This window comes from Roseburia sp. 1XD42-34, from assembly GCF_009917385.1.
Classification (GTDB): domain Bacteria; phylum Bacillota; class Bacilli; order Bacillales; family Amphibacillaceae; genus Virgibacillus.
The window spans coordinates 1-57,671 of the sequence record NZ_QWLJ01000028.1 but is presented as its reverse complement, the minus strand read 5'-3'; the positions used below and the strand labels follow the sequence as shown (position 1 = coordinate 57,671).

Below are 57,671 nucleotides of genomic sequence, written 5' to 3'. Positions count from 1 at the left end.
GGAATTTGATGACGCTAAAGCAAATATAGAACAATTAGAAGAAGCAATCACAAAATTAGGGTATTCTGTTTTATCTAAAACAATTGCATAATATCATTAAAGTATTTCCTCAGAAACCTTTCATAAGGGTTTCTGAGCTTTTTGATAAGGTGGTCGTTAGCTATTACAGTTATATAAAGATTTAGATTTAAATGATTTTGATTTAGGTGGCTTCTTATGAGGTTATCAAAGTGTACGGTTTGAATAACTTATAATGATAAATGTTTGGTTTAAGGGTAGCTTATTTCTCTGGTAATTTGCGTCCTTTTGTTTAAAATCATGCATATTCAAGTATGTAAAGGTAGCGCCACATCTTACATCTCTTGTAAGAAGATTTTCAATTAGGAAACCACTTACATTAGGGTAGTCATTCCATTGTGTTATAGAAAAAATCGATTGGCTCTAATGTTGGTAACTTCCATTTTTTTCTTGATGAGGCACGTAACTGGATGGGAGACATAATTAAATAGAAAAGATATCTTTTCATTGTAAGTTTTTATTTTAGGTAGGGTTGTATTCTTTTCACTAATTAATATGCTGTTTACTTATTGGGAGCAAAATGGTTCTTGCACAACCAACATAGTGCAGCACCTGTAACATTAGCGCTAAAAAGCGGCTTATGTATTAAATGAAGACTTCATCTACTTTAACAAGTTTATCTTAAATATGGTGCGTAAGACTCCCACGAAGCACTGGAAAATCTATATTGGAACAAGCATAATGAGGTAACAGCACCTAAACACTCTATTTCGTAAATGTCATACCATTATGATACTATCAATCAGTAGGGATGAATGAAAAACCCCACCTCCACTAATTAAAGATTCACTTTATGGACGGCTAAGCCTCTTAAGCACTTTCCTAGATACCAACCCTTGAGAAGTATTGTGATTATCGGTGTCATCGAAAAACCTCCTTGTTTACTTTTGAGTCCATCTTCTTACAGGAAAAACACTATGAACTTGATGGAGATCAATTACATAAAGGATGAGAGCGATTAGAATAAAAGTAGAAAGTTGTACTATTTCTTGAAGGGGATGAGGAAAGTGGTTGCTATTATTCAAAAATATAAACAGCTTCTAACGGCTATATCTTTTACTTTTATCGCTCTTGGCATATTTTTAGGTATATTTGACGAACAAATGATCAAGAATATTTTTTTAATTATTGCGACGGTTATTGCAGGCATGCCAATATTTATTAAAGCTTACCAGGCGTTGCGAATGAAGGTATTTAGTATTGAATTATTAGTCACGATTGCTGTAATTGGTGCGCTATTCATTCAGGAATTTATTGAATCGTCTGTCGTGGCTTTTTTGTTTTTATTTGGTGATTATTTGGAAGCACGTACACTTGAGCGAACGAGATCATCGTTAAGAGAATTAATGGATATGGCTCCTCAAGAAGCTCATGTTATTCGTAATGGGACGACTATGAAAATTCCAGTTGAAGAAGTAGCAGTTGGCGAGCGCGTGCTCATTCATTCAGGTGGGAAAATCCCAGTAGATGGAAAAATAATAAAGGGAAGCGCCTCTATTAATGAAGCAACAGTAACTGGCGAGTCGATACCTGCCGCAAAGAAAGTAAGTGATGACGTATTTTCTGGAACGATTGTTGATCAAGGATATATTGAAATGATTGCTGAAAAAATTGGTGATGATACTACCTTTGCAAAAATAATTGAATTAGTTGAAGAAGCGCAGGATTCTAAATCAAAAACAGAGAAATTTTTAAACAAGTTTTCGCAAATTTATACACCAGTAGTAGTTGTTTTGTCGGCTATCGTCTATATCTTGTTGCAAGATCTTCATATGGCGATTACGTTTTTAGTTATTGCCTGTCCAGGTGCTCTTGTTATCGGTGCTCCAGTATCAAATGTAACCGGAATTGGAAACGGGGCAAAACATGGTGTACTCATTAAAGGTGGGGAGGTAATGGATCGGTTGTCCAAGGTAGATACGGTCGTTTTTGACAAGACGGGGACATTAACCAAGGGGAAACCGGAAGTAACTGCAATCAAAGTATGGGATCCGCATTTCCAAGAAGATGAATTACTACAGATCATCGCTCAAGCGGAATTGATCTCCGAACACCACCTCGGAAAAACGATCGTTAAAGAGGCAATTTCTCGAAACTTACAGATTAGCGAATATATAGGAAATGGGGAGGTTATAAAAGGAAAAGGGATTAAGGTAGTAGTAGAAGGTTGGGAAGTGAGCATTGGAAATGAGAGTCTTATGAGAGAAGAAGACATCATCTTAAATGAAGCTGTACTTTTATATAAAGAAGGTCAAGAAAAGAATGGAAATACGGTTGTTTTTATTGCTATAAATGGAAAAATAGCAGGTACTGTCTCTATAGCAGACCAAGTTAGAGAAGATGCCTATATGGCATTACAAAAAATGAGAAATGATGGTATTAAGCAGATGATCATGCTAACAGGTGATAATAGGCATACAGCCGCCCTTGTAGCAAGAAAATTAAATTTGGATAGCTTTCATGCAGAATTGTTACCTGAAGATAAGGTAAACTATATAAAACAATTAAAACAAGCTGGTTATACGGTTGCGATGGCGGGAGACGGAATTAATGATGCGCCGGCTATTGCGACAGCAGACATTGGATTAGCCATGGGCGATGGGGGAACGGATGTTTCTATGGAAACGGCGGATGTCGTACTTATGGCAGATAAACTAACGCAATTTTCCCATGCTTATGCGCTAGCAAAAGCAACCATCCGAAATATGAAACAGAACACATGGATTGCTGTTGGTACAGTTTTTCTCTTGCTTTTAGGAGTATTGAATGGTTCTATTCATTTAGCTTCAGGTATGTTTATTCACGAAGCTAGTGTATTATTAGTCATACTAAATGGAATGCGTCTCATTCGATTTAAATCTGGGGTGAGTCAACTAAAAAAACAAGCAACAAAATTTCAGCTACAAGGATAAGAAGGTAACAATCATTGCCGAGCATTTATAGAGTACCAGAAAATGTTTGAGTGTTGATGATTTTTAGCCTGTATATAAAGTACTGTAAGGCTCCCATTTCAGTACTGCAACAAGTCTAACTGGGAGATAATAGCACCTAAACGTCTATTTCGTAAGAGGCCTTTAGTTCATATCATTACGATATTAACAAGCCATGGGGGATGAATGAAAAACCTACTGATTGAAGATTCACATTATCTAGGAAAGGGGGAGCCTATGATGCATTCAAAGGAAGAAACAAACATTAAAGAAACCTGTAAAAATAGTTCAGACCACTATTGTGTATCGGTTGTACCTATTTTTAATCATTTAGATAAACTGCAAATGGATGAGATTATGCAATCAGTTCATGCTGTTACTTTCAAGCGTGGAGAAATTATTTACCGTGCAGGCGATAAAGCTGAATGGTTGTATATCACTCATATAGGAAAGATAAAAATTTATCGTCTTTCAGATGAAGGGAAAGAGCAGCTCGTTCGAATATTAAATCCAGGAGATTTCACAGGTGAATTAGCCATTTTCAAAGATACAGTACATGAAGCATATGCTGAAGCAATGTCACCAGCAAAAGTTTGCATGATTAGTCGTACAGCTATGCAAAATTTATTATTAAAATACCCTTCCATTTCGTTGAAAATACTAGAAGAATTTGCTAACCGGCTGGAGCAATCGGAGATGCAAATAACTCGTTTTGCAACAAAGTCTGTTGATACGAGATTGGGTCTATTCCTTGTTGAGAATATGGATGCACGAAATCAGCAAGTAGAGCTACCTATGAATTATAAAGATTTAGCCTCTTATCTCGGGACAACACCTGAAACGATAAGCAGAGTTTTAAAGAAGTTAGAAAGAAAAGGCTACATTAAGAAAAAAAGTCAAAAACGAATTGACATATTGGATGTCGACGCATTACTGCTTATGTGAGAACTGTTTTCTTAATTGAAATATTTTCTAATTGAAAAAGGGAGTATGTTAATAAATCATTGCTTTTATTACTAATAGAGGTTTGGATTTGAGTATTACTTCGTGCTATCAAGGAACATATTGTCACATCTCTGGGGCAATATCTCCATCTAGAAGTAGTACAATGCGATTACTAATCTTTTCAACAACATCCATAATATGCGAAGAGTAAAAAATCGTTTTCCGATGTGCGACTAGCTGCTCTAAGATGTCTTTTATAATCATCACACTATTGGCATCCAGTCCACTTAATGGTTCATCAAGAAAAATCAAATCTGGGTTATGTAAGAGGCTGGAAATAATTAAAACTTTTTTCCATATTCCCTTGGAAAACGAAGAAATACGTGTATGTAAATCTTCCATACCAAATTGTTGCATGAGGCTTTCGGCTTTGTTTATTGGTTCGTTTTGCTCCATGCCGTAAAGCTCACCAATAAATGTTAACTACTCATTTGCTGTCAGATTATCATAAATCTCTGCATTTTTTTACGCTTATAGGAATAATCACTAGTTGCAATATCTTCGCCAAAAGATTTCTACCGTACCACTATATTCTTCCACTAATCCGAGCATAATTTTAAGGGTGGTGCTTTTTCCGGCACCATTAGGCCCAATCCCAATATATCCAATAATTTGTCCTGGTGATATATCGAGATTAATTTCATTTAATACTTTTTTGCTTCAATAACTCATGGATAAATTTTTTAACGACAAGACTTTTTCCATAGGCAAAATCCATCACCTGCTTCCTAATAAAATTTTAATAACTATTCATGCCAGCCCACGGAGCCAAGGAATAAATGTAAGCTGGCCCTCCCCTATTTAGCGTTGATGGACAAGCCTCAAAAGCGCTTCTATAATGTAAGTGTAAAATCTATTTGTGTTAATATTTGCACAAAATTATAAATAAAATATTGACAACGATATATTTTCCGTGTAAAGTAATAAACAAATTTAATATACATGTATTTCTTATCCAGAGAGGTGGAGGGACTGGCCCATTGAAGCCTCGGCAACAGACTTGTTAAAGTACTGTGCCAATTCCAGCAAGCACAATGCCTGAAAGATAAGAAGAGTGATAAACATTAATTAACCAACCTCTTCTTATTTCTATTAGGAAGAGGTTTTTATATTTTTATTGGATCATCAATGATACGTAACTCTTCCTAAATAAAATGGGCAATAGCTTTACAAGTTCCAAATCATTTTTGGTGCTTGTACTTTGTACAATGAAAAGAAGGGAAGATGGGAAAATGAGTAAATTAGATGACGTACAATGGCAATATTTAAGGAAAAGCTTAGATGAAATGGAATACGGATCTGTTGTTATTACCGTTCATGATGGAAGGGTTATGCAAATTGACACAACGGAGAAAAAGCGGTTTACCAATACCAATCGTTCATTGCAAAAAGTAAATAATAACTGCCGATTAGACAACTAAAGGCATCTTTCACCTATCTAATTATGAGAGAAGGTGTAGGATGCCTTTTCTATGTTAGAAAATTGTTCTACGTAAGAGCGTATAAGTTTTTACTCAAAAGCGGATTCGATGAAAAGTTTACGCGTGCGGATGAGACACGCTAACCCTGTTCCAATTTTTCTTATGTTGTTTCATAGAAAGGAGCTTATATAATGACGGAACGATGTAGGCAAGAAACGTTTGTCACGCAAATTGGAAATCGTAAAGATGAGGCATTTCATGCGGTAAGTACGCCGGTCTATTTCTCTACTGCTTTTCGCCATACAGAAATTAGCTCGAATGAGGGCTATGATTATTCCCGCTGTGGAAGTCCTACTCGTGATGTACTTGAAGAAGCAGTAGCCCAGCTGGAATACGGAGACAAAGCCTTTGCTACAGCTTCTGGGATGGCAGCAGTACAATTGGTGTTTTCTCTGTTTCATAAAAATACGCATTTTATTTCGTCACGAGACATTTATGGGGGAAATTATCGGCTATTTGCAATGCTTCAAGATAAATATGGATTTGAATTTACTTATTGGGATGGGGATTGCTATGACACATTAGCTTCAAGCATCACAGAAAATACACAAGCAATTTTTATTGAATCACCTACCAATCCGCTAATGAAGACAGTAGATTTAGTAAAAGTTTCGAACATCGCTAAGCAGCATGGTCTGCTTTTAATTGTTGATAACACGCTGTACACCCCGTTAATTCAACAGCCGATTAAAGAAGGAGCTGATATCGTCATTCATAGTGCAACGAAATACTTAGCTGGGCATAATGATGTGTTGGCTGGACTGGTCATTTCCAAAGGGGAAAGGCTTAGTGAACAACTTGTTTTTCTCCATCAGTCAATAGGAGCTGTCCTATCGCCATTTGATTGTTTTAATCTAATCCGGGGGATAAAAACGTTAGCCATTAGAATGGAAAAACATGAAGCCAATGCAAAGCAAATCGTTCCGTATTTGCAACAGCACCCGCTTGTTACGGATGTTTACTATCCCGGTCGGGGCGGCATGGTCAGTTTTGAAATTCTTGATGAAGTTTATGTAACACCTTTTTTAAAGGCTGTACAATTATTTACCTTTGCAGAGAGTCTAGGAGGAGTAGAGAGCTTTATTACGTATCCTGTTACCCAAACACATATGGATATTCCGGAAAAAATTCGTAATGCATATGGTTTGTCTAATCGTTTACTGCGGATTTCAGTGGGTATTGAACACGCAAATGATCTAATTGCAGATTTAAATCAAGCTTTTGATTTAATCGTAAAGGAGGAGGTGAAACCAACATGAGCTTATTACAACAGTTACAAGAGCAAATTTTAATTGCAGATGGTGCCATGGGAACGATGTTATATTCGTATGGTATCGATCAAAGTTTTGAACAATTAAACATAACCCATCCAGATCAAGTTCAACAGGTACATGAAGCATATATTCATGCTGGAGCAACAGTCATTCAAACAAACACATATGGAGCAAACTATATTAAATTGGCACGATACGGCTTAGAAGAGCAAGTTAAAAAGATGAACCAAAAAGCAGTACAAATTGCAAAGCAAGCTCGGCAAAAAGGAGTATATATTTTAGGAAGTATTGGCGGTATCCATGGCGTTCAAGCATTAAATGAAACAAAAGAGGAAATTAAACGAAGCTTTCGAGAGCAATTATATTGTTTACTTTTAGAGGAAGTAGATGGGCTTATTTTAGAAACCTATTATAATCTTGATGAGTTAACAACGGTGTTGGAAATTGCCAGGGAGGAAACAGAAATTCCTATTATTGCAAATGTGTCCATGCACGTTCCGGGAGTTTTGGAAAATGGAATACCGTTGGCTGAAGCGTTACAGCAACTGGAATCTTTGGGGGCGGATGTTGTTGGCGTTAACTGTCGTTTTGGACCATCCCAAATGATTACATCCTTACAATCGGTTCCTTTACCAAAAAAGGCTTTTTTAGCTACATATCCAAATGCAAGCTTGCCTGCATATCGGGATGGCGTACTTTATTACGAAAATGAACCGGCTTATTTTAAACAGTGTGCCGGCCAATTGCGAGAGCAAGGGGTACGTTTAGTAGGTGGTTGTTGTGGAACAACTCCTGACCATATTAAAGCATTAGCTGAAGGATTAAAAGATACGGACCCGATTACAGAAAAAGTGGTAGAAATTTCGAAGCGAGAGAGAGTAATTGTAAAAAGGAAACGAAAAGAAAAATCGCTGGCAGAATTAGCAAAAAAACGACATACCATTATCGTTGAATTAGATGCTCCGAAACATTTAGATATGACAGAATATCACCAGGGAATACAAGCATTAAAAGAAGCTGGAATCGACGCAGTGACACTTGCTGATAATTCGCTTGCCACACCGCGAATATGTAATGTAGCTGTTGCAACGATGATTAAAGAACAGGGGCTCAGACCGTTAGTCCATCTAGCTTGCAGAGATCGTAATTTAATTGGCTTACAGTCACATTTGATGGGATTAGACATTTTAGGAATTCATGAAATTTTAGCTATAACAGGTGATCCAACTAAAATTGGCAGTTTTCCAGGAGCAACTTCTGTTTTTGATGTTAATTCATTTAAGTTAATTGAGTTAATTAAAAGAGGAAATAAAGGCATGTCATTTTCCGGGGATTCCCTAAGAGAACATACCTCATTTACAGTGGGAGCAGCTTTTAATCCCAACGTGAATAATGTAGAAAAGTCGGTTGCAAGATTGGAGAGAAAGATAGCAAGTGGTGCTGACTATATCATGACACAGCCCGTTTATAGTAAAGAGAAAATAATTGCTTTGAAACAAGCGACTTCACATATAGAGACACCAATTTTTATTGGAATTATGCCATTAACGTCTACAAAAAATGCTGAGTTTTTACATCATGAAGTACCGGGGATAAAGCTTACGGATGAAGTTCGATCCCGTATGAAAGCAGCAGAAGGAAATCGAGAACAATCAACAAACGAAAGCATTGCTATTTCGAAAGAGCTACTTGATACAGCTTTTGAACATTTTCACGGGATATATCTTATCACTCCGTTTATGCGCTATGATATGATAGTCGAATTAGTTAACTATATTCATCAAAAAACAAATTCCATGCGGTGCAAGCAAGCTTATCCTCACATTAGTTTAGGGTAAGTTTTAAGAATAAGTACACATCAAAATCTAAAGGATAGTGGTTTAGAACATCATTAATTAACCTATCAAGAGAGAAGGTCAATAATCAATAATGTGTATCTCATGATTTTCTATTATATAAAAAGTGGAGGAGTATATATGTCAAAAATAAAGAGTTCGAATATTGGTTATCCTAGAATTGGAGAAAATCGCGAATGGAAAAGAGCATTAGAAAATTTTTGGAGTGGAGTTATTTCGGAGATGGAATTAATCGAAAAGACAACAGAAATCCGTTTACGCAATTTGAAAAAACAACAGGAAAAAGGAATCGATTTAATTCCGGTTAATGACTTTTCCTTATATGACCATGTCTTAGATACAGCCATTATGTTTGGAATCGTACCGAAACGCTTTGACTATACTGGTGGAAAAGTAGATGGGCACACGTACTTCGCTATTGCGCGTGGAACAGATGGGGCGGTCGCTTCAGAAATGACGAAATGGTTTAACACAAACTATCATTATATCGTTCCAGAATTAAATGGCGTCACGCCTTCCATAGTAGAGAATCGTGCTTTAACCTTTTATCAAGAAGCTAAAGAAAAACTAGGTATTGATGGGAAGCCCGTCCTTTTAGGTCCAATTACATTTATAAAGCTGGCAAAGGGGTATGACCAGCAGGAGTTTTCAACAATTGTGGAAAAATTTATACCACAATATGTACAGATCTTACAGGAACTTGTCGAAGCGGGAGCATCTTGGATTCAAATAGATGAGCCAATCTTAGTAACGCAATTATCGAAACAAGAAATCGCAATAGTTGAAAAAGTGTATCAGACTTTTGCTGAACACGTACCTCATGCTCAGATTATTTTACAAACGTATTTTGAAAAAATAACTGCTTATGAAAAAATTGTGAGCCTCCCAGTAAAAGCGATTGGCATGGATTTTGTTCACGGAAATTCTTTAGAACTATTAAAAACGTATGGATTTCCCAAGGATAAGGTGTTAGCAGCCGGGATTATTGATGGACGTAATGTTTGGCGAGCTAATTTAGCAGAAAAGCGCACGATATTGGAAGTAATTAGACAACTAGTTCATCATGACCAGCTTATTATTCAACCATCTTGTTCGCTCTTGCATGTTCCGGTAACAAAAACATTAGAACAAAAGCTGGATAATGTCATTTATGACGGACTTTCATTTGCTGATGAGAAGCTAGGAGAAGTAGTTACGTTAGCGAAAGTCCTGAATCATGGTACGGTTTCCGTCCAAGCCGATTTAAATCAAGCGAGTGAAGCAATTAAACAATTAATAAAGACGTATCAATCCAATCATGAGGTAAGAAAAAAAGTAGCCAATTTAACAAGTGATGATGCACACCGAACCGTATCATTTGCAGAACGGATTGAAAAGCAAAAGCAACGTTTACAATTGCCGTTACTGCCGACAACGACCATTGGCAGTTTGCCGCAAACGCCTGAAGTGAGAAAAACACGTACCAAATGGAGAAAAGGCGAGATTACGGAACAAGCGTATGAACAGTTTGTGAAGGAGCAAATGAAGCGCTGGATCAAAATTCAGGAAAAACTCGATATCGACGTTCTCGTTCATGGTGAATTTGAGCGAAATGACATGGTGGAATACTTTGGGGAAAAATTGAATGGCTTTACTGTGACAGAGTTTGGCTGGGTGCAGTCGTATGGCTCACGTTGTGTCAAACCGCCATTGATTTTTGGAGATGTGTCTTGGGATAAACCGATAACAGTGAAGGAGAGCGTTTATGCACAGTCATTAACAAAACGTCCGGTGAAGGGAATGTTAACGGGGCCGGTAACCATTTTAAACTGGTCTTTTGTTCACGATACAACACCACGCTATGAAATTATGAAACAAATTGCTTTAGCATTGCAAAAGGAAGTGGAGGCTTTAGAAGAAAATGGAATTAACATTATTCAGGTAGATGAACCAGCTTTACGTGAAGGATTGCCGCTTCATCGAACAAAGTGGGATGAATATTTAACAGAATCGTCACTTGCCTTTCGCCTCGCAACGGCAACCGCCAGAGCCGATACACAAATTCATACACATATGTGCTATTCCAATTTTGAAGATATTTTTGATTGTATTGATGATCTTGATGCAGATGTAATTTCAATTGAAACGTCACGGAGTCATGGTGAAATGGTTTCTACCTTTGAAGATAATACGTACCAAAAAGAAATTGGCTTAGGTGTTTATGATATTCATAGTCCACGTATTCCATCTGTTGACGAAATTAAACAAAATATTCATCGTGCATTACAAACAATCGCACCTAATCAATTTTGGATTAACCCAGATTGTGGTTTAAAAACACGAAAAGAAGACGAAACCATTGCCGCCTTAAGAGTTATGGTGCAAGCTGCAAAAGAAGTGCGAAATTACCAATTAGCTTCTCAAAAGTAATCTTGTTGCTAGAATAAAATTTTCGTGAAGGGTTGATTTTACGACGAAAAATTTTCTATTCAGTATATGTACAGCTGATCAATTACTTGCACTAGCCATGTTTTTTTCATTTACACGGGCATAACCCCTTCGCCCTAAAGTAAACTCTGAAGTAGGGCTGAAGTAACTGCCAAAGTGATCATTAACAAACTGCAAATGAAAAGGAAGTCTAGTATGTAAGGCTCGTTTCAGATAGAAGCGAGCCATTTGTTTCGATACATTTCTAAACGCTTACATGCAAAATCGTATTCAACATTAAATAAATTCATCACATACTTTGGTGTTATTTTCGTTTTAATCCGTTGTAACATAAAAGTAGGTATACATAGATGGTAGCTGAAATAATTAGCTTGCCATTCTTGTAATTCAATAAACGTGGATGGTAAGAATTCTTGCCTCCCGGTATGCCACAGAAAATGAGCAATTTCATGACCAAACTCCTGCCACTGCTCTTGTTCACTACGATTGCTGTTTAGAAAAATAAGGCATCTCTCATTTAAGTACACACATTCGCTACTATATTCCCAATAATAAACAGGAATGTTTAGAGAAGAGGCAATATTTTTGATTGTTAAATCATTTGGTTTATGAATGTTTTGTTGTAAGAGAAACCGCTGAATATAATCTTCAGTACGGGTAAAAAACATCAAATACCCCCAAAAGAACGTATGTTCCATCATAGTAAAAAATAAATAGTGTATAAACTATACACTAATAAATACTTATTGATCTTCTTCTTTAAAAGCTTCCCAAATCCGTTTTAACCGTTTAAGATCTTCTTCTTTATTGTTTGGCAATTCTTTGTACCATCTTTCTAATGAAGGATTATTACGAAAGGATGCAAACGCTTCTTCTTCAGTTAAATTTGGATTATCAGACCGTCCAAGTAAATAATCAGATGTAACATGCAAGATAGTGGCAAGCTTATTTAACTCGTGGTCTTTCATAGGCCTTTCCCCTGATTCAATCCGATTCATTACACTGGGATTTACCTCTAAACGTTTAGCAAGCTCACGCTGACTCCAACCATTAGCTTCTCTTAATTGAATAATTCTTGTTCCTACATTCAAAGCAAACACCGCTTTCTATTTTAGCAATTAAATCATATCACTTTTCAAATAAATATACAAATAAATATTTCTTAAACAGCAAGAACACAATTTGACATTTCTTTTTCAGCAATGTATGATAGGAACAAATGTTCTATAGTTAAATTTTGGAATGAAGGGAGGGGAGCGATGAGACATTTAAAAGCTGTACTTAGTGAAGAAACATGTGTTAGGTGGATCGTTAGTGAACATCGAAGAGATAAAAGAGCAGGCGTGTTGACTCCTATTGAAAGAAGTAAGTATGCAGAGGAATTGTTTAGCAAAGGGGCCGGTTTTCATGAACAAGGAACAAATAGAGAGAGCAATCAAAGATTATAACTGGATGATTAGGGAAATAAAGCGGCAGCGGCAGATGCTGAAGGAAGATATAGGTACCAAAGTTGTGTCCGCTTCAGGAGTTGCGGCTACGTTGCCAAAGTCAAAAGGAGTAATAAGCGACCCAGTGGCAAAAGAGGTTATCCGACGGGATCAAAAAAGTAACTGGTTAACTAAGCTGGAGAAAAAGGTACTCTTTATCCAAGAGCGATTACCGACAATAGATGAACCAAGAGAAGTAGTTGTTTTAGAATGCATGCTAGATGGCATGACAATTAGTGCGATCAGCAAGCATATGGGCTTATCCAGAAAACATATCTATACGATTAAAGAGACGATTGTACAGAAAATGTTACAGTTTACACAGTCTTCACAGTAGATGACAATGATATTTACGTTTTTGTATAATGTGTTTAGCGAACATATGATCTGTAAATGTTTTTTAAACTTCCCCCATGATATATCGTATGTTTAACGACCTATGAAGGGATACTCCTTGTCCGAAATGACGTTAAACTACAAAAAAGTAGGAGCATGTGTTGAAAAGTCTTTTATTTACTCTATGTGTATGTAAGGCTTTTTTATTTTGCTTCAGGAGGTGTGCTTAAATGGGATAAATCAAAAGTCGTGTTGATTGTTGCGTTAGTCTATAGCATATGGGGTTAAAAATTATAAGGAGGTCATGAAAATGACAGATACACAAATGAAAATGCAAGCAGGTAAAAACAAAATATTATTGTTCCGTTTATTGGAAAACCAAGGGGAAGAAGCAGCGAAATTAGTATTTCAAACTGAGCATACTTTTAGCTATTCTCGTGAATTAGAAAGAATTATTACAAAGGATGGATCGCTCATTAATGTAGGAGGATTGGAACCAGAAGTGGCTATTGAAGCAATTCAGGCAATGGACGACCCAGTAGCTAATATGCTTCGACAGTCGGTTATTCAAGGAAAGAAATTGGAACTATGGGAAGTGACAGTAGATGAAGAGCTGAAAACGGCGGACAATAAATATCCGGCTATTTATGCTCAAGGCTATTTAGATTCATGGGAAGACCCAGCAAATGCTGAAGAAAATGCTGCCATCTCGGCTAATTTCACGGTGGAATTGGAGCCTCAATTTGGTGAAGCAACACTTACAGAAGAGCAACAGGCAGCAGTTCAATACGCATTTCAAGATACAAAATCAGAAATTCCTGAGGAAAATCAACAGTAACTATTAGCATATAAAATAAAAATAATGATGAATGCTAGTTTTAGTATTCACTTTTTTTATTATATACGAAAGTATAAAAATTTTGGCTTTGGGACAACGATATAACGGAATAGTCACGTCCAGCTTAAGCGCTCAGCAACGATGCGACTTAACGAAATTGCCCTACGATAAGTCATCATCGGTTCGAGGTTAAGAGGAAGACCGACTAAAAACGGGCTTGTCGCTCAGGCGTCGGCATACTTCTGTTGCAGGAGCATGATTCCTAAAACTTTAGTTGATTCGATCCAGTCGCTACGTTGCTAAAAGGGCGCTCTGCGCCTTTGTTCATACTAGATAAAGTAGATAGAGTTTAAATGTAAAAAATATAATGTGATTACACGTATCGTGGGCATAGAAGAAGCGGACGGTTTTTTAGTAACCAATGAATCCCTTGAATATAGGAAAATTCATTGGTTACCATTTTTAAATATGGAGGCGGAAACCAAATGGAATTTATTATTAATGAAAAAGTGTATGAATTGAAATTCGGTATTAAATTTATCCGTGAACTGGACAAAGTCTATGAAGTGGATTATCAAGGGATGAAATTTGGGATGGGTGTTAATATGGCATTTATGAACTTACAGCAATGGAACCCAGTTGCGATACATGCTGTTATTAAAGCGGCTGTTTCTTATTTGGACACAACACCAAGCAATAAACAAATAGAAAAGGCCATTGAACAGTATGCGCTAGAAAACGATGGGCTTGGAGATCTCTTTACTGAACTAAAGGATACGTTGGGGAAGTCACCCGTAATGAAGGATACCATCAAACAAATGCAAGTAGCAGCCAAGCAGAAAGAAGGGTAGCTTCAGCGGAAACATATGAGGATATGATTATTAATTGCTTTCGTTATTTAGGATTTACTAGTCTTAAAGACATTGAAGTGCTTACGATAAGGGAGTATGCATTAAGGATACGTGCGTTTCAATTACAGCAGGTGGATAAAGAATACAAGATGTATAAACAAGCTTGGATTAATCACCAAGCTACACTAACAAAAGAGCAGGGTAAAAAGCAAGTCCCAATTTACAAACGATTTAAAGATTTCTTTGATTATGAGAAGCATTTAAAGGAAGTAACAAAGCCAAAGATGATAAATCATAGAATGAAACGTTTAGCGAAAATTGCTAAACATGTTAATTCGGAAAAGGAGGTGCCTTATGGCGGAGGGATCGAGTGAAGCAAGCGGATTTATGCAAAGTTTTCTAGCACAAACAGATGGATTGGGTAAAGCAAGCGAAGCCTTCACCGCGTTACAAACTGAAATAGACCCTGTCGTTGGTAAGTTGGAAGAAATGAAGGAATCATTAGGGTTTATCCCAGGTATGACAGAGGGAATTTCCCAAGTGCAATCAGTGCTTGAACCGTTTATGGGAGTACTAAGCGGAATGCCCTTATTGTTTGAGACGATTAGTTCATTAATGACAAACTTTTTACCAAAGATGTTGGCATTGAAGGAAGCGGTTATGAGTTTATTTGCTATCTTAGCTGCGAACCCGCTTGCTTTAATTATTACTTTAGTGGCGTTACTGGCAGCTGGTTTTGTTTATTTATGGACGAATAGTCAAATGTTTCGAGATATTGTCATGAGTGTGTGGGAGTCGATACGTGCCTTTATGATGCCGGTGATTCAGGAAATTGTTACGTTTGTCATGACCCTATGGGGAACATTAACCACATGGTGGACGCAAAATCAGGCATTAATTTTGCAAACTTTCCAAACAATATGGGGAGCAATTAAATCGGTTATTATGACAGTGATGAACTTCTTAAAGCCTTTTTTACTTGTAGCTTGGACATGGATTTCCACGCAAATTATGCTCGTATGGAACATCATAAAGACAACCATTAAAGTAGCTATGGAATTAGTGATGGGGATTATTCGGACGGTTATGCAATTAATTACTGGGAATTGGTCAGGAGCATGGGAAACTATCAAATCAACATTTACAAATATCTGGAATATTATGAAAGAGTTTGTTACAACCATCGTTAGCACTATTTGGCAAACGATAAAAACGAGGTTCACTCAAGTTAAAGAGACGATTGCTACCTTAATTGGTAATGCCAAAGATGCGGTCGTACAAGGTTTTTTAACGATGGTATCAAATGCTATAGAAAAAGCCCAGGCGATCGTAACTGCTGTCCGCCAAAAGTTTCAGGAAGTGTTTCAAGCGATTCGTACGAAGCTAACCGAAGCAGTTGCGGAAGTCGGAACACAAATAGCTAAAATGCCCGGAAAAGTAATCGAGTTTGCCAAAAATATGGTTTCAGCAGGAAAAGATTTAATTATGGGGCTTATAAGCGGAATTAAGGAAAAGGCAGAAATGGTTGGTGAAGCGGTTCTAAATGCAGCTAAAAGTGCTGTAGATGGCGTGTTAAAGTTTTTAGGCATTAATTCTCCATCTCGATTATTTCGAGATATAGGGGATGACACGATGGCAGGCTTTGCTATGGGGATTAATCAAATGTCCAAAAACGTTATTGCAGCAGCAGGTGCGGTATCGGACAAAGTGCAAGATTCTTTCGATCCGCAGTTTACTTTACCAGCTATATCTGGACAGGTTCATAGTTTAAATCAAGCAGCAAATTTTAGACCTTCCCATCAACTATTACAGGAATGGCATGTGCAAAAACAGCCTGCTACAGTGAATGTAACAATCGGAAAGCAGCAATTTAGTGCGTTTGTAGAAGATATTACACATGCCCAAGCAAGAAAAACAAATTTAACAAGAAACCAGAACTGGTAGGAGGTGTATGATGTATACTTTCATAGATACAGTAGCTAAGAAGACAGGTCTTAATAGCGAGGAAGGACCTTCCCGATTGCAGACTATCTTCAACGGAATGAACTTAGATGATCAGTTATCGGATCAAACAGGAAGCTTTACAACGTTGGTCATTTCCGGAAGAAGTAATGTGGAGCAACAGATTTCCACCGTTGACGTTCCAGGAATGCATGGGATGCTTGAGACAAGCGATCCAACATGGAATGCACGAGAAATTGTGGTGCAGTACCAATTAACTGATCAAACCAAAGCAGGATTTAGAAAGCGATACAATCAATTAAATGCTCTATTGCAGGGATCGAAAAAGAAGCTAGCCTTTACGGATGAAGAGGCTTTTTTTTATGCCACATTATCGGCAAATGATGTACCAGATGAAGCAGCGAATAGCTTGGTAGCAGAGCTTGTATTTTTATGTTCTGATCCATTTAAATATGGAAAAACACATCAAATAATCGCGTTAAGAAAATATACTTGGGAAGAATACAAAAATCAAAAGTGGGGTGATTTCATTGGCAATTAGTACACCAAATTTAAACTTGGTTAAGCCGGAAATAACAGATAAAATTGATGTTTCCATTGCTCATTTTGCGCAAAATGCAGATAAAGTCGATGCAGAAGCAAAGCGGCTGCAAGATAAAGATCAAGCTTTACAAGCAAGCTTAGATAATACAAAGCAAAATGTGGCTGAATTACAAAAAGATGTAACCAATAATCGTGCAGCTTTGGAACAAAATAGTGCGGATATTCGCGTAAACGCCGAAAATATTACGAAAAGTGCATCGGATATTGCAGCACTGAATGAAAGTATCGCATCCATGCAGAGAAATCTCGATCATACAGCAGCAATCGGACAAGAGAATCAATCGAATATCACTGCTATCTTAAGTGAGATAGAAGCAATTAAAGAGAGAGTAACAACGCTAGAAAGTAAACAAGAAATGCCGCCATCAGAGGGTGGGGAATAATGCGCTGGATTGAAATGGCTCAGAAAAATGAAGTATATGTCGAGGGGACAGCCAGTACAGCACCTATGATTACTTCGGTGCTTAAAGAAGAGATACCTTATGTAGAATTTAGTCTCTCCGAGCAAAGATTAAGGCTGCACTATCCATTTAAAGTGAATGATGTGGTACGGATCGATTGTTTGACACAGAAAGTATGGATCAATGAGCAGTTGCAAATGGAAACCATTGACCTGGTTTATGCTGACTTTTTTCACTTAAACCCAGGGCAGAATGAAATAAAAACGATTCCAGCCATGCAATTGGAGGTTATGTATACAGAGAGGTGGTTGTAGAGATGAAAGAAAGAATTTTCATTTTTGATAAGTTCGATAAGCTATTAGCAATCACAAATCAATATGTGGAAGCAGTGTTTGAAGAGACGGTTGAAAAGCCCGTCTCTTTTTCAATTACTTTTCCTATGTCTGATAAAAATGCAGCTTATTTCGTAGGTGGAAATCAGGTTGCGTTTAAAGATTTAAAAGGAAACCTCCGTTTGTTTACGATTCGTGAGGTAGATGATATAGATGGAGAATCTCCAGAAAAAGTAATTCACTGTATGCCGGCTATACAAGAGTTGGCTGATGTTATGGTTGCTAATGGGGAACTTGAAAATGAAGCAGCTGACGCTGCACTAGGCGTTATTTTAAAACATTCTCGTTGGAAAGCAGGTAATGTAGCGGATTTAGGATTAAACTCCATAAGCTTTGCATATCAAAATGCTTATGCCTGTATAGGAACATTAGTCGAGCTTTGGGGCGGTGAAATCGTTGATCGTGTAGAAATAGAAGGGAATAAAATTAGTTGTCGCTATTTGGATATTGTATCACGGAAAGGTGCTGATACTGGGAAACGCTTTGAAATGAATAAGGATATAAAGAATATTACTAGAACGGTACTTTACTATCCGAAAACAGCTTTATATGGACAAGGAAAATCTTTACAATCTGGGGAGGGAAGTTCTGATAAAGTTACCTTTCGTGATATAGAGTGGAAGAAAGAAAACGGCGATCCTACTAATAAGCCAAAAGGGCAAGAATGGGTAGGAGATCCTGAAGCACTTGAAAAACACGGCGTTCCCGATCACGAAACAGGAAAAATCATGCATCGTTTTGGTTTATTTGAGGACAATGATGAAGAAGAACCAGAAAAGCTACTAGCTAAGACATGGGAGGCTGTTCAAGCCGAAAAAACTCCAAAGATCCAATATGAAATGGATATTATCACATTTTACGGCATAGCTGGTTATGAGCATGAACAAGTCATTCTGGGTGATACTGGTGTTGCCAGAGATAAAGAAATGCAACCTATGCTTTTAATTGAAGCAAGAATTATGTCTTGGAAATACGACATTGGAAATCCAAGGGATGGGAGCCTTGTATTAGGAAATATTTTAGACTTAAGTCCAGATAATAGTGACATTGACTGGGTTATCGACAAAGTAAAAGAAGGCAGTGGAAAATGGGATGCTGGAGGAAGACCGATTACGGATGAAAGATTCCCAGATATTGTTCCAAATACACCACAAAATATTTCCGCAACGGGTTTATTCAAAAAGATTATGTTGTCATGGGATTTTGAATCTACTTATGCCATAGCTGCATATGAGGTTTATGCTAGCCAAATAAACGGATTTGTTCCTGATCCAACAAACCTTGTCTTTCGTGGAAAGGTCGGTGCTTACAACTTTGATGCTGACACAGATCAAAAGTGGTATTTCCGAATCTGTGCTGTTAATACACATGGGACAGCAAGTGACTATTCCGAACAGGTTAGTGCAAGTACTGTTCAGCTTGATTTGCCAGATATCGAGGACATTGTTCCCGATTTTATTGAATACGGGATATACAAAGGCAATGAAGCACCTAGTCCTAAAGATTATAAATTTTGGCTGGACACCAGCAAAGAACCTAATTTGTTATATCACTGGGATGAAACAAGCGAAGCATGGAAGGCGCTTGCCCCAACAAATGCTGATGAACTTGGTGCAGTTGACGTAGTGGACTACCAGGAACAAGTAGGGGAGATTGTTTCTGATTTAGCGGATAAAGCGGACTTTGAATGGGTAGGCGGTAAGTTGGTTTCTAAAGCAAATAAAGATGACGTTTATACGATTGAACAGCTAGATAATAAGTTTGATAATGTCGTTTCTAAAACGATGTACGAGACTGACAAAGGCGGCATTGTTACAGATTTAGAAGATCATGAATCTCGTATTAGCCAAACGGAAACAGACATTAAAAGTAAAGTGTCCAATACGCAATATAAACAGGATCAACAAAGCCTAGAGACGTCCATTAAGGAAAACAAGTCTTCCATCGAACAAAACGCTAAGGAAATTGCTTCTAAGGTCTCGGCTGAACAATATAAAACAGATAAAGAAGGAATCATTAGAGATCTAGAAAGCCACGGATCTCTTATTAGGCAAAATGCAAAGAGTATTAGCAGTAAGGTTGATGCGACGTATGTTAAAGGTGAGCTGGGTAAGATTGAGGTTGGCGGGAGGAATTTATATCCAGGTACTTCGAAAGAATTTAAAGAAGTTGAATGGAGTTCGTGGAACCACTATCCCAAACTTAACGAATTTACGCCCGCAGATGCAGAATCTACTTATACTGCTAACATTTATTACAAGAATTTAAGTGGTGGTGCTAACGTTGGATTGCGATTGTTTTGGTACGATGAAAACAAAAAAATGATATCAGAATCAAGTGATAGCGAAAAGTATGTAGAACCATCAAAAGAAGGGTATGTATCTATTACCCGTAAATCTCCAGACCGCACAGCGTATATTAGGACAGTTTTTAGAAGAAGAAAGCCGGGCGGAACTACCAAAGTAGCATATAAAGAACTTAAACTCGAAAAAGGTATTAAAGCTACAGACTGGACACCAGCGCCAGAAGATGTTGAAGCTAAGATCAATAATATTCAGGTTGGCGGTAGAAATCTAGTGAAAAAAAGCGATGTTATTGGGTGGTCGGATGGTTATACATTTGATAACCATGTTTATAGAATTATTAATAAAAAAAGTGCGGGGCTGCGTATAAACCATGATATTTTAGAGCCTAAGACAGAATACGTGATGTCTTTCCGTATAAAGAAGATTGACGGAAGTATCAAGACTTTGGGCGGGCATATGCATGATATGGAGTTCATGAAGGTTTATATGGATGGTGAGTACGTATCAGATAATTGGTCTGGCGGAGCTATGGTGCAGTATTCAGATGATGATAATGAACATAAAGTTATTGTTCATTTTAAAACAACTGGTACTATTACGGATGATTTTTATATACAACCTAATAGAGCAAGTGGATATGCCTATAATTATAGTTCTGAGGTATGGGATTTAAAGGTTGAAAAAGGCAATAAACCAACTGATTGGACACATGCGCCCGAGGATACTCAAGCCGAAATCAAAGCCGTGGAACAATATGCTTCAGAAATTGAACAATCAGCTAAAGGGATAAAGCAAGATGTTACGGCGCTGGAAGCTGATTATTCAACGTTCAAAAAAGGAGCGAATTCAACATTTGAACAGCAAGCGGATCAAATTGCTTCAAGAGTAACGGAAAAGACTTATAACGCCGACATGGACAATATGACTACGCGTGTTAGTAAAGCTGAGTCAAGCATTAAGCAAAATGCCGATAATATCGAATTAAGAGTAAGCAAGAATGGCGTTGTATCAAGTATTAACCAATCTCCGGAGCAAATTAAAATTAGCGCTGAGCGAGTTTCTATTGACGGTGATTTAGTAGTTAGAAACGGGAAAGTTTATATTAAAGACGGAGTCATTACTGATAATTTAATTTCAGGAAATGCAAAAATTGACGGAGCTAAAATAGCTGACGCTTCCATTACGAATGCGAAGATAGGTAACATAAGCGCGGATAAAATACGGGCTGGGATTTTGGATGCATCTAAGGTATTGATTAGGGTTGTAAATGGTACACAGGCCATACAACTTGATGATAAAGGATTCGAATCAATTGATAATAAGGGAAATGTGCGTATCCATATCGGTGTTCGCGATATTGCTGGCAAAGGTCAGTCTGATCCTAGTACCATTCGTTTTTTTGGTGGTAGGGGAAACAAGTCAGCAGGAGTTGGAATGAACGTGAATGATACGTTTGTTATAGGAAGTGGAACAGACGGTGTAGGTATGGAGTTACGGACACACTATAAAATGAACACGATTTATTACGCACGTGAGCACAGATTTGTAATGAAAAATGAAAGAAGTAATGGTTTTCAAAGGCATTATTTTAAAATGCGCGGTCGAACCACTATAAATGGAGATGAAAATCCTTGTTTTGAACCTGATACTAATGCTTGGGGTTATGTAGGAACGACACATTATCATTTGTGGAAAATTAATGCAGTTCATATCAATGAAACCTCAATACGAAGTCAAAAAAGGAATATTGAAGACTTGCCTGTTAGTGAGTCGTACCGTGTCTTGAATGCATTAAGAATGCGCCAATATAATTATGTTAGAAAAGATCAAAACAATAAAGTCTGTCATATGGATAATTTCAAAAGTTTCGGAGTCATTTCTGATGAAGCGCCTGATGAAGTTTTAGGTGAAGAAAGAACAGCAGTAAGACTCTATGCAATGATATCTCACAATCTCAATGTTACAAAGGATCTAATTAAGCGAATTGAGGAGCTAGAAAAAATCATAAAGGGAGAATCTTAAGATGGAACAGGGAGTTAATTGGCAGTATGTAGTGAATGGATTGTCAAATCAAGTGGCGCAGTTGTCACAAGAAAAAGCATATCTTGAAGCTATTGTGGCTACACAGCAGGAAGAAATATTAAAGCTAAAAGAAGAGTCAGAATAATTTATGGTTAACTAAGCTCTATAAAATATGAGAATATTAAATTGCTATAAATGGAGGTAGTATCTAGGTTATGGGTGTGATGAAATTAATGACTTGTTTATAAATAAACCATTAGAAAATTCATATTCCTTATCTTTTCTAACAGAATAGATAGCTTTTCATTAAGCATTATATAATAACTCGACAGTAGCAGATAAGGAATGTGACAGAAATCAAAAAACCTAGCTAGCTCTTTAAAACGGGTTATTAATTTAGAAGGATAACATCTAATAATACATTTTGGGAGGTAAAGGTACTAGTGGGTTTAAATACTGCATAAATGCTTCGCAAGGAGGTCAGTATGTCCGACGAAACTCAATGGTATACAAACAAAGAGTTGTTTGAGCAAATAGCAGCAATTCAAGGTGAATTTAAGGATTTGCGGCATGAAATGAAAGAAACACGAAATATGATCAAGAAGTATAATGGTTTGCGGGAAGAACTGGGGATTGTTAAAGAAAAGGTAGAGCGAATGGAAGCGAGAACAGAAGGGAAAAAGACGTTACTGGAAGCTGTCCGCCTATGGGGTGGGTGGCTTTTTGCTTTTGTTACACTGCTCATTCTGATTACCCAATATGTTTAAAGGAAGAGGGGCGGATGTATGGATAAAGGAACGGTAGTTAGAACAGTAGCTTTAGCGATAGCGTGGATCAATGTCGTATTAGCAAATTATGATTTACAGCCGATTCCAGTGTTACAAGAAGAAGTTATAGCATATGGAATCACGTTTATAGTTTCTATTTGGACGTGGTTTAAAAACAATTATATTACCTTTAAGGGAAGGCGACAAAAGGAAGTGCTGGAAAGAACAAATCTTACAAAATAGACGGACGGCTAGTCCAATCGGGCAAGCTGTTTTTTTAATATTTTATAAAAAGGAGGAATTTACAATGGCAAAAATAGCTATTGGCGCTGGTCATGGAATGCATACATCGGGAAAAAGAAGCCCAGAAGGAGAAAGGGAATGGTCATTTAATAATAAAGTAGTTTCTGCTGCCATAAATTATCTAAATGGCTATGCAAATGCAACTGTTATTCGAATGGATGATCCAACTGGGGAGACAGATGTATCGTTAACAACTAGAACGAATGCAGCAAATAATGCAAATGCCGATATTTTGATATCTTATCATCATAATGCAAATACAGGGCAGTGGGGGGCTTGGACGGGTACAGAGACGTATTATTATCCGGGCTCATCTACTGGCTTAGCTTTAGCAAGAGCTATTCACCCGAGTATTGTTGGAGCTATGGGTTTACGAGATAGAGGAATTAAATCAGCGAACTTTCATATGGTGCGTGAGTCCAGAATGCCTGCAATTTTAATTGAAGGAGGCTTTATGGATTCTACTATTGATATAGTGAAAATGCGTAATAATTCAATTATGGATCAGACTGGGAAAGCATTGGCACATGCAATAGCCAATTATTTGGGCTTGCCATCTGGAGGTGGCGGAAACACGTATACAGTTAAGGCTGGAGACACGTTATGGGGGATTGCTCAAGCACATAACATGACCGTTAGTGAATTGAAGCGGTTAAATAATCTTTCAGATGACACGATTTATCCAGGGCAGGTACTGATCGTCAGTGGGACTTCTACAAATTTTTCCAAGAAAAGCACAGGCTATGTAGAAGTACTTGCTTCAAGTCTTTGGGTATATGATGCTCCTGATTGGGATGCGAAATATGAAGTTGTGAACCAAGGCGAAGTATTTACAGTGAAAAAAGAATTAGAAGTAAAAGGATCTAAAATGTACCAATTAAAATCCGGCTTATATATTACAGGAAATTCAAGTTATGTAAGATATTTTACAAAATAAACCGGTAATCGAGATGAAATGCATTAAAATACAAAGAAGCGGGGCCAACAAGCCCCCTTCTTCAGTATTTTCAATAATAATTAGCCGCCGATGATATGATATCCCGAGTCAACATGGAGAACTTCACCCGTTACACCGCGTGATAGCTCACTCATAAAGAATAATGTTGCATCTCCAACTTGGTCTTGGTCTACATTTCTGCGCAGTGGTGCTTTTTCCTCTATAACTCCTAACTTTTCATTAAACCCGGAAACACCTTTAGCGGATAATGTGCGAATGGGACCTGCAGAAACGGCATTGACACGTATGCCATATTTACCCATATCTTCTGCTAAGTAACGGACACTTGCTTCTAGGGAAGCCTTCGCAACACCCATGATATTGTAATTTTGGATAACTCGCTCTGAACCGAGGTAGGTTTGTGTGACAATACTGCCTCCTTCAGTCATCAGTTCTTTTGCTGCTTTTGTAACAGCAACTAGAGAAAATGCGCTAATCTCATGGGCTAAGAGAAAGCCTTCTCTGGATGTATTCGCATATTCTCCTTTAAGTTCTTCTCGGTTAGCAAATGCCACAGAGTGGACAACTCCATGAATGGCACCGATCTTCTCTTTTATGCTATTGAATGCGTTTGTAATGCTTTCATCACTGGATACATCGCAGGGGACAATTAATTTTGCTTCAATATCGTGCTTGGCGAGCAATTTTGTTAGCTTGCCGTAGGATCTTTCCTGCCGATATGTGAAAATTAAGTTTGCACCCGCTTTATGTAATGAAGTTGTTACTCCCCAAGCGATACTACGTTCACTCGCAACGCCCATAATGACAATATTTTTTCCTTCTACTAAGTTACTCATTAACGTACCTCCATTATTCTTTTAATCGTGCATGAAAGTGCCATATGATATCTAAGAAAAAGTATCTCAGAAAGAAATAACAAATGACACTTAAATGCTTCGTTACTCGCAAGGGAGAACGAAGAGAATTTTTCACTGCATGCTTTTAGTTGCCTCTATTATAACCTAATACACATTTTGAAAGAAACTGTTAGCTATCTCTACTTTTTTAACAATAAAAGTGCTGTTCGGACAAAATTCTATAAAGAAAGTAAAAAAAATTACATTTTCCCTTTACAAATGATATAGAACTAGGTATAATGAGATTCGTCAGTTTCGAAAAAGGGTACAACATGTACAACCTATTAAAACATCCTGGCCCGTTGGTCAAGCGGTTAAGACACCGCCCTTTCACGGCGGTAACACGGGTTCGAATCCCGTACGGGTCACCACGGAGGATTAGCTCAGCTGGGAGAGCACTTGCCTTACAAGCAAGGGGTCGCAGGTTCGAGCCCTGCATCCTCCACCATTGCCGGCCTAGCTCAATTGGTAGAGCAACTGACTTGTAATCAGTAGGTTGGGGGTTCAAGTCCTCTGGCCGGCACCATTTTTTAAAAAAATGAATAAAGTTTAACGTATGTGTTCATAATATTGGAGGGGTAGCGAAGTGGCTAAACGCGGCGGACTGTAAATCCGCTCCCTCAGGGTTCGGGAGTTCGAATCTCTCCCCCTCCACCATTACATTTGTTGGGCCATAGCCAAGCGGTAAGGCATCGGGTTTTGATCCCGTGTACCCTAGGTTCGAATCCTAGTGGCCCAGCCATTTTTTTGTTTGGAAAACTTTTCTATGCTTGTGACAGGGCGATGGACTAGAATTGACATAATACTTAGAATACATCGTATATGAGCCATTAGCTCAGTCGGTAGAGCATCTGACTTTTAATCAGAGGGTCGGAGGTTCGAATCCTCCATGGCTCACCATTTATTACAACTCCATATAGACGATACATAAATTTTAAACAAGGTTGCGACACGTAGTAGCCTTGTTTATTTGTATTTATCCCCGAGTATAAGGTGCTGTAAGGCTCCGCTTCAGTAGTTGGATAATGTTGTACTGCAACAAGTCTAAGTGGCAGATTAACAGCACCTAAATGCTATTCCTAAGCAGCCTTTAGCATACCTTTGGCTACTAACAAGCCCTGGGGGATGAATGAAAACCCCCACATGATGGAAGATTTACTTTGTTCCACACGGTACTCGCGGTAAGACCTGACTTTCCGTCCAACAAGGTAACCCGAGACAGATAAAGTGGAGCAATTGCGAGTAAATGTCAGGTCTTGTACAAAGGTCTTTAGGTTATTTCCTTGAAGAAATGATCAGTGGGAGAAAAGAAAACTTCACTGATTGGGAGTTTACTTTATAATGGACTAGACGATTGATACTAAATGTAGCAATGCCATTTTGTTTATCTATAAAGAGATGTGAGGATATATTCCCAAGAATGCTTGGAACAGTAAATACTTTTGCAGTTAGGACCATATATAGTAAAGCTATTGACGTATGAATGATTACTTAAGAGAAGGTTGAGTGGAGATTATATACTTGGTGGTGAGGGAAAATGCAGACATATATTAATGATATGCAGGAATTTTTGGATAAAGATACTTATAAATTTCGAGCTGAGCAATTAGATATCCTAATCGAATTTATGCTCAATCATATCGGGGACACGAATCCTGGAATAAGGGATCGTCTTATTTATAATTGTTTTGTGAAGCTAATATTGGAGGATCACTTAACTGTACAACAAATGGAATATCTTATAAAGACGTGTGTGAGTGAACGGTATCTATTTTTAAATATAGAGGATGAGACAAAGAGAGATAGCGTGTTTACTCGAACATTTTCAGCACTAGTTTTAGCTGTTATCTTGCATAAGGACGCAACGCATAGAAAACTTTCCGACAAATTAGTATCGCGAGTGATTCAAGCGAGTATAAAATATTTGCTGTCAGAACATGATTATCGTGGTTATGTTCAAGGAAAAGGATGGGCACATAGTGTTGCGCATGGTAGCGATCTGTTAGCTAATGGGATATTACATCCTGTATTTAATAAAAATGATATTACAGCTTGTCTTCGTGCAGTAAGAGAATGCATTTTGGTTGAGTATGCTTATATTGACGATGAAGATGAGCGGTTGATTCAAGTTATTGAAGCTCTCATCGACAAGGATATGAAGGATATGGAATTACGTGATTGGATGGAAAGCCTGCAAGCAGAACATAAAAATCCATATACCAAATATCGTATAGAGTGGAATGTCAAACGATTTCATTATTCCTTGTATATGGCATGGTCAAAGCATAAAGGCTTTTCTATGTCTCAACAAGCGATTTCAGATCGATATTCTACATGATCAATAACAAGTATTTTAAAAAGACTGAATTATTTAGTGATTAGCGGTTGTTTTATTTGGATGGGAGATGCCCTGATTGCTGCTAATTTTTACAGTTGATCTATCAAGTAAGGGAATGAAACTAGACGTATAAACGTGGCTAAGTGGAGATCTTGTTTCTTATGTTTTCGGAAATCACTGGAAGAATCTTTTTATTCTTCATATTAACGGCTTAACGGCGTAATCTTTGTCTCGCTTCTTCTTTTAAATGGAGTCCTTCCAGAACCCATCTATAAAAACCAGTTAGTTTTACTTTAACTTAATTACAATACTATGGTATTATGTGTTTGTTTGGATTACAATTAGCTAAATTTCTAATAAAATGTTAGAAATCGTGATATAATTTTTATAGAATCCGTTTCAAGAGAAGCATTGAAAATCTTAACGTTTTCCATTTAATTAAAAAGATATAAGGAAATCGTCATTGTTTATATATAGAAGATGCCATATTTATGAAGCATGATGAATAAATGTAAAGATTATAAAGTATTGGGATAACGTCAATAGTCCGTGCGTTAGCCACTAACTTGTAAATGAAAGAGGATGCTCAAAAGTCGAGAAAAAAGTCACATCGAAATTTTTTGTAGATTGTTAAATCGTTTTAATTATTTAAATGCATGTGCTTTGCCGCTTGAAACTACGCAGTTCAAACTTCTCGGTTCTTTTTTCTCCATTCTTATGAACATTAATGAAGGAAACATGTTATTAATATATATAATATAAAGGATGATCGGCGATGCAGACTTCCAGAATTCCTGGTTTTTATAAGCAAACAGTAAAGAAGCGAAGAGAATTGCTAAAGGATGTGGAGGCGTTTACGGGAAAAACTTTCGATATTATTTCTTCTAAAGAGCCTCTACCGCTTGATACAGCTGATAAAATGGTAGAAAATGTAATTGGAACTTTTCCTCTTCCCTTAGGAGCAGGATTGAACTTTCTCATAAATGGGAAAGAATATGTAGTACCAATGGTCATTGAAGAGCCTTCTGTGGTAGCTTCTGCTAGTCATATCGCTAAAATTGTCCGTCAAGCAGGGGGATTTACTACAGAAGCAACTGAAAGAGTAATGATTGGTCAAATGCAAGTGGTTGGGTGTGCTGACTTTCAAAAAGCAAAAGCTGCTTTGCTTCAGGCACAAGCTGTATTAATTGAACAATCCAATGCCTCCTACCCAAGCATTGTCAAACGAGGCGGAGGGGCGAAGGAAATAGATGTTCGAATTTTAAATGAAACTGCTGGTTCGAACTATCAGCAAATGCTAATTCTTCATTTATACATTAATACTTGTGATGCTATGGGTGCGAATATTATTAATACGATGGTCGAATCTCTTGCTCCAACGGTAGAGGAGCTGACCGGTGGAAAAGTTTATTTACGTATATTGTCGAATTTAGCTGATCGATGTCTAGCTCGTGCAACTTGTACGATTCCTCCACATTTACTGAAAACAGGGGATTTCTCTGGTGAAGAAGTAAGAGATGGCGTTATCCATGCATATGAATTTGCTGCTTCTGATCCGTATCGTGCAGTTACACATAATAAAGGGATTATGAATGGAATTGATCCGATTGTAATTGCAACTGGAAATGATTGGCGTGCAGTGGAAGCTGGTGCTCATGCCTATGCAGCACGAGAGGGGCAATACACATCCATGACGACTTGGTCTGTTGATACAGAAGGGAGTCTAGTTGGCGAATTGGAATTGCCGATGGCGGTAGGGATCGTAGGGGGTTCCATTAATGTTCATCCAATGGCGAAAGCCGCGCTCAGCTTATTAAATGTAGCATCTGCCCAAGAATTGGCACAGGTGATTGTTGCTGTCGGTCTCGCGCAAAATTTAGGTGCATTAAAAGCATTAGCTACCGATGGTATACAAAAAGGTCATATGGCCTTACATTCTCGTTCTGTTGCTATAGCAGCAGGGGCTACTGGGGAGTTGATTGATATCGTGTCAAAAAAATTAGTAGAAATAAATGAAATCCGTGTAGGAAAAGCTAAAGAATTGGTGGAAGAGTATACAAAATGAGTGCAGAAAAAGTAACAACAACAGAAAAAACAGCTATCGGAGTAGCTTATAGTAAACTAATTTTAATTGGAGAGCATGCGGTTGTACACGGACAGCCTGCTATTGCTATTCCATTTCCATTGGTGGGCGTAGAGACGGTCGTTGAACATTTGCCGGGACCAGTTAAGATTGACACAACTTTCTATCATGGCTCTATTGCCGAGGCTCCAAAATCATTAGAAGGCATTGTGAAATGCGTTGAAGAAACAATGGACTATTTAAATATACCATGTCAGGATATGCTTATACGTATTACATCGTCTATCCCACCTGGTAAAGGATTAGGGTCCAGTGCCTCTGTAGCTATATCTGTCGTCCGGTCGCTATTTGCATATTTTGATGAATCTTATACAGATGAAGAGTTACTGCAATTAGCTAATATAGCAGAGACGTTTGCACATGGAGCCCCGTCAGGGATTGATACATTGACTATTACATCACAATCTCCTGTATGGTATGAGAAAGAGCATCCAACAAATTTTATTAAGCTAAGTGAAGATTTTCATTTCGTTGTAGCAGATTCTGGTCGTGTTGGAGATACACGTTTAGCAGTTGAATCTGTTGCGAATTTATTAAAAAAGACTCCAAAACGAATTCAACGTAAACTGGAACGAATCGGTAAGCTAACTCACGATGCGAAACAAGCCTTAGAGAAAAAAGGAAAGCACATTTTGGGGCATATGTTAAATGAAGCGCAAAAGGAATTAGAGGCCTTAGGTGTCAGTGACACCGGATTGAATCGATTAATTGACTTTGCTAGACAAGAGGGTGCACTCGGCGCTAAATTGACAGGCGGGGGGAATGGCGGCTGTATTATTGCTCTTGCCCAAAATGAGGTTCATTCCAGACAGTTGGCGGAGAAGTTAAGAAAATTTGGCGCACATGCGGTATGGCCGTTTGTATTAAAAGAGAATAAGGAACAATAAGCTATAAGTAGAAGGGGAATGAAAATGAGAGCAACTGCAAAGGCGCATACAAATATTGCCCTTATTAAATATTGGGGGAAGCGAAATGAAGCGATTATTTTACCTACCAATAATAGCTTGTCGCTGACATTAGATGGGTATTATACGACGACAACGGTGGAATTTGACAATTCCCTTTCAAAAGATCATTTCGTGTTAGACGATAAAACGATAGTTGGGGAGCAGTACGGTCGTGTAACCTCTTTTCTTGACATTATTCGACAAATGGCAGGTAAACAAGTGTATGCGCAAGTGACATCCATCAATGAAGTGCCTACTGCTGCTGGCTTTGCCTCATCTGCCTCTGGTTTTGCGGCATTAGCAGCAGCTAGTTCCAAAGCAATTGGATTACATTTATCAGATGAAGAGCTTTCCAGATTAACCCGACGAGGTTCTGGCTCGGCTTGCCGTTCAATTTATGGAGGATTTGCAGAGTGGGAAATGGGGATGCGTGAGGATGGAACAGATTCTTACGCTGTTCCAATTGCTCCAGCAGATTATTGGGATATCCGTGTGGCGGCGGTTGTACTATCTGCAACGAAAAAAAGTGTGTCAAGCCGTGAGGGGATGCGCCGAACGGTAGAAACATCAGCCTTTTTTCAAGGTTGGTTGGATAGTGTTGCACATGACTTAGCGGAAATCAAACAGGGCATCGGTGTGCGTGATTTTCAAAAGGTTGGAGAAATCGCAGAAGCAAATTGCTTGAAGATGCATGCAACTACTCTAGGAGCGCAACCACCGTTTACATATTGGCATGATACGACTTTAGTTGTTATGCAAAAAGTTTGGGAAATGCGCTCCCAAGGTATACCCGTTTATTTTACAATTGACGCTGGTCCTAATGTAAAGGTTTTGTATTTACCTGAGCATGAAACGCATGTCCAACAGACATTACGAAATGTACCTGGGGTAACAGATATTCGTTTGAGTAAACCTGGTCAAGGAATAACGTATATATAGGGGCTGAATCTATTGTCACAATCATCTATGAATATTAAAGTGCCAGGAAAATTAATGGTGGCGGGCGAGTTTGCTGTACTACAGCCGTATCAACATTTAGTTGTTATGGCTGTAGATCGTTTTGTTTATGCAAACATTAAAGATAGTACAAATAATAGCTTACATTTATTGGATTTCAAACTAGAAAATATTGGCTGGAAATATAAAGCGGATAAAGTGGAGCTCTTTTCTACTGATCCAAGAACTGCATTTGTCCAAGCGGCGATGACAACGGCACTGCAGTATTTAAGAGAACAGCAGTATGCAGTAACACCTTTTCAATTAGCCATCAAAAGCGAGCTTGATGATGAATCTGGTGTAAAGTATGGTTTAGGATCGAGTGCCGCTGTAGCGACATCTGTTATTGCTGCCATTTTAAATAAGTTTATGCCCGAGACACCAAAAGCAAAGCTAATTTATCAACTGGCTTCTATCGCCCATGTAGTGACACAAGGAAATGGATCTGGGGCAGATGTGGCGGCATCATCTTATGGTGGCTTTCTTAATTATTCTTCTTTCCAAGCGGAATGGCTCCGTGAAGCATACAAAAAGTCACATTCATTAACCGAACTCACCCGCAAGGATTGGGTTTATGCTTCTTTGGATCCTATAACATTACCGAATTCTGTTCATGTTTGTATCGGTTGGACAGGAAAACCAGCATCTACTAAAAAACTTGTCGACCAAATCCTGCAACTAAAAATAACTAGTCCAGAAAAGTTTGCACATTTTATTTCCCATAGTGATCAGGCAGTTAAAAAAGTGTTACAAGGAATGAAGCAAAATAATCCGGAAGTATTGCTACAAGGTATTAAAGACAATCGTCATGCACTAGCAGCTGTTGGAAAGGATGCAAATGTTGCTATTGAAACGCCATTATTAACGACCCTATGTGATTTGGCGGAGGAGTTTGGTGGTGCCGGCAAACCATCAGGAGCTGGTGGAGGGGATTGTGGCATCGCTTTTATGCGCTCCAAGGAAGCAGCAGAAGCATTAATGGAGGCTTGGGTAAAAGCTGGAATAAAACCACTTGCACTACAACCCCATCCGCATGGAGCAATGGTTAGTGAAGCCAAAGATATGTAAAGGATTCATATAACAGATGAGTACTTTATCCCGCATATAAATTGCTGTAAGACTCCCGCTTCAAAAACTGGAGAATATCCATACTATAACATAATCTAAGTGGGAGATAACAGCACCAAAATCCCCGATTCGTGCAGGCCTTTAAGTCATACCGATTATGGTACTACCAAGCTGCGTCAGGAATGCAATCATGTGTGTTTGAATATTCATTTCATTCCGATAATCATATAAATGTTTTTGTAAAGCACATGGTATTCGCGTGAAGCATCCATGTGCTTTTTTGTAAGATAAGCAAGTATAAAATGAAGTGCTTGGGAATAACGAAATAACCGAAGCCACGTCCGGCGCATGAACCCAGCAACTAGGCGACTTCACGAAATCGTCCTACGAGATAAGGCCTCATTGGTTGTAGCTAAGAGGAAGGCCCACTAAATACGGGCTCGCCGCCCGACGTCGGCATACCCCTGGTTTTAGCTAAAACTTTAGTTGCTTCGTTCCAGTCGCTACGTTGCTAACCGGGCGCTCTGCGCCTTTGTTCTACTTGGGTTTCAGTAAATTATATTTAGGTTCGTTATTTGTATGAAACCTTTTCTTAACCTCTGCCATTCATCATGTCGTAATTGATACAATTTTATTTTGCCCTCTTGAGAACGGTTATTAAGTTTTTGTAAAAGATTTACATTAAGTTAACAGAAAAAATAACATGCTAATAAAATAAGCCAAAAAAACCTATCAATAAACCTGTTTATAACAATTTACATTATTCGGAATTAGAAATGAAATATTAACGTTTCTTTACAAAAACGTAGCATTTATTTAATTTTGTATTTAATTTTCCTTCATAATTGTTAACTATACTTATAGTAGGCGTTTAAGAAAAGAGGAAATGCGATGGTGGGGAAGACAGAAGTATATATGATTTCATCATTTTAAATGGTGTGCTTTGCCCCGGCAGAAATTGTTGGGAAGGTAAATAAGCAAAAAATTTCATCATGGGACTGGAAAGGAAGTTAGAGGCTTGAACATATTAATTACAAATGAGGACGGTATTTTTTCACCTGGGATGAAGGCGCTGGCGGAGTTGCTTTCCCATTTTGGCAATGTGATGGTCATTTGTCCTGAAACAGAAAAGAGTGCTTATAGTTATAAAATAACATTGCGTCGACCATTAAAACTAAAAAAAGTAGATTTTGCTTTTCCTGCAGAAATATATGCAGTCAATGGTTCTCCAGCAGATTGTGTGAAGCTGGGGGTAGACGTTCTAGAAAGAAAAAAGCCAGATATTGTATTTTCTGGTATAAATATTGGTCCGAATGTAGGTAGGGATTTATACTCTTCTGGAATCATTGCTGCTGCACAAGAAGCGATGGTGTACCAAATTCCTTTTATTTCTGTCTCGTTGGAGACGTTCGATAGCAGGAAAATAAAATTCGACATTGTAAAACAATTATTCTATCAAGTTGTTGATGTTATTATTCAACACAGGGTACCTAAAAATTTAATGCTTAATGTAAATCTACCCTATACATCGAAAGATCTATGTAAAGGAGTGCGTGTTGTTCCAATGGATCTATCCGTATCGCGGTATAACTTTACTGGGTTGAACGATCCATATGGTCATGTTTATTACTGGTTAAAGGATAGTTACCAGGAGTGGGAGGTTAACGAAGGCACCGATTATGATTTACTAAAAAGAGGATTTATCACGATTTCTCCAATCGAATTAGTACATACGAAGAAACGAAGAATCGATCAACTCGCACGCTGGTTCCAATATCATAATAAGGGATAAGCAGTAGTGATCTGCATATATATACAATTTCATGTTGAGTTGAGTCACTTCCGCCTTTTTGTCTACAATAGCAATAAAGGGGGGACTTTTCATGAAATCAAACATATCCATTATTGGGGTTCCAATGGATTTAGGGCAGAGTAGACGTGGTGTTGATATGGGGCCAAGCGCTCTGCGTTATGCAGGCGCATTGAAGAGGTTGGAGGCGTTAGGGTACAAGTTGCATGATCATGGTGATATATCCATTACACGTCCAGATAAGTATGAAACAGGACAAGCTTACAAACTAAAGAACTTGCTTCAAGTTATTGAAGCTAACGATATGCTGGCAACAATGGTTGATCAAGCAGTAGAAAAGGGGAATTTTCCGTTGGTTTTTGGTGGAGACCATAGTATTGCCATTGGGAGCTTGGCGGGGATTGCCAAGCATTATAACCAACTCGGAGTCATTTGGTATGATGCGCATGGGGATTTAAATACCGAAGAGACATCCCCTTCTGGTAACATCCACGGAATGCCGCTTGCGGTTAGCTTAGGATTAGGTCATGAAAAGTTAACTTCTATTGCTGGATATACGCCTAAGGTGAAACCGGAAAACATCGTAATTATTGGTGCGCGCTCCCTTGATCCGGGGGAGAAGGAGTTAATAAGACGTAAAAGAATTCAAGTATTTACAATGCATGAAGTGGATCGTTTAGGCATGCCACGCGTCATAGAGAGAGCGATTTCCTATTTGAAACCTCGTACAGATGGGGTGCATTTAAGTGTAGATTTAGATGGGCTTGATCCTTCAGAAGCACCAGGTGTAGGCACGCCAGTTATAGGAGGTATGACTTATCGAGAAAGCCATTTAGCCATGGAGATGCTGGCAGAAACGGGGATGATTACGTCAGCAGAGTTTGTTGAAGTAAACCCTATACTTGATGAAAAAAATAAAACAGCTACACTTGCAGTAGGTTTAATGGGATCATTATTTGGAGAAAAATTAAAGTGAAACTTGTAAAAATATGTTAAAATAATAAAGAGATCGTTCACTCCACAAAGGTCACTTGGCCATTGCTGTTACTAAATAAACTATAAGGGGATTTAAAAAATTACATCATGTTGTGGGTTTTAGATAGTTGTTTTTTGAAAACACCCATTTTGGTCAGTAACCAATTCACGTAGGCATTTTTCTCCGTTCCTACCGATAGAAGTAGCACAAAAACCTAAAGGCACGCTTGAAAAAGTGAAAAAATTTTTTGCGTGAATGCAGAATTGATGTAGCTTACCTTGCCCTTGAAAAGGAAGAATACTTTTTATGCATGCCATGCTTTCTATGATCAACAACCTTTCCTGAACGAATGGAGCAATAGGAGCCTTTATCTCCCGCTATGAATTCTTTGTATCCATGTCAACTTTTAAAGTGGGAGCTTTACGGCATCTTACATGTGGGATAAATGGAAAAAGACATGATTTTTCATGTCTTTTTTACCCTATATTTTTTTGTTTTTGTTTATAATGACGTGCTTGTATGCATGCGTTATTTTTTACGGTTGTTGGTTAAATATTCTAAGATTAGTGCATCTAATTCAACACTTGAGTTAATTACTGCTTCAGAGGTTAATGCATGCGAGTTGCTAAGAGAGATCATTTCCTCTCTGCCATTTTCAATTCTTTCTAATAATATAGAATTACTCACAAATCTACCCTCCTATCTAGTATAATATAGTAGGATAGTAACCAAAAATTTGCAATCATAAACATTTACATTTTTTTAATATTTTTTGAAACCTATTGATCGGCTAATTCGTAACAATATTACCGCATAGTTAAGCGGAGGTACCAATATGGATGAAATGATAAGAGACAGAATTAAACAAGTGAAAAAAGGAGATCAATCCGCTTTTGAAGATGTGGTCTCATTCTTTCAAAATAAGATCTACCAGCACTGCTTTCGCATGCTTGGTAATGCACACGAGGCGGAAGATATAGCGCAGGAGGCTTTTATTCGGGCATATGTCAATATCCATTCTTTTGATGAGCAACGGAAATTTTCGACGTGGTTATATCGAATTGCTACGAATTTAACGATTGATCGTATTCGTAAGCGAAAACCGGATCATTATCTTGATGCTGAGGTAAAAGGGACGGAAGGGTTGAATATGTACTCGCAGATAGCCGATAAGGGAAGGCTGCCAGAAGAAGAAGTCGAGGGAATTGAACTGCAACGCTATATTCAGTACGAAATTTCACAGCTTCCTCCAAAATATCGCAGTATCATTATGCTGCGGTATATTGAAGAATTCTCCCTCCAGGAAATTAGTGAAATCCTGGATATTCCACTAGGGACCGTAAAAACCCGTATTCATCGTGGAAGGGAAGCCTTAAGGAAAAAGCTTCGTCACGTGTAAAGGAGTGTGACTCACTTGAATTGTAATAAAGAAGCAGTAGAATTAATGCATTATTATTTAGATGGAGATATTACAAAAGAACAGGAGCAAGCGCTGAGTTGCCATTTGGAAAATTGTGAAGCGTGTCAAAAACATTTTCATGAATTAAAACGAACAATTACACTTATACAAAGCACCGAACAAATAAAGGCTCCTGCTAATTTTACAGCAAATGTGATGGATAATCTTCCTACCGAACGGAAGCGATATAAATATAGAAGATGGTTTAAAGCCCATCCGATTTTAACTGCCGCAGCCATATTTTTTATTTTTATGTTTAGCGGTATGTTTTCGTTGTGGAATCAAGACAATCAATTGAGTGTATCAAAGCAGGAAAATCTGATTATTAAAGGAGATACAGTCATTGTCCCTGCAGACGAAACTGTCGAAGGGGATTTAGTCGTTAAAAATGGTGATCTGATTATTAACGGTACGATAGACGGGAATGTCACTCTTATTAATGGAGAACTCATTGAAGAACCTATTGAAGGTGATGGTTTGATGGCTTCCGTTGGGGAAATAAATGGAGAAATAAAGCATGTAGATCAAATGTTTGAATGGATATGGTACTCCCTGAAGGAACTGTTCCAGAGTATTTTTTCATTTTAAAATAAGATCTATCTAACCTGAAGGCGGTGATTCCGAATTCAGGTTTTTATCTTACCTAATAAAGGAAGTGTAGTTTTTACAACTATTTGTGAAATGTGGTATGTGTCATGGGGAATTTTAGCAGAATCAATTTAAGTTCAGCGATACATAATTAACGTACGTAATATAGATTTAATGTACGATTTGTATATAGTTTATCCCGCATGAAGGTGCTGTAAGTATCCTCTTCAAGAACTGGATAATCCATACTACAACAAGCCTAAGCGAGAGATAACAGCATCTAAATGCCCGATATACCATATAAGGTACGAACAATCAGTGGGGAATGAAAGAAGACCTCCACTAATTCGCTTTATGGATAAGTGATCATTTTCTATCTCCTGTTATTAGGTGTTTTCTTTACTTTTATCCAGCTTAGAACTGCTATGTGAAAATCGTACATTATATAGGTGATTTTATGTTACAATAGGAATGTTATAATGACTTTTTAAATAATGAAGAAGTTCGAACCGGCTTCCAGTAAATGAGCCTTGAAAAAAAGCGTCAGCTGGGAAATTAAACAATGGTACTAGCCGTTTCGAACAATTTGATATAAGAAATTACTGTAGAGGATGTGTACATCATGCTTGATGGGGGATTTGACCTAATACAGCTCCTTAGGATAGGCGTAGATATTACTCTCGTCTGGTATGTTTTATATAAATTAATCATGCTGATAAGAGGCACAAAGGCTATTCAACTTCTTAAAGGAATTGCAGTCGTGCTAGCTGTATGGTTGTTAAGTATTGTTTTAGATTTACAAACGGTACGATGGATTACAAGCCAGGTGATGAATTGGGGACTTATCGTTATTATTATATTATTTCAGCCAGAGTTGCGTAGAGCTTTGGAGCAATTAGGACGAGGTAATATTTTTGGTCGTAGTGCGCGATCGGAAGAGGAAATTATGGAAAAGAATATTGATGCGATTATTCAATCCTGTAATTACATGGCTAAACGTCGGATTGGAGCCCTCATCACAATAGAAAGGGAAACAGGGATTGGTGATTACGCTGAAACGGGTATTCCGATTAATGGTAAACTAACACATCAACTTTTAACAAATATATTTACACCTAATACACCGCTACATGACGGTGCAGTGATTTTGAAAGGTGACCAGATTATTGCCGCAGCCTGTTACTTACCTTTGTCAGAGAGTCCCTTCATATCAAAGGAATTAGGAACAAGGCATCGCGCAGCAATGGGAATTAGTGAAGTGACGGACGCCCTAACCATTGTCGTATCAGAAGAAACCGGTGATATCTCTTGTACGAAAAACGGTGAACTACATAGAGAGCTTAGCCAGGAAGGCTTAAGAGATCTATTACACAAGAACTTATCATTAAGTTTAAAAGCCCCTGAAAAAAAGTCAAAAAAATGGAGGGGAAACAAAAATGGATAATTGGTTTCGAAGTAAATGGTTTGTCCGTGTCGTTTCCTTAGCCTTTGCCGTTTTCTTCTATATTTTTGTCGCCGTGGATCAAAATAGTTTACCAAATAATGATGATTCCACTTTTCCATCTGGAGAAGAGACGAAAAATGTAGAAACATTGGATGAAGTACCAGTTAGAATAGATATTAATAATGAGAAATATGTGGTTAGTGGAGTTCCAGAGTATGTTTCTGTGAAGTTAGAAGGATCAGCAGCTATTTTGCAACCGACTATTCGCAATCAAAATTTTGATGTGTGGGTAGACTTAAAAGGGTTAGGAGCCGGCGAGCATACAGTAGAAATACAACATAATATTTCTAATAAGCTAGATGCCTATATAGAGCCGAAGCGTGTAGACGTTGTAATTGAAGAAAAGGCAACAAAAGAATTTCAAGTAAACGTTGACTTTTTAAATAAAGATAAAATGGCAGAAGGATATGAGCTTGGCGATTATGAAGTAAGCCCCCAAACGGTAACCATAACTAGCGCTAAGAGTGTCATTGACCGAATAGGTATTGTGAAAGCTTATGTCGATGTGAGTGGGTTAGATAAATCCATTGATAATCGAGAAGTTCCTGTAAATGTCTACGATAATCAAGGGAATGAATTAAAAGTGAATGTGGAGCCAAAAAATGTAGTCGTTTCTGTAAATATTAATAATTCGAGTAAAAAAGTACCAGTTAGCGTTGAAACAACGGGTGAACCGCCAGAAGGGTATGCATTAGCCGGAATTTCTGCTAATGTAGAGGAAGTGGAAGTGTTTGCGAAAAATAGCATTCTTCAGGATTTGGAGCAGGTTTCAACAGAAGCAATTGATTTGAGTAAGTTAAAAGAGTCAAGCACTGTGGAAACAAGCCTAGCGTTACCAGACGGTGTAACGGTTTTAAATGGAGAAAGTATTAAAGTTAAAGTTGAGATAGAACAGACAAAAGCGAGTGATACAAAAGCTAACGATACAGAGGCAAGTGGTACAAAAACGAATGAAACAAAAACGATTACAGGAATTCCAATTGAAATAGAAGGGTTAGAGGATGGGCTGGAAGCGGTCATTACAGATCCGTCTAGTTCAGAAGTAGATTTAACAGCTTCGGGGGGGCAGGCAGCTGTAGCCAAATTAAAAAAGAATGACTTTAGAGCTTTTATCGATGCAGGAGGCTTAGAGCCAGGTACGCATAAAGTATCAGTTAGAGTAGAATCGCCGGAGGGTTTATCTGTAGAACCTGAATTTGAACAAGCTTCCATAGAAATTAGTGAAAAAACATAAGTAGCTCTTATCTAAGAAATGGCGGAATTGATAAAAAGGAGAGAAACTACATGGGAAAATATTTTGGAACAGATGGTGTACGAGGAGTGGCAAATAAGGATCTTACACCAGAGTTAGCTTTTAAGCTAGGACGAGCTGGAGGTTATGTGTTAACGAAAGAGACACCACGTGCCAAAATCGTTATTGGACGTGATACCCGTGTATCTGGTCACATGCTGGAAGGTGCACTTGTATCTGGTTTGCTATCCATTGGAGCAGAAGTTATGCGCTTAGGTGTTATTTCCACCCCGGGGGTTGCCTATTTAACAAAAGCAACCAGTTCTCAGGCTGGAGTTATGATTTCTGCTTCACACAATCCTGTGGAAGATAATGGGATAAAATTTTTCGGTCCAGATGGGTTTAAACTAACAGATGCGCAAGAGGATGAAATTGAATCTATCATGGATGGCGAGGATGAACTTCCTAGACCAACTGGAGCAGAGGTGGGGATTGTCAATGATTACTTTGAAGGTGGTCAAAAATATCTTTCTCATCTAAAAGATACAGTCGATAATGAATTTGATGGTTTGAAGATTGCATTTGATTGTGCACATGGTGCTACTTCAAGCTTAGCAACCCACTTATTTGCTGATTTAGAAGCTGACATTTATTCCATTGGTTCTTCACCTGACGGGTTAAATATTAATGCTGGAGTAGGTTCTACTCATCCGGAAAAGCTTCAGGAGTTTGTGCTAGAAAAAGGGGCAGATGTTGGTTTGGCTTTTGATGGTGATGGAGATCGATTGATTGCCGTAGATGAACGAGGAAAATTAGTTGATGGTGACCAAATCATGTTTATTTGTGCCAAGTTTATGAATGAAAGAGGCGTGCTTCGGCATAACACGGTTGTTTCTACAGTAATGAGTAATATTGGCTTTTATAAAGCCTTAGAAGCAAACGGCATGCGTAGCGATAAGACAAAAGTCGGTGACCGTTATGTAATGGAAGAAATGCGTCAAGGTGGTTATAATCTGGGGGGAGAACAGTCAGGACATATTATCTTTTTAGATTATAATACAACCGGAGACGGAATGTTGTCGGCTTTACAATTAGTCAACGTCATGAAAGAAACAGGCAAGCCATTGTCGGAGCTGGCTGATGAAATGAAAATTTATCCTCAAGTGTTAAAGAATGTAAGAGTCACGGATAAAGATAAGGCTTTGCATCATCCGCAAATTAAACAAGAAATTGATAAGGTAGAGCAAGAGCTCGGTACACAGGGACGCGTATTAGTTCGTCCTTCAGGAACGGAACCTTTAGTTCGTGTTATGGTTGAGTCGCCAACGAAGGAAGAATGTGATTTATATGTGAAGCGAATTGTCGATGTTATTGAAAAGCTACTTGGAAGAGATGAATAATATACAGATATAAAAAGTTGAAACATATCGAAGAAAACTGATTCAAAACGAATACATTTGGTTTAACGCTCCCAATTGGTAGGTGCCTTGCAAACAGCGCTTGAGTTGAAGAAACACGGAAGCAAAGTAATTTGATAACTAATGATGAGAATTTGTTACCCGAGAGCCGAACAATGATAATTCAATTGTTCGGCTTTTTGCTTAACGCAATAGAATAAGGTTCTTTTCTAAAAAGCTTAACATGTTGTACTGAGTTAATAACTTATTTGTATTATACTTCAATGGTTCTACTTCTCGTAATTAGTTATAGATGATGAAATGGATAAGAAACATATGTAGATGGGAGGGAAAAAGCTTGATTACAGTATTAGTTGTAGATGATGATGCACATATTCGAGAATTATTACGGTTGTACTTACAAAAAGAAGGTTATCAGATGTTGGAAGCAGAGGATGGTAAAGAAGCATTATCTATTATGGAGCAAACACATGTACGAGCTGCTATTGTTGACATTATGATGCCTAAGTTGGACGGATATGAATTATGTAAAGATATTCGTACATTTTATGATATTCCTGTACTTATGTTGACGGCAAAGGGAGAGATTGCCGATAAGGAAAAAGCCTTTATCGCTGGAACAGATGATTATATTGTTAAACCTTTCGAACCAAAAGAAGTTCTTTTTCGCTTAAAGGCATTGCTCAGGAGATTTCAAATGATCCATAATGATAAGATACGAATTGGTACTATATGCATTAATCGTAAAAACTATGAAGTACAAGTAGATGGGAAAACAATTATTCTCCCTTTAAAAGAATTTGAGTTGTTAGCCCAATTAGCTAGTTATCCCAATCAAATATTTACTAGAGAGCAATTAATTGAGCATGTGTGGGGGCTAGGTTATGAAGGAAATGCTCGTACAGTAGATGTACATATTAAGCGGTTAAGGGAACGGTTTGCTGATTGTCAAGATGATTTCACGATCCAAACGGTGCGAGGGATTGGGTATAAGTTAGAAATGCTAAAGGCAGGTGGACAGTCTTAATGCGAACATTATATTTTCGTATTATTGTAACTACTTTTGTTATTATGATTTCCAGTTCCATTATTGCTTTTATTCTGAGTAACGGGTATTATCAATATATTTTAAAACCAAAAAATGATGCCAAAGTTACGGAGATTGCACATAATATTGTTTATTTATATAAAAGTAGTGAGCAATCGCTGGATGATTATTTGTCCGAACTAACGGATCTAGGTTATTCATTTTATTTAACCGATCCATATGGAAGTGGTCGATCCTTTGGGAAGCCTTTCGATGAAGTGCAAGCCTCTAAAGAAGTGGTCGATCATGTATTGGCTGGCGGAATATATCATGGTATAAAAAACTATCCGTGGCGTTTATTTGTAACAGGTTTCTTTGACCATACGCTGGAAAATACAATTGGTGTTCCTATTGAAAGCAACGAAGGATTACAATATGCGCTATTTGTGCGCGCCAATTCCGCGCAACAGTTTGGAGAAATGCGTATTTTTTTTGCTGTGCTTATTGTTTTAATTTTATTGCTCAGTTTTCTATTTATTTTATTTAGTACAAGATGGATTGTCAAACCAATTCAATTACTAAAAATAGCAACAAGAAAAATAGCCGCAGGAAATTATCATATTAAACTATCTGTTAATCGAAAAGATGAAATTGGTCGTTTAGCCAAAGATTTTTCCGTAATGAGTCAGAGTCTACGGCAAACAGAAGAAAAAAGACAAGCTTTTGTGTCAAGTGTGTCTCATGAGATTCAGTCTCCTCTTGCCTCCATTCAGGGATTTTCTCAAGCACTCCAAGAAGAAGAGTTAACGGAGGATGCAAGACATTATTACTTGTCGATTATAGAGAAAGAAAGTAAACGACTATCTGCTTTAAGCAGGCAATTGCTGACACTTTCACAGCTAGACCAAACGGAGGAAAAGTTAGAGTTTACAACGTTTCATATTAGTGAACAATTGAAAGATATTCTATCTACATTGGAATGGCAATGGCGACAAAAACATTTAACCATACAATTTGATAACCAAGATATATTGGTTAAAGGTGAACCAAAGCTCCTTTACCAAGTTTGGATGAATGTGATTACAAATGCTATTCGGTATACGCCAGACGGCGGTGATATTTTCATCCAAGTACAAAAGCGGAAAAATGACTTGCGAGTGGTAGTATCAGATACTGGGGTTGGTATTGGTGAGGAAGATTTGCGGCAAATTTTTGACCGTTTTTATAAGGTGGATAAGGCGCGTACAAGAACAGAGGGAGGTACTGGCCTCGGAGTAGCGATTGCGAAGAAGATTGTCGAGTTGCATGAGGGAACAATTATGGTGGAAAGTGACCTCGGTCAAGGGACGAAGGTGATCGTCACACTGCCACAAGTGTAACGATTCGTTCATCCTCCGTTCATATTTACGAGTTATACTATGGTCAGAACAGGAGGGAGTAACATGTTTCTGGCCATCAGAGAACTCTTATTTGCAAAAACAAAATATATCTTAATCAGTTTAATTACAACATTGACGGTAAGTCTTATTTTTATTGTATCCGGTTTAGCTGAAGGCTTATCTGCAGATAATGCATCTTCTATACAGGGCTTAGCAGCGGATTACCTAGTTTTAGAAGCGGAAGCAGAAGGGGAGTTAGGCAACTCATTTATTCCAATGCAACAAGCAAAGGAAATAATGAATGATCAAGAACAGGAGGCTAATACGCTTTCTGTCCAAATGATGAATGCAACGATCGGTGGTGGAGACAAGCAAATTAGCCTCGCGTTATTTGCAACAGAGCGTGGCGGCATGTTAATGCCGGAAGTAATGGAAGGTAGGTTTCCTAAGCAAGAAAATGAAGTGCTAGCGGATGATAGTCTAAAGCAAGAAGGTATTCAAATAGGAGATGAATTACAGTTAGGTGAGAAAACGAGTTATGTTGTATCTGGATTTACAACAGACCAACGTTATAGCCATACACCAGTTGTGTTTATTGAAAGTGAAGATTTGAAACAAGTGAATGCCGTAGCGGTAAAAGGAGTAGCAGTAACAGATGGCGATTATTCCGCTGTCCCTAAAATCGATGCTCTAGGTGGTATTCCGAGCTATTCCCAAGAGCAAGCTTCCCTTAATATGATGATCATTTTCTTATATGTCATTACTGCGTTTGTATTAGCTGCCTTCTTTTACGTAATGACACTACAAAAACGTGATCAATTCGGCGTTTTAAAAGCGCTCGGTGCGAATAATAAGTATTTAATTTCAGGATTAATCACCCAAATTATCCTTCTTTCAGTCGTTAGCGTAGGGATTGCTACAGCTATTAGCTTTGGAGTTGGTGCATTATTCCCGGCAGATATGCCATTTATTTTAAACATGGCAACAATTGTCCAACCAGCTATCATTATTATCGTGGTATCTGTGTTAGGGGCAGTCGTATCGCTTTATCAAGTGGTCAAAATTGATCCGTTGGAAGCTATTGAGGGGGTGGCAGCATGACGCTAGTATTAGAACATGTTCATAAAGTATATCAAGATGGGCCGAAAGAATATGTTGCTTTAAACGACGCTTCTTTACAGGTAAAGGCTGGAGAATTTGTTGCAATTGTTGGCCCTTCAGGCTCAGGAAAAAGCACATTGTTATCCATTGCGGGCGCTTTATTGTCACCTACTAGCGGTAAGGTTTTATTGGATGGGGAAAATATTGCAACACTATCTAAGAAAGAAGTAACAAAGCGCAGGTTGGAAAAAATCGGATTTGTTTTTCAAGCTGCTCATTTACTTCCATATTTAAAAGTGAAGGATCAATTAAATGTTATTTCTGTGCTTGCTCATAAACCGAAGCAGAAAAAAGCAGATATACTTGCTCATTTTGGTTTAGAGCATCGTATTAATAATTATCCGAATGAGCTATCTGGGGGAGAAAGACAACGTGTAGCTATTGCTAGGGCGTTAGTGAATGACCCGAAGCTTATCTTGGCGGACGAGCCCACTGCAAGCCTTGACTCCAGTCGAGGACAAGAAGTTGTCAAGCTACTCGCTAAAGAGGTGAACGAGGGAAATAAAGCAGGTGTTATGGTAACGCATGATGAACGCGTTTTAGGCTTTGCTGATAGAATCATTACTATTCGCGATGGGAAAGTGGAATTTGTTAATGACTAGGAAGAGAAGTTTTAACAAGGCTGCGTCCTTACTATTTTAGAGGGCGCGGTCTTTTTGTAAAGATAAGAACCCACCTTGGCTTGCATTTCAATCCACCATCTATTATGAAAACAAATTTTAAATCTAAATAGAGGTATATACCGTATTCGATTGACGGTATAACGCTAATAACAATACAACCAGATCGAATATACAATGGTGGATCTTGGAAAGAGGATACTATGCGTAAGAAATGGGTTGTGACAGTATAGAAGTGCCACCTATTGTGACTAGATCACGTATACAAAAACTTTGCAAGAAACGAATAGAGAGTGTGATTTTTGTAGAGAGCGTAAAAAGTTTTGTGTAAATGGATATACTTTCCGATAAGGAAATGATCATTTATGCAAAACTTTTTATACCCTCTTCGTAAGTGTTCGATATATAACAGATTCAGTTTCTCTTTTACTTTGGGATATTCGGAAATTGTTTCCTCACTTTCAATTACATCCATTACCTTTCGGCAGTATTCGTTTTCATCTTCCAGCTCATTCGTTGGCGGTTTGGATGAAAATTTTTTCTTCATGGTTGCATCAATCTCATAAATTGATTTGCGAAGTTCCTTAAGAGCAATATCACTCAGTATTTCTTTTTGGTTTTTGAAGGAGAAGCTGGTCCAACGGTATTAGAGGCAGTTTCTGAACAGGAGGAAGTGTTTGTATTTACACACATGTATGCCAATACATATATTACAGGCTTCGTAAAAATTGGAGGAGGGCAAATTCCTTTAAGCCCTGATAATAAAAAATACATGTCGTCATTGACCCAGTTTTTGTTGATGAAACGACCATATGCTTTCTCACCGATTATGAAGCTGAGTATACGTATTTAGCAAGGTTTGACATAGATAGCTCAACATTTTGTAAAGTTTTAACTATAGAACAAGAAAGTATCAACTTTTTAAAATGGAATAAGCAGCAGCAATGCTTTTATTTCGTAACGGAAAAAGGAGTGACGGATCGGCTATATCAATATAACCTTGCAGAAAAAAGCTGACTACTATAGAGGCACCACTCGACCCAGTTGATCATTTGGTAATTGCGGAATCAGGTAATCTTTATGTATTAGGTAGAACGGCAACATCACTGGCTAATATTTATCAGTATACGTTCAATGATGAAAGCTGGACTATGCTAACAAATAACCGTGTCCTCGGTGTAGTTAGTGAAGAGATGGTTGTACCTGAGGTAGTGACGTACTTCTCCTATGATGGACTAGAGATAGAAGCGTTATTATTTAAAGCCCATGCCCATTATGATAACGGCTATACTATTTTCTGGCCGCATGGTGAACCGCAGGCAGCAGAACGAAAAGAATTCCGGTCTATGTTTCAAGCCTTGCTAAAGCGAGGATATTCTATATTTGCTCCCAACGTATGCTTGACTTTTTAGATAGACATCAGTAATAAGTAAAGGGAACCGCAGATGTTAATCATCTGCGGTTTTTGCGGTGTATATATGGAACTAGTAGAGAATATAAATACGTGGATAAATTTATGGGATTTCTTATTCAGAGAAAAATCATGGCAAAATTCCTTACATGCCAACAAAGATAAGACTTAAATTTTACAAGGGAAAATAAATGTATGTGAAAAGAGAAGTAATTGTTAGAAAATGATGAATGAATGTTCGAAAAGTGTTCTTTTTTATGGTTTAAACCATTGTCTCGGGGTATAGATAAAAGATTAGTAATAATAACGAAGATAATTATGGATACAGCTATTTAGAAATAAAAAACCCAAAGAAATTTTAGTTAATAAGTAGCGCGTAGTAATAAAACGACTAGCCAAATGTATAGACGCTTTATTATCTAAACGTCTAAATACGATAACAATTATGAACTATGTTTGAACGAACATAAAAAAAGGTTGTATAAAACGATTTCATTTAATATAATAACATTAAAGAACAAAATAAAACAATAAAGAACAGGAGGCAGATTATGTTAAAAGAAAATCGACAAAACCAAATAATGCGTCTCATTGATGAAAAAGGATTTTTAAAAGTAGCTGAGGCCTCCAACTTATTAAGTGTAGCCGAAATGACCATTCGCCGAGATTTAATGGAACTGGAGGAATTAGGTTTAATAGAAAGGGTGCATGGGGGAGCAAAAAGGAAAGACCGTGAAAGGACACAGTATATTGAATTATCCCACGTGCAAAAACGTGCGCTTAATATAAACGAAAAAAAGCATATAGCTAAAAAAGCCGCCGAATTAATAGAAGAAAACGATGTCCTATTCATCGGTGCAGGGACAACAACAGAATATATTTATGATTTTATAAATGTGGATTCAGCAAAAATAATTACCAATTCTATTTCTGTTTTTAATCGTTTTAAAGGTGACTCAAGGTATGACCTTATTTTAATAGGGGGTAGGCTACGTGAACGAACAGGAACTTTTATTGGATATTTTACACGAAAGTGGATGCAAGATATAAAAGTTCAAAAGGCATTTATTGGAACAAATGGAATAAAAGGTGAACATATAACAACAGCCGAAGAGGAGGAAGGCGTTGTTCAACAAATCATTTTAAAAAACTCGGATAGAAATTATATTTTAGCGGACAGCACTAAATTTGGTATCGAAGCTTTTCAAGTGTTGTGTCATATTGATATTATCGATGGGATCATCACAGATAACAAACTGGCTCCTCAGTTTGAAAAATATTACCAAAATAAATGTAACATTATTAAATAACATCAAGAACTAGGAGGTTTTAGAGTTGAAGATAGTAATAGGAAGTGATTTAAAAGGATTTAAACTAAAGGAGTTAATTAAAATGCATCTTGTACAATTAGGGTATGAGGTAAAAGATTTAACTCCGCTAAAAGGTAACAATTATTATGATGCCACATTAAAAGTGGCTGAATACATTCAAGCAAATAAAGAAGACAAGGGAATTATGATTGATGAATATGGTGTTGGTCCATTTATGATTGCTAATAAATTAAAAGGAATTATATGTGCAAACTTATTTGATGAGCATTCTGCGCGAATGACGAGATCCCATAATAATACAAATATGGTAACGATCGGTTCAGGGATAGTTGGGGACAGGCTTGCAGAAAAAATAGTGGAGACATTTGCAGCCGCAAATTATGATGGAGGACGACATCAAATCCGCGTAGATATGTTAAATAAAATGTGTTAGGGAGTGAACAAAATGAGAGTTTCAATTGGATGTGACCATATCGTTACTGAAGTAAAAAATCATCTTGTTAAATATCTGGAAAATAAAGGTCATGAAGTTGTGGATAATGGGACATTTGACAAAAAACGTACGCATTACCCTATTTATGGTAAAAAAACAGCTGAAAAAGTAACATTAGGTGAAGCAGACTTAGGAGTTGTCATTTGCGGCACAGGGGTAGGAATCTCGATAAGTGCGAATAAAGTGAAAGGTGCTCGTGCAGCATTGGTTGGAGATATTGAAACTGCACGATATGCAAAGGAAAATTTAAATGCCAACATCATTGCAATGGGTGGACGAATTGTCGGAGTTGGATTAATGGAGAATATTATGGATGTATTTCTAGAGACCGAGTATAACAAGACACCTGAAAAAGAGGAAATCATTAAAAAAATAGATATTCTTGGTGGCAATGAAGAGCAATCAAATAACGAAAATTTCTTTGATGAATTTATGGAAAAATGGGATCGAGGAGAGTATCACGATTAAATAGACACAAAATTAAAGCAAGTTTTCGCATTCTTACTAAAGGAGGTGAAGAATATGGAGGGAGTTTGTTCTCTTTATAAAAAGGATTTGATTTTTAAAAGTGATGCTCAAACACAAGATGAAGTATTTAACGAGATAGGTACAAAATTATTACAAAAAGGATTGGTCAACGATCGATTTATTGCAGCAATTAAAAACAGGGAAAAAGAATATCCCACTGGGTTGGATCTTTCGCCTGTTGCAAAAGGACTATCGAATGTTGCAATACCCCATACAGAAGCAGAGTATTGTAAAACAAAAGCAATTGCTTTTGTGAAATTAAATGATGGAATAACTTTTCGAAATATGATTGTTCCGGATTTAGATTTGAAAGTTAAGTATTTATTTTTCATCATTAATAATGAAAAAACAAACCAAACGAATGTACTTTCCGATTTGATGTCATTTATCACAAACGAAAATAATATGCGTTACCTTAAGAAATTAGATAACACGGAATCTATTTATAACTTTTTAACAAATAAAAAAGGAGATGTTTAAAATGATTAAAATCTTAGCAGCATGTGGAGCAGGGATTAACTCAAGTCACCAAATAAAAACTGCAATTGAGGGAGAAATGAAAAAAAGAGGTTATGATGTCAAGGTAGATGCTGTTGTAGTAAAGGATATTAATAAAGATATGATGGATCAGTATGATATCTTCACGCCAATTTCAAAAACAAAATTTAGTTTTGACATAAACATACCTTTAATTGAAGCAGGCCCTATCTTATATCGTATACCATCTATGGCAGATCCTGTTTTTGATGAATTAGAAAGCGTTATCAAAAATCTGAAAAAATAAACCTTAATATAGGAAGGAGTATATGAAAAAATGGATGCAATAATTAAGTTTGCAAACTCAATTTTTCAACCTATTATTGATTTAGGCGCTGCGCCCATGATGTTTATCTTGCTTACTTTACTTGCTGTATTAATGAGAGTTAAAGTAAGCAAGGCGCTTGAAGGCGGACTAAAATTAGCAATCGCATTAACGGGTATTGGAGCAGTTATTGATTTGTTGACTGGTAATTTTGCGCCTGCTTTACAAGACTTTGTAAAATCTACCGGTATTGAACTTACCATTACCGACGTAGGTTGGGCTCCGCTTGCAACCATCACTTGGGGGTCAGCATATACATTATTTTTCTTAATGATTTTAATTATTGTCAACCTTGCGTTATTAGCAATGAACAAGACAAACACACTTGATGTAGACATTTTTAATTTTTGGCACTTATCCATTACAGGCTTACTAGTTATGTTTTACTCTGATAACCTTTTTATTGCGACCATGTTAGTCATCATGTTAGGGGTTATGAAGTTCATTAATGCTGATTTAATGAAGCCAACATTTAATGACTTATTGGACATGCCTGATTCGAACCCTACAACAACCACGCATTTAAATTTTTTATTAAACCCTTTCATCATGTTATTTGATAAGTTTTTTGAGAAAGTGTTACCATTCCTTGATAAGTATGACTTCGATGCAGCCTGGCTGAATGAAAAGATAGGTTTCTGGGGAAGTAAGTTTGCTATTGGTATTTATTTAGGGACTTTTGTTGGTCTGTTAGGGCAGCAACCAGTTTCAACCATTTTTGCCCTAGCTTTTATTGGCGGTACAGCACTAGAATTGTTTTCTATTGTCGGAACATGGTTTATTGCAGCTATGGAACCGATATCTCAAGGAATTACAGATTTTATGAGTAAGCGCTTAAAAGGCCGTACGTTTCATATTGGAATCGACTGGCCTTTCCTCGCTGCTCGACCCGAAATGTGGGCTGCAGCTAATGTTATTGCTCCAATTATGCTGTTTATTGCATTAATTTTACCTGGGAATGGAATTCTTCCATTGGGAGGTATTATTGCTATTGGTTTAACACCAGCATTACTAGTCGTCTGTCGAGGTAAAATTATCCGTATGATTCTAATAGGCACTATTATGATTCCTATATTTCTTTGGTCTGGAACAGCGATAGCTCCCTTTGTAACTGACGTTGCAACATCTGTTGGTGCTATGCCTTCAGGAATTGAAGGAGGTGCGCTCATTACTCATTCAACTCTTGAAGGACCGGTTGAAAAATTTATCGCTATCTTAGTAGGAAAAGCGAGTGATGGATTTAATTTAGTACCAGTACTAACGGCATTAGGAGCACTTGTAGCTTATTTAGGGCTTTTTGCTTGGTATGTAAAACAAATGAAAAAACGTAATAAAGTGTATAAAGAAGAGAAAAAGGCAGCCTAATAAAGGTCTTGAAGGCCATGACATTTAAAAGACTGCTAATAGAGACCTAACTATTATAGTATAGTTAGATATGCTATCTATGCACGAAAAAGATGAATTTGTCAAATAAGTAGGCTTATCTGATTTATGAGGAAAATTATGGGATACGTCCTAAACACAAAAGATATGTTTCTTACAGCTAGAGAAGATGGGTATGGAGTCCTGCATTTCAATATTCATAATATCGAAACAATTAAAGTGGTACAGAAGCTGCAATGGAAGCACAATCACCGGTTATTTTGGCGGTAACCCCTGGAGCTATGAATTACGTAGGCCGGGCATATATTCAGGCTATAGCAGAAGTTGCTGCTAAGGAAAATGATATCCCGATGGCTTTACATCTAGACCATCATGAAACATTAGAAACCATTGAGGAATCATTAAAATTAGGTACGAAGTCTGTAATGATAGATGGATTGCATTCCACTTTTGAAGAGAATATTAAACTCACAAAGAGGGTTGTTGAAATCTCCCTAATACTATGAGGCTAGCGTAGAAACAGAGCTTGGCTCTCTCGTCGGCCAAGAAGATGATATGGTTGTTGAAGAGGAAGACATTTACAGATCCAGATACGGTTTAAGAATTTGTGGAACGGACAGGGGTTGATTCGCTTGCTTCAGCTACTGGGGCGGGGCATGGCGTCTATAAAACTAAGCCGAATGATTTTAATAGATGAAAACGAATAAAAAATTTAGTTGATATTCAAATTGTTCTCTATGGTGCCTCTGGGGTTACTCAAGAAGACGTTCTGAAATGTATATCTCTAGGATGTGCTAAAGTGAATATTTCAACAGAACTAAAAATTCCTTTTTTAGAGCGTTGCGTGAACACATGATTATGCATCCAAGTGAAACAGATCCAAGGAAATACATGGAACCTGCAAAAGAAGCAATGAAAAATGTGGTTTTAGAAAGAATACTAATGTGTAAAAGTGATGGTAAAGCATAATCTGATAAGGAATCATTTATTTATTAGGGAGCTTCTTAAAAAAACATAAAATTGCAGGATTAGTTATGTAGTAGGTAACTACTTTATAGTGTTGAACTGCTCCCCAATTGTTAGACATATCTAATAATTGGAGATGCAGTTTTTTATGTGCTTAAAAGGATGGAGAATAATAAAGTCCCGTACCGAAGTAGGAAAGTATTGCTTCAAAGCGAAAAAGTCATGCGTAAAAGCTTGTTATTCCCTTGTTAAGCTAAGCAAATTATGGTTAATGAATGATTATGTACAAGCTGGCTTATGTAGGGAGAACACATTCCGATTAATGATATTGGGTTTAATCGTTATCCAGTTCACCGCTTTTTTCATTCGATTCAACAAGAGCTAAGAAAAGAGTGGAAGGATATTGAAAACAAATGAATTTAGGATGAGGTAACAGTCATAGAAATTCTAGATCGTAATATTTTTGAATGTAAACGTATCTCCTCCTTAGTGAAACAGAGTATCGGTTTGAAATAAAAGCAACATCATATTTCTTGAGCAAGCACATATGCTTAAGTGAGGAGATAATTTTAGTAAAACAGCTAAGGAGAAGGAGGTAGGCATAGTGAAAAAAGCTTGGAAGCCATTTTGGAGTTATGATGTAAAGAAAACAGAAAGATGGCTCCAGACAAGAGCTTTGCAAGGTCAACAATTAGTGAAGATAGAGCCTAATCTTCGGTTGTTTATTTTTAAAGCAGGGAATGATCCTCAACTTATCCGCTACCATATCGCCTATTGTAAACAAAAGCAAAACGATGAGTTGCCTTTGGCATTACAGCAAAATGGCTGGGGGAAACTTTGTCAACAAGGTTGTTGGTGTGTTTTGTCCAATCAAAAGCAAACGACCGAATTAAAAGTTTATCCAGTTCGAAATGAGATCACCAAACGAAATCGTTACCTATTATATTTTTATATTGCTTTAACGATATATCTGCTATTTACGATGCTGTTGTTTCTTCTTATGAGCGTTATTCATATTTTTTATTTTGGATCTATACTTAGTTTCACTCCAATTTCATTATGGATTACCCTTCTCATACTGAGTAATGGCTTGTTCCTTATTGGTACATTTTCCGTTTATCGTCTCTACCAGTCTAATAAACATTTATGGTAAATTAATTTTTGAAAAAAACATAAAGTTCGGTGATGGCCATGGAGGGCGTTGGCGGTTAATAGGGATTTATTATAAAAATTGTAATTTTAGCGTTGCTTTAAAAATATTGTCTACATGATGTTTCATTTTCTCAACCGGTTCACTTTTTCCACTTTTGCATCATACTATATTTATAACCAACTTGAAAAAATATTCCATCCACTATCTAGATAGTGACGGTGTCTTTCCACTCGCAACGGAAAAAATGATTGACTTAAAATGCAAAACAAGGTTAAAATGTGGTGTATCCTTTTTTGGATGATTCAAATATAGAAAGGAGCATTAAAGGTATACGAATTTTTTAAAAGCGCCAGGACTATGCATCCGATCGGCAGGAAGCATAGTTGACGAGGTTGGAGGTTATCGAACGTTCGGCGGGTGCCTCCCGATTGTACATCTCAATTGTCAAGCTCTTCCTTAAAACAATGAGGCAACTCATTGGCCAAAGGGAAACGGCAAGATGTAACAAAAACAATCACGAGAAAGGGGCAGTACAACGCCCCTATAAAGTATATTTTATTTGGATCGTTTGTCCTGCCCCTTTTTTACAAGGAGGACTACAACGATGTGTGGAATTGTAGGATATATCGGACAGGATGACACGAAAGAGATTTTATTAACCGGACTTGAAAAGCTTGAATACAGAGGTTATGATTCAGCAGGTATTGCAACTTTAAATGACACAGGTGTTCAAGTTGTGAAAGTAAAAGGTCGAATTGCAAAATTAAGAGAAAGCATAGATAACTCTGTACATGCAACGATGGGAATTGGCCATACCCGCTGGGCGACACATGGTGTGCCAAGTAAAGAAAATGCGCATCCGCATCAAAGCGCGTCTGGCAGATTTACACTTGTTCATAATGGCGTTATTGAAAATTACCAAGAGTTAAAAGAAAAATATCTTCATGACGTACATTTTACTAGTGAAACAGATACAGAAGTTATTGTGCAACTGATTGAAAAGCTGTTTGCAGAAACAAATAATACAGCAGCAGCTTTTCGCAAAGCAATGAGTCTGTTAAAGGGGTCCTATGCGATCGGTATGATAGATCATGAGCATCGTGATACGCTATATGTTGCCAAAAATAAGAGTCCTTTATTAGTTGGATTAGGGGACGGATTTAATGTTGTTGCAAGTGATGCCATGGCAACTTTAAAAGTAACAGATCAATATGTTGAAATCCATGATCAGGAAGTAGTGCTTGTTCATCGTCGATATATTGAGATTCAAGATCTTAATGGGAATTCAATCATGCGTGAGCCATATACAGCTCAAATCGATGCCAATGATATTGAAAAAGGAACGTATTCGCATTTTATGTTAAAGGAAATAGATGAGCAGCCATTTGTCATGCGTAAAATTATCAACGAATACCAAACGGAAAACAATGAACTGAAGATGGATACAGGTGTCCGTCAAGCGATGAGCAGCTGTGATCGCATTTATATTATCGCAGCTGGAACGAGTTACCATGCTGGTTTAGTTGGTAAAGAATTTATTGAGAAATTTGCTAACATTCCGGTTGAGGTTCATATCGCAAGTGAATTTTCATACAATACGCCACTGTTATCAGAAAAGCCACTATTTATTTTTATCTCACAAAGTGGAGAAACGGCAGACAGTCGGGCCGTATTGGTAAAAATTAAAGAAATGGGACATCTGGCATTAACGATTACAAATGTGCCTGGATCCACCCTTTCTCGTGAAGCAGATTATACGTTAAACTTATATGCAGGTCCAGAAATTGCAGTTGCTTCTACTAAAGCTTATACAGCCCAAATTGCTGTTTTGGCTATATTATCGGTTGATACCGCAAAAACAAAAGGACTGCCGTTGGATTTTGCTCCAATGCGCGAACTTGCTATTGTTGCCAATGCTATGGAAGTTCTAACTGATCAAAAAGAAGCAATAGAAGATTTGGCACGTAAATACTTGCGTACAGCACGCAACGCCTTTTTTATCGGTCGAAGCATAGATTATCATGTGTGCTTAGAAGCAGCGCTTAAACTAAAAGAAATTTCTTATATCCAGGCTGAAGGCTTTGCTGGTGGAGAATTAAAGCATGGAACGATCGCTTTAATTGAAGAAGGAACTCCAGTCATTGCATTAGCCACCCAAAAAAATGTCAATTACTCGATTCGGGGCAATGTTCAGGAAGTAGTAGCTCGTGGAGCTAATGATATGGTGATCAGTATGAAGGGATTAGAGCAGGACACAGATGCATTTGTCATCCCGCATGTTCATGAATTGCTCACACCACTTGTTAGTGTCGTACCGTTACAACTATTGTCATATTACGCTGCGTTACACCGTGATTGCGATGTCGATAAACCACGTAACTTGGCAAAGAGTGTGACCGTGGAGTAGGGCGAATTTGTGGTTTGAGATAATTGTCTAGTCACAAAAAAGTAAGTAACTAACTAACAATAAAAGATAGAAACTAACTAAAAAAGATGTATACTAACTAAAAAAGTTAGAAACTTCTTTTGGATGAATAAAAGTAGCTGTATTGGTAATAATTAAAATACTCCTTGTAGAACTATCATTACTATATTTCTACAAGGAGTAATAAAACTAGTTAGTGTATCCAGCACTAATTATCTATTAGCTTAAGAAGGATGTTTGTTATAAATTTGGGCTTTAGTTAAAAAATTCCATTTAACTAAGCTCTTTATAACGGACTTTTTTTATTAGGTTTTTAAGATAATTAGTGTTTTTTAATACAAATTTTTAGGAGGATTAGAATGGCAAAGCGAAACAGGGGGACAACGAAGAAAAAAATAGAAAAGTGGACTTTGGAAGGTAGAGGACAAGGCGTGGGGGAAGATTATAAGCCGTGGTTAACAATACAAGATGTCCCTTCAGAAGGGATTACACCTAGACATAAAGGGTGGAAAACGGGGAGAATTCATCATTTAATGTCACAATTAGAATTACATTATCTCTACGAACTGGAGTGGTCTCGGGCTGTTATAGATATCAAAGAACAGTATCCCTTGCTACCTTTAGAAAGAACAATAGAGATTGCAGAATCTTTAGGTATAAAACATCCTAATGACCCAAAGACACAGGAGCCAATAGTTATGACAACTGATTTTATGATATCAACAAAGTCCTCCAGCAATGATCAGCTATTTGCAAGGCAAATAAAACCTACGAATAAATTAAACAAACGTGAAATAGAGAAGTTTGCTATTGAACAGCAATTTTATAAGGAGCAAGGGATAGACTGGGGAATTGTTACGGAAAAGCAAAGGGATGAAGTTTTTATAAAAAATATTGAATGGTTATATAATGCAAGGTACTTAGAGTATTTTCCATCGTTAAATATAAAGACGGTGGAAAGAGTTGCCCCTACTTTATTAACAAGTATACGTAAGTCCAAAGATCCTCTTGCTTTGATAGCTTTGGAATGTGACTCGAAATTTGGCTTTCAAGATGGTAGTTGTCTCTTTATTGTAAAACATATGCTTGCAAATAAATAGTGGGGAGTAGATATTAATAAAAAAATAGACCCAATGAGGAACATAGAAATAGAACTTATAAGCATGCGCGAAAAAAGGTGGATAGGTTACACTTGACTAGACAAAAAAAAATTAAGGTGAAGTAGACTAAACAGAACATAAAATGGTTCCTATTATAAAAATAAGTTTGTTCAACAAAGTG

At 37.5% G+C, this 57,671-nt stretch carries 53 protein-coding genes, 6 tRNA genes, 2 pseudogenes and 1 riboswitch (1 of these 62 running past the window's edge); of the genes and pseudogenes, 56 read left to right on the top strand and 5 right to left on the bottom strand.

Annotated features, from left to right (window positions below; translation table 11 throughout):
- From D1839_RS14230 to D1839_RS14220, 3 genes are all read left to right on the top strand, one after another.
- On the top strand, positions 1–91 hold the end of the coding sequence (locus D1839_RS14230) for a heavy-metal-associated domain-containing protein (RefSeq protein ID WP_120380606.1). The gene continues 131 nt to the left of window position 1, outside the view; the window shows 91 of its 222 coding nt (coding positions 132–222); its start codon lies off the left edge, out of view; it ends in the stop codon at positions 89–91.
- A gap of 994 nt (positions 92–1,085) precedes the next feature.
- Entirely contained in the window at positions 1,086–2,990 is a 1,905-nt protein-coding gene (locus D1839_RS14225; protein WP_120380605.1) for a heavy metal translocating P-type ATPase, read from the top strand.
- A gap of 255 nt (positions 2,991–3,245) precedes the next feature.
- Positions 3,246–3,953, top strand: a complete 708-nt coding sequence (locus tag D1839_RS14220; RefSeq protein WP_286168735.1) for a Crp/Fnr family transcriptional regulator — start codon at positions 3,246–3,248, stop codon at positions 3,951–3,953.
- A 123-nt stretch (positions 3,954–4,076) separates the two neighbouring features.
- Here D1839_RS14220 and D1839_RS14215 read toward each other — a convergent pair.
- A pseudogene (locus D1839_RS14215) lies at positions 4,077–4,652 on the bottom strand (ATP-binding cassette domain-containing protein).
- Positions 4,653–4,961: 309 nt separating this feature from the next.
- A riboswitch (SAM riboswitch) is annotated at positions 4,962–5,065 on the top strand.
- Between the two features lie 180 nt (positions 5,066–5,245).
- Between D1839_RS14215 and D1839_RS14210 the strand changes: the two are divergent.
- From D1839_RS14210 to metE, 4 genes are all read left to right on the top strand, one after another.
- Entirely contained in the window at positions 5,246–5,434 is a 189-nt protein-coding gene (locus tag D1839_RS14210; RefSeq protein WP_120380604.1) for a YezD family protein, read from the top strand.
- A 191-nt stretch (positions 5,435–5,625) separates the two neighbouring features.
- A complete protein-coding gene (locus D1839_RS14205) occupies positions 5,626–6,753 on the top strand; it encodes a PLP-dependent transferase (RefSeq protein WP_120380603.1) in 1,128 nt (375 codons plus the stop codon).
- Complete coding sequence (locus D1839_RS14200; protein ID WP_120380602.1) at positions 6,750–8,606, top strand: bifunctional homocysteine S-methyltransferase/methylenetetrahydrofolate reductase; 1,857 nt, start codon at positions 6,750–6,752, stop codon at positions 8,604–8,606. Before D1839_RS14205 ends, D1839_RS14200 begins: the two co-directional genes overlap by 4 nt.
- Positions 8,607–8,744: 138 nt before the next feature.
- Positions 8,745–11,033: a 5-methyltetrahydropteroyltriglutamate--homocysteine S-methyltransferase gene (gene metE, locus D1839_RS14195; protein WP_120380601.1), complete on the top strand. Its 2,289-nt coding sequence runs from the start codon at positions 8,745–8,747 to the stop codon at positions 11,031–11,033.
- A 227-nt stretch (positions 11,034–11,260) separates the two neighbouring features.
- On the opposite strand, the gene D1839_RS14190 is transcribed toward metE, so the two are convergent.
- On the bottom strand, positions 11,261–11,719 hold the full coding sequence (locus tag D1839_RS14190) for an ImmA/IrrE family metallo-endopeptidase (RefSeq protein WP_158589669.1): 459 nt from the start codon (positions 11,717–11,719) through the stop codon (positions 11,261–11,263).
- Between the two features lie 75 nt (positions 11,720–11,794).
- Complete coding sequence (locus tag D1839_RS14185; RefSeq protein WP_120380599.1) at positions 11,795–12,142, bottom strand: helix-turn-helix domain-containing protein; 348 nt, start codon at positions 12,140–12,142, stop codon at positions 11,795–11,797.
- Between the two features lie 168 nt (positions 12,143–12,310).
- Between D1839_RS14185 and D1839_RS14180 the strand changes: the two genes are divergently transcribed.
- From D1839_RS14180 to D1839_RS20870, 14 genes are all read left to right on the top strand, one after another.
- A complete protein-coding gene (locus tag D1839_RS14180; protein ID WP_120380598.1) occupies positions 12,311–12,499 on the top strand; it encodes a hypothetical protein in 189 nt (62 codons plus the stop codon).
- On the top strand, positions 12,459–12,875 hold the full coding sequence (locus D1839_RS14175; protein ID WP_120380597.1) for a LuxR C-terminal-related transcriptional regulator: 417 nt from the start codon (positions 12,459–12,461) through the stop codon (positions 12,873–12,875). The genes D1839_RS14180 and D1839_RS14175 overlap by 41 nt, the downstream gene beginning before the upstream one ends.
- 309 nt (positions 12,876–13,184) lie before the next feature.
- A complete protein-coding gene (locus D1839_RS14170) occupies positions 13,185–13,712 on the top strand; it encodes a phage major tail protein, TP901-1 family (RefSeq protein ID WP_120380596.1) in 528 nt (175 codons plus the stop codon).
- Between the two features lie 485 nt (positions 13,713–14,197).
- A complete protein-coding gene (locus tag D1839_RS14165) occupies positions 14,198–14,563 on the top strand; it encodes a tail assembly chaperone (protein WP_120380595.1) in 366 nt (121 codons plus the stop codon).
- 23 nt (positions 14,564–14,586) lie between these two features.
- On the top strand, positions 14,587–14,937 hold the full coding sequence (locus tag D1839_RS14160) for a hypothetical protein (protein WP_199690181.1): 351 nt from the start codon (positions 14,587–14,589) through the stop codon (positions 14,935–14,937).
- Positions 14,918–16,507: a phage tail protein gene (locus tag D1839_RS14155; RefSeq protein WP_120380594.1), complete on the top strand. Its 1,590-nt coding sequence runs from the start codon at positions 14,918–14,920 to the stop codon at positions 16,505–16,507. The genes D1839_RS14160 and D1839_RS14155 overlap by 20 nt, the downstream gene beginning before the upstream one ends.
- A 10-nt stretch (positions 16,508–16,517) precedes the next feature.
- Positions 16,518–17,066 carry a distal tail protein Dit gene (locus D1839_RS14150; protein WP_158589668.1) on the top strand — a complete coding sequence of 183 codons (549 nt, stop codon included), beginning with the start codon at positions 16,518–16,520 and terminating at the stop codon, positions 17,064–17,066.
- Positions 17,056–17,511 (top strand): hypothetical protein, encoded by a 456-nt coding sequence (locus D1839_RS14145; protein ID WP_120380592.1) that lies wholly within the window; start codon positions 17,056–17,058, stop codon positions 17,509–17,511. The genes D1839_RS14150 and D1839_RS14145 overlap by 11 nt, the downstream gene beginning before the upstream one ends.
- Positions 17,511–17,843: a phage distal tail protein gene (locus tag D1839_RS14140; RefSeq protein ID WP_120380591.1), complete on the top strand. Its 333-nt coding sequence runs from the start codon at positions 17,511–17,513 to the stop codon at positions 17,841–17,843. Before D1839_RS14145 ends, D1839_RS14140 begins: the two co-directional genes overlap by 1 nt.
- A 2-nt stretch (positions 17,844–17,845) precedes the next feature.
- Positions 17,846–22,249, top strand: a complete 4,404-nt coding sequence (locus D1839_RS14135; RefSeq protein ID WP_120380590.1) for a phage tail protein — start codon at positions 17,846–17,848, stop codon at positions 22,247–22,249.
- Position 22,250: 1 nt separating this feature from the next.
- On the top strand, positions 22,251–22,394 hold the full coding sequence (locus tag D1839_RS14130) for a hypothetical protein (RefSeq protein ID WP_158589667.1): 144 nt from the start codon (positions 22,251–22,253) through the stop codon (positions 22,392–22,394).
- Between the two features lie 340 nt (positions 22,395–22,734).
- Positions 22,735–23,016, top strand: a complete 282-nt coding sequence (locus D1839_RS14125; RefSeq protein ID WP_120380589.1) for a hypothetical protein — start codon at positions 22,735–22,737, stop codon at positions 23,014–23,016.
- An 18-nt stretch (positions 23,017–23,034) separates the two neighbouring features.
- A complete protein-coding gene (locus D1839_RS14120; protein WP_120380588.1) occupies positions 23,035–23,259 on the top strand; it encodes a phage holin in 225 nt (74 codons plus the stop codon).
- A gap of 64 nt (positions 23,260–23,323) precedes the next feature.
- Complete coding sequence (locus tag D1839_RS20870; RefSeq protein ID WP_120380587.1) at positions 23,324–24,256, top strand: N-acetylmuramoyl-L-alanine amidase family protein; 933 nt, start codon at positions 23,324–23,326, stop codon at positions 24,254–24,256.
- Positions 24,257–24,336: 80 nt separating this feature from the next.
- On the opposite strand, the gene fabI is transcribed toward D1839_RS20870, so the two are convergent.
- Positions 24,337–25,113, bottom strand: a complete 777-nt coding sequence (gene fabI / locus D1839_RS14110; RefSeq protein WP_120380586.1) for an enoyl-ACP reductase FabI — start codon at positions 25,111–25,113, stop codon at positions 24,337–24,339.
- A 356-nt stretch (positions 25,114–25,469) separates the two neighbouring features.
- Here fabI and D1839_RS14105 point away from each other — a divergent pair.
- From D1839_RS14105 to rocF, 13 genes are all read left to right on the top strand, one after another.
- Positions 25,470–25,544 (top strand) — tRNA-Glu (locus D1839_RS14105).
- Position 25,545: 1 nt separating this feature from the next.
- Positions 25,546–25,621, top strand: a tRNA-Val gene (locus tag D1839_RS14100).
- Between the two features lie 2 nt (positions 25,622–25,623).
- Positions 25,624–25,699, top strand: a tRNA-Thr gene (locus tag D1839_RS14095).
- A gap of 46 nt (positions 25,700–25,745) precedes the next feature.
- Positions 25,746–25,830: transfer RNA gene (locus D1839_RS14090), tRNA-Tyr, on the top strand.
- Between the two features lie 10 nt (positions 25,831–25,840).
- A tRNA-Gln gene (locus D1839_RS14085) sits at positions 25,841–25,915 on the top strand.
- An 82-nt stretch (positions 25,916–25,997) separates the two neighbouring features.
- Positions 25,998–26,073: transfer RNA gene (locus D1839_RS14080), tRNA-Lys, on the top strand.
- Between the two features lie 637 nt (positions 26,074–26,710).
- A complete protein-coding gene (locus D1839_RS14075; protein ID WP_120380585.1) occupies positions 26,711–27,511 on the top strand; it encodes a DUF2785 domain-containing protein in 801 nt (266 codons plus the stop codon).
- A gap of 775 nt (positions 27,512–28,286) precedes the next feature.
- Positions 28,287–29,576 (top strand): hydroxymethylglutaryl-CoA reductase, degradative, encoded by a 1,290-nt coding sequence (locus D1839_RS14070; protein WP_120380584.1) that lies wholly within the window; start codon positions 28,287–28,289, stop codon positions 29,574–29,576.
- Complete coding sequence (mvk, locus tag D1839_RS14065; protein WP_120380583.1) at positions 29,573–30,541, top strand: mevalonate kinase; 969 nt, start codon at positions 29,573–29,575, stop codon at positions 30,539–30,541. The genes D1839_RS14070 and mvk overlap by 4 nt, the downstream gene beginning before the upstream one ends.
- A gap of 24 nt (positions 30,542–30,565) precedes the next feature.
- A complete protein-coding gene (gene mvaD / locus D1839_RS14060; protein ID WP_120380582.1) occupies positions 30,566–31,540 on the top strand; it encodes a diphosphomevalonate decarboxylase in 975 nt (324 codons plus the stop codon).
- 12 nt (positions 31,541–31,552) lie between these two features.
- Positions 31,553–32,665, top strand: coding sequence for a phosphomevalonate kinase (locus tag D1839_RS14055; protein WP_120380581.1), 1,113 nt, complete (start codon positions 31,553–31,555; stop codon positions 32,663–32,665).
- A 1,018-nt stretch (positions 32,666–33,683) separates the two neighbouring features.
- Complete coding sequence (surE, locus tag D1839_RS14050) at positions 33,684–34,457, top strand: 5'/3'-nucleotidase SurE (RefSeq protein WP_120380580.1); 774 nt, start codon at positions 33,684–33,686, stop codon at positions 34,455–34,457.
- Between the two features lie 91 nt (positions 34,458–34,548).
- Positions 34,549–35,451 (top strand): arginase, encoded by a 903-nt coding sequence (gene rocF / locus D1839_RS14045; protein WP_120380579.1) that lies wholly within the window; start codon positions 34,549–34,551, stop codon positions 35,449–35,451.
- A gap of 528 nt (positions 35,452–35,979) precedes the next feature.
- Here rocF and D1839_RS14040 read toward each other — a convergent pair.
- Positions 35,980–36,138, bottom strand: coding sequence for an aspartyl-phosphate phosphatase Spo0E family protein (locus tag D1839_RS14040; RefSeq protein WP_199690179.1), 159 nt, complete (start codon positions 36,136–36,138; stop codon positions 35,980–35,982).
- A 148-nt stretch (positions 36,139–36,286) separates the two neighbouring features.
- Between D1839_RS14040 and sigW the strand changes: the two genes are divergently transcribed.
- The 22 genes and pseudogenes from sigW to D1839_RS13935 all read left to right on the top strand — a co-directional run bounded on the left by sigW (position 36,287) and on the right by D1839_RS13935 (position 57,490).
- Positions 36,287–36,850: an RNA polymerase sigma factor SigW gene (gene sigW / locus D1839_RS14035; RefSeq protein ID WP_077303239.1), complete on the top strand. Its 564-nt coding sequence runs from the start codon at positions 36,287–36,289 to the stop codon at positions 36,848–36,850.
- Positions 36,851–36,865: 15 nt separating this feature from the next.
- Positions 36,866–37,498, top strand: a complete 633-nt coding sequence (locus D1839_RS14030) for a zf-HC2 domain-containing protein (protein ID WP_120380578.1) — start codon at positions 36,866–36,868, stop codon at positions 37,496–37,498.
- A 622-nt stretch (positions 37,499–38,120) separates the two neighbouring features.
- Positions 38,121–38,942 (top strand): diadenylate cyclase CdaA, encoded by an 822-nt coding sequence (cdaA, locus tag D1839_RS14025; protein ID WP_120380577.1) that lies wholly within the window; start codon positions 38,121–38,123, stop codon positions 38,940–38,942.
- The gene (locus D1839_RS14020) at positions 38,935–40,236 is read left to right on the top strand and encodes a CdaR family protein (protein WP_120380576.1); all 1,302 of its coding nucleotides are present in this window, start codon (positions 38,935–38,937) and stop codon (positions 40,234–40,236) included. Before cdaA ends, D1839_RS14020 begins: the two co-directional genes overlap by 8 nt.
- A 50-nt stretch (positions 40,237–40,286) precedes the next feature.
- Positions 40,287–41,633: a phosphoglucosamine mutase gene (glmM, locus tag D1839_RS14015; protein ID WP_120380575.1), complete on the top strand. Its 1,347-nt coding sequence runs from the start codon at positions 40,287–40,289 to the stop codon at positions 41,631–41,633.
- A gap of 355 nt (positions 41,634–41,988) precedes the next feature.
- Complete coding sequence (locus D1839_RS14010; RefSeq protein ID WP_120380574.1) at positions 41,989–42,678, top strand: response regulator transcription factor; 690 nt, start codon at positions 41,989–41,991, stop codon at positions 42,676–42,678.
- Positions 42,678–44,057, top strand: a complete 1,380-nt coding sequence (locus tag D1839_RS14005; RefSeq protein ID WP_120380573.1) for a sensor histidine kinase — start codon at positions 42,678–42,680, stop codon at positions 44,055–44,057. The genes D1839_RS14010 and D1839_RS14005 overlap by 1 nt, the downstream gene beginning before the upstream one ends.
- A 63-nt stretch (positions 44,058–44,120) precedes the next feature.
- A complete protein-coding gene (locus D1839_RS14000) occupies positions 44,121–45,158 on the top strand; it encodes an ABC transporter permease (protein ID WP_120380572.1) in 1,038 nt (345 codons plus the stop codon).
- Complete coding sequence (locus D1839_RS13995; RefSeq protein WP_120380571.1) at positions 45,155–45,820, top strand: ABC transporter ATP-binding protein; 666 nt, start codon at positions 45,155–45,157, stop codon at positions 45,818–45,820. Before D1839_RS14000 ends, D1839_RS13995 begins: the two co-directional genes overlap by 4 nt.
- Positions 45,821–46,451: 631 nt before the next feature.
- A complete protein-coding gene (locus tag D1839_RS13990; protein ID WP_120380569.1) occupies positions 46,452–46,691 on the top strand; it encodes a hypothetical protein in 240 nt (79 codons plus the stop codon).
- 199 nt (positions 46,692–46,890) lie between these two features.
- Positions 46,891–47,250 (top strand): hypothetical protein, encoded by a 360-nt coding sequence (locus tag D1839_RS13985; RefSeq protein ID WP_120380568.1) that lies wholly within the window; start codon positions 46,891–46,893, stop codon positions 47,248–47,250.
- Between the two features lie 550 nt (positions 47,251–47,800).
- Positions 47,801–48,559, top strand: a complete 759-nt coding sequence (locus D1839_RS13980) for a DeoR/GlpR family DNA-binding transcription regulator (protein ID WP_120380567.1) — start codon at positions 47,801–47,803, stop codon at positions 48,557–48,559.
- A 25-nt stretch (positions 48,560–48,584) separates the two neighbouring features.
- Positions 48,585–49,013 (top strand): galactose-6-phosphate isomerase subunit LacA, encoded by a 429-nt coding sequence (lacA, locus tag D1839_RS13975; RefSeq protein WP_120380566.1) that lies wholly within the window; start codon positions 48,585–48,587, stop codon positions 49,011–49,013.
- A 12-nt stretch (positions 49,014–49,025) separates the two neighbouring features.
- Positions 49,026–49,541, top strand: coding sequence for a galactose-6-phosphate isomerase subunit LacB (lacB, locus tag D1839_RS13970; protein WP_120380565.1), 516 nt, complete (start codon positions 49,026–49,028; stop codon positions 49,539–49,541).
- Positions 49,542–49,595: 54 nt separating this feature from the next.
- Entirely contained in the window at positions 49,596–50,081 is a 486-nt protein-coding gene (locus D1839_RS13965; RefSeq protein ID WP_120380564.1) for a PTS sugar transporter subunit IIA, read from the top strand.
- 1 nt (position 50,082) lies between these two features.
- The gene (locus tag D1839_RS13960) at positions 50,083–50,385 is read left to right on the top strand and encodes a PTS fructose transporter subunit IIB (RefSeq protein WP_120380563.1); all 303 of its coding nucleotides are present in this window, start codon (positions 50,083–50,085) and stop codon (positions 50,383–50,385) included.
- Positions 50,386–50,415: 30 nt separating this feature from the next.
- The gene (locus tag D1839_RS13955) at positions 50,416–51,828 is read left to right on the top strand and encodes a PTS galactitol transporter subunit IIC (RefSeq protein WP_120380562.1); all 1,413 of its coding nucleotides are present in this window, start codon (positions 50,416–50,418) and stop codon (positions 51,826–51,828) included.
- Positions 51,829–52,082: 254 nt separating this feature from the next.
- On the top strand, positions 52,083–52,352 hold the full coding sequence (locus D1839_RS21115) for a class II fructose-bisphosphate aldolase (protein ID WP_330585542.1): 270 nt from the start codon (positions 52,083–52,085) through the stop codon (positions 52,350–52,352).
- A 101-nt stretch (positions 52,353–52,453) separates the two neighbouring features.
- Positions 52,454–52,815 (top strand): annotated as a pseudogene (locus D1839_RS21220) (class II fructose-bisphosphate aldolase).
- A 601-nt stretch (positions 52,816–53,416) separates the two neighbouring features.
- The gene (locus D1839_RS13945) at positions 53,417–53,965 is read left to right on the top strand and encodes a DUF2812 domain-containing protein (protein ID WP_158589666.1); all 549 of its coding nucleotides are present in this window, start codon (positions 53,417–53,419) and stop codon (positions 53,963–53,965) included.
- A gap of 604 nt (positions 53,966–54,569) precedes the next feature.
- Entirely contained in the window at positions 54,570–56,372 is a 1,803-nt protein-coding gene (gene glmS / locus D1839_RS13940) for a glutamine--fructose-6-phosphate transaminase (isomerizing) (protein ID WP_120380559.1), read from the top strand.
- Between the two features lie 377 nt (positions 56,373–56,749).
- On the top strand, positions 56,750–57,490 hold the full coding sequence (locus tag D1839_RS13935) for a TnsA endonuclease N-terminal domain-containing protein (protein WP_120380558.1): 741 nt from the start codon (positions 56,750–56,752) through the stop codon (positions 57,488–57,490).
- The last annotated feature ends 181 nt before the right edge of the window (positions 57,491–57,671 follow it).

Excerpts from the sequence above, each read along its gene's own strand:
- D1839_RS14220 (WP_286168735.1), top strand. The coding sequence starts at position 3,246 with ATGATGCATTCAAAGGAAGAAACAAACATTAAAGAAACCTGTAAAAAT.
- D1839_RS14210 (WP_120380604.1), top strand. The coding sequence starts at position 5,246 with ATGAGTAAATTAGATGACGTACAATGGCAATATTTAAGGAAAAGCTTA.
- D1839_RS14205 (WP_120380603.1), top strand. The coding sequence starts at position 5,626 with ATGACGGAACGATGTAGGCAAGAAACGTTTGTCACGCAAATTGGAAAT.
- D1839_RS14200 (WP_120380602.1), top strand. The coding sequence starts at position 6,750 with ATGAGCTTATTACAACAGTTACAAGAGCAAATTTTAATTGCAGATGGT.
- metE (WP_120380601.1), top strand. The coding sequence starts at position 8,745 with ATGTCAAAAATAAAGAGTTCGAATATTGGTTATCCTAGAATTGGAGAA.
- D1839_RS14190 (WP_158589669.1), bottom strand. The coding sequence starts at position 11,719 with ATGTTTTTTACCCGTACTGAAGATTATATTCAGCGGTTTCTCTTACAA.
- D1839_RS14180 (WP_120380598.1), top strand. The coding sequence starts at position 12,311 with ATGAGACATTTAAAAGCTGTACTTAGTGAAGAAACATGTGTTAGGTGG.
- D1839_RS14175 (WP_120380597.1), top strand. The coding sequence starts at position 12,459 with ATGAACAAGGAACAAATAGAGAGAGCAATCAAAGATTATAACTGGATG.
- D1839_RS14170 (WP_120380596.1), top strand. The coding sequence starts at position 13,185 with ATGACAGATACACAAATGAAAATGCAAGCAGGTAAAAACAAAATATTA.
- D1839_RS14165 (WP_120380595.1), top strand. The coding sequence starts at position 14,198 with ATGGAATTTATTATTAATGAAAAAGTGTATGAATTGAAATTCGGTATT.
- D1839_RS14160 (WP_199690181.1), top strand. The coding sequence starts at position 14,587 with ATGATTATTAATTGCTTTCGTTATTTAGGATTTACTAGTCTTAAAGAC.
- D1839_RS14155 (WP_120380594.1), top strand. The coding sequence starts at position 14,918 with ATGGCGGAGGGATCGAGTGAAGCAAGCGGATTTATGCAAAGTTTTCTA.
- D1839_RS14150 (WP_158589668.1), top strand. The coding sequence starts at position 16,518 with ATGTATACTTTCATAGATACAGTAGCTAAGAAGACAGGTCTTAATAGC.
- D1839_RS14140 (WP_120380591.1), top strand. The coding sequence starts at position 17,511 with ATGCGCTGGATTGAAATGGCTCAGAAAAATGAAGTATATGTCGAGGGG.
- D1839_RS14135 (WP_120380590.1), top strand. The coding sequence starts at position 17,846 with ATGAAAGAAAGAATTTTCATTTTTGATAAGTTCGATAAGCTATTAGCA.
- D1839_RS14130 (WP_158589667.1), top strand. The coding sequence starts at position 22,251 with ATGGAACAGGGAGTTAATTGGCAGTATGTAGTGAATGGATTGTCAAAT.
- D1839_RS14125 (WP_120380589.1), top strand. The coding sequence starts at position 22,735 with ATGTCCGACGAAACTCAATGGTATACAAACAAAGAGTTGTTTGAGCAA.
- D1839_RS14120 (WP_120380588.1), top strand. The coding sequence starts at position 23,035 with ATGGATAAAGGAACGGTAGTTAGAACAGTAGCTTTAGCGATAGCGTGG.
- D1839_RS20870 (WP_120380587.1), top strand. The coding sequence starts at position 23,324 with ATGGCAAAAATAGCTATTGGCGCTGGTCATGGAATGCATACATCGGGA.
- fabI (WP_120380586.1), bottom strand. The coding sequence starts at position 25,113 with ATGAGTAACTTAGTAGAAGGAAAAAATATTGTCATTATGGGCGTTGCG.
- D1839_RS14075 (WP_120380585.1), top strand. The coding sequence starts at position 26,711 with ATGCAGACATATATTAATGATATGCAGGAATTTTTGGATAAAGATACT.
- D1839_RS14070 (WP_120380584.1), top strand. The coding sequence starts at position 28,287 with ATGCAGACTTCCAGAATTCCTGGTTTTTATAAGCAAACAGTAAAGAAG.
- mvk (WP_120380583.1), top strand. The coding sequence starts at position 29,573 with ATGAGTGCAGAAAAAGTAACAACAACAGAAAAAACAGCTATCGGAGTA.
- mvaD (WP_120380582.1), top strand. The coding sequence starts at position 30,566 with ATGAGAGCAACTGCAAAGGCGCATACAAATATTGCCCTTATTAAATAT.
- rocF (WP_120380579.1), top strand. The coding sequence starts at position 34,549 with ATGAAATCAAACATATCCATTATTGGGGTTCCAATGGATTTAGGGCAG.
- sigW (WP_077303239.1), top strand. The coding sequence starts at position 36,287 with ATGGATGAAATGATAAGAGACAGAATTAAACAAGTGAAAAAAGGAGAT.
- cdaA (WP_120380577.1), top strand. The coding sequence starts at position 38,121 with ATGCTTGATGGGGGATTTGACCTAATACAGCTCCTTAGGATAGGCGTA.
- D1839_RS14020 (WP_120380576.1), top strand. The coding sequence starts at position 38,935 with ATGGATAATTGGTTTCGAAGTAAATGGTTTGTCCGTGTCGTTTCCTTA.
- glmM (WP_120380575.1), top strand. The coding sequence starts at position 40,287 with ATGGGAAAATATTTTGGAACAGATGGTGTACGAGGAGTGGCAAATAAG.
- D1839_RS14005 (WP_120380573.1), top strand. The coding sequence starts at position 42,678 with ATGCGAACATTATATTTTCGTATTATTGTAACTACTTTTGTTATTATG.
- D1839_RS14000 (WP_120380572.1), top strand. The coding sequence starts at position 44,121 with ATGTTTCTGGCCATCAGAGAACTCTTATTTGCAAAAACAAAATATATC.
- D1839_RS13995 (WP_120380571.1), top strand. The coding sequence starts at position 45,155 with ATGACGCTAGTATTAGAACATGTTCATAAAGTATATCAAGATGGGCCG.
- D1839_RS13980 (WP_120380567.1), top strand. The coding sequence starts at position 47,801 with ATGTTAAAAGAAAATCGACAAAACCAAATAATGCGTCTCATTGATGAA.
- lacB (WP_120380565.1), top strand. The coding sequence starts at position 49,026 with ATGAGAGTTTCAATTGGATGTGACCATATCGTTACTGAAGTAAAAAAT.
- D1839_RS13965 (WP_120380564.1), top strand. The coding sequence starts at position 49,596 with ATGGAGGGAGTTTGTTCTCTTTATAAAAAGGATTTGATTTTTAAAAGT.
- D1839_RS13960 (WP_120380563.1), top strand. The coding sequence starts at position 50,083 with ATGATTAAAATCTTAGCAGCATGTGGAGCAGGGATTAACTCAAGTCAC.
- D1839_RS13955 (WP_120380562.1), top strand. The coding sequence starts at position 50,416 with ATGGATGCAATAATTAAGTTTGCAAACTCAATTTTTCAACCTATTATT.
- D1839_RS21115 (WP_330585542.1), top strand. The coding sequence starts at position 52,083 with ATGGAAGCACAATCACCGGTTATTTTGGCGGTAACCCCTGGAGCTATG.
- glmS (WP_120380559.1), top strand. The coding sequence starts at position 54,570 with ATGTGTGGAATTGTAGGATATATCGGACAGGATGACACGAAAGAGATT.
- D1839_RS13935 (WP_120380558.1), top strand. The coding sequence starts at position 56,750 with ATGGCAAAGCGAAACAGGGGGACAACGAAGAAAAAAATAGAAAAGTGG.